The following is a 57,671-nucleotide window of genomic DNA, read 5'->3' on the forward strand; positions in this document are numbered from 1 at the left end:
AACGGAACCTACGAAGTAAGGCATGCAGCTGCATGAACTTAAGTAAGGTACCGGGAAATCCAGAAACTGGTGTTCTCACCCGGCCTTGGGTTAACCACCCATCCTCCTATGAGCAGCTTACTCTCTGCTCCTTCGTCATCCTTTATCTCTTCAGCAAAGGTACCCTGGAACCTTGGTCAGTACTGATCCCTGCTCACCAAAAGTTGTATCCAGCGTCCCGTCAGGGTTAATCCGGCTCAGAGTAAGCGCACTCGTATCACCGAAGGTTGTCCCGATGCCAATAGACAGCCCCGATTCCAGCGGTATGACGTAGCTACCGATATTACCCTCTCCCAATGGGATACTTAACGGCTCACCGCCGTTGAAACTCTGATCCGGCTTACCATCCAGACTTAGCTTTGTATACACTGCGGTTTGCTTTCCGATTACCCCTAAAGCGCCCACCACAAATATTCCATCGCCTCGAATCGCAAGGTTTGCCACAAACCCACCGGCGCTGCCATCGCCATACGTAAACTTGCCCCCTTCTGCAAAACTTTTATCGACACTGCCGTTATCGAAAAACCGGGAAATCGCCATCTTGTCCCCAAGGTTGCCAGTAACGTAGATCCGTTGTTGGCTGTCGAGCCTAATCCTTGAATAACTTTCTTGTACCTTAGCGGTTGAATATACGAATCCGCCGTCACCAAACGACAGGTCGGTAACACCATCTTTGTCGATTCGCATCACTGCGCTGTCAAAATCGCCGTATGTTTTAATCGTTTCAGCAGTGATTAGAATCTTGCCATTTTCTTGAAGGGCCATACCCCCCGCGATGCTATTCGGATAGGTAAGCGCCGGACGATGAATACCGTTAATACCGAAGCTGGTATCCATTTCTCCGTTATCTCCTACCTTAATGACAATAAGAGAATCGGACTCGCCCCCGGCGAGGTCGTACAGGCCCAATGTAAGTAAAACACCTTCATTGGGTACCACCAACGAGCCAGTCACGCGTACGCGATGCTCGAAGAGTTCCAGAAACGCATACCCACCGGTGCCATAGGACTCAACCAATTTGCCATTCGCATCGAGCCTTACCGTAACCACGCCGACTTTCTCGCCAGCGCGATAATTCAAACCCTTGGGAGTTGCATGAGTAATGACGCTAGTGGCGGGCTGTGCAAGCGAACGGGCTGTCGCTCCAGCAACATAGGTACCAATGATCAGATATCCGTCGCTTAAACGCTTGATATGACCGCCGGTGCTTTGATTAAGACCCACTGAAATAACGCCGTTCTCTCCAAAATCCGGATCTTGATCCCCTGGCTTCCGTTCGTTGCTCATCACTCATCCCTCAATGACTATCGAATACCGAGAGATAACAATAAGACTTCGGGGCACACGGCATAACTGTCAGTAATGACAGTGCTCAGTTCCTTTCGCGATAAACCGTGCCCTACGGAGACATAATGGAATGAGCCAGCGATTAGGCAATTCACACCGACGCCCGCTATAAAGGGCGGTCAATTCGACCTCGCGGAGGTCGAATTGCCGGGAACAAGCTTAGGTCTGCTACGAATAAGCAACCTCAGCCGGCCGCTTATCCATCGCATCCTGCAGCATCGAGTTCAGATTGCCGGAGATGTTTTCGCACAGCGCTTTCATCTGGATCTCGTGCTCGGAGACTTTGAAGGGGCTTTGCAGGTCTGTGCCGATTTTCTCGATTGCCAGCAGCATGAAGCCGACCACGGTGGACGCCAGCGGCGTGAACCATCCCAGCGTGTCAACAAGACCGATCGGCACGATGATGCAGAACAGCGTGATGAACAGGCGCGGGAACGTGACGTATGGATAGGGCAACGGCGTGTTGGCGATGCGCTCCATTCCGCCCTGGTTGTTAGAGATTTCCACGAGTGTCGCTTCGAGCCGTTCAAGGCGAATGCTGTCCAGACGGCCGGCTTTGTATTCCTGAGTGATGATCGCGGCAGACTCATTGAGAATCGCATTGGGGAAGTTATTGGTGCGCGTGCGGCGCTCATACTCTTCCCGGGAAATCATCGCGGTGACCTGCTCGCCGCAATCGCTGCCCTTCAAATGAGCCGACAGGCATTCGACATAGGCCACATGCCGGCGCAACAGCGTGGCCTTGACCGGGTTCAGGCCGTCTTCGTCATCGATGAACGTCAGCACCTGCCGGGCGAAGCTGCGAGAGTTATTGACCAGTGCGCCCCATAAGGTACGCGCTTCCCACCAGCGGTTGTAGGCGCTGGTGTTGCGGAAACTGGTCAGTACCACCAGCGCAGAGCCCAACAGGGTCAGGGGCATCGATGGCAGGGTGATCTTGCGATCGAGGAACAGCATGAAGTCGACGGTGACGACAACGTCCCATATCAGCAGCCAGAACAAGGACCAGCCGATGTAGGTAAACATCCGGATCGAGGTCCGATACTTCTTGACGATAAATTCCTGCAAAAGCCACCTCCGGCGCAATACGTTGAATCAGTCGGCAAAGGCTCGACCCAAGGCTTCGAATACGTCTGAGAAAGTTCGTTCGTTACGTCCACAGGCTATATGTAACCAAATACCCAAGGAAAGCTGAATCGCTTCTCCCCCGAGCCGGCTGACCGATTGTTCATGGAACGATCAGCGCCTTCCGGGGCTCAACACCTATCTGGATGTTTCAGCTACCCGTCACGAGGAGAACGTTAATGAGCTCGTCTGCCAATACTCCCTCCACCGAACGCTCCGGCGCCGCGCGCGCTTTTACGCCGCACACCGACCGCGACCAACTGACCATCAATACCATCCGCACCCTGGCCATGGATGCCGTGCAGAAAGCCAATTCCGGCCACCCCGGCACGCCGATGGCGCTGGCACCTGTCGGCTATACGCTGTGGAAAGATTTCCTGCGCTATCACCCGCAACACCCTGACTGGCCAAACCGCGACCGCTTCGTGCTATCGGTCGGTCACGCTTCGATGCTGCTTTACTCACTGCTGCACCTGGCGGGTGTGGTCGAGATCGACGAGCATGGCAAACCATCGGGCAAACCCGCGGTGAGCCTTGAGGACATCAAGCAATTTCGCCAGATGGACTCCAAAACCCCGGGCCACCCTGAATACCGCATGACCACCGGCGTGGAGACCACCACCGGTCCGCTGGGTCAAGGCTGCGCCAACAGCGTCGGCATGGCGATGGGCGAGCGCTGGCTGGGCGAGCACTTCAACAAGCCCGGCGCTACGCTGTTCGATTACAGCGTTTACGTGCTGTGTGGCGATGGCGACATGATGGAAGGCGTGACCGCCGAGGCGGCGTCGATCGCCGGGCACCTCAAGCTGTCGAACCTGTGCTGGATCTACGACAACAACACCATCAGCATCGAAGGTCATACCGAGCTGGCTTACAGCGACGATGTGCAGAAGCGTTTCGAGGGCTACGGCTGGAAAACCCTGCACGTCAAAGACGCCAATGACGCCAACGCGCTGGCTAAGGCGCTCCAGACCTTTCAGCACACCAGCGATGCACCGACCCTGATCGTGGTCGACAGCATCATTGGCTTCGGTTCGCCCAACAAACACAACACCTCTGCCGCCCACGGCGAACCGCTGGGCGATGACGAAATCAAGCTGACTAAAAAGGCCTACGGCTGGGATGAGAACAGCAGCTTCCTGGTGCCGGAAGATGCCCGCAATTACCTGCGTGATGCACTTCTGGAGCGTAGCGGCAGCGATTACGACGCTTGGCTTGCGACCTTTAACCAGTTTGAAAAGGACCAGCCGGAACTCGCCGATCAGCTCAAGCGCATGCGTGCCGGTGAAATGCCCGACGGCTGGCAAGACAAGCAGATAAATTTTGAGGCGGACGCCAAAGGCATTGCCTCGCGCGCTTCTGGTGGCAAGGTGCTGAACGCCTTCGCCGAGCAGATCCCGTGGCTCATTGGCGGCTCGGCCGACCTTTCGCCGTCGACCAAAACCAACCTCACATTTGAGGGTGCGGGCAGCTTCGAATCGGGCAATTACGGCGGTCGAAACCTACACTTCGGCGTGCGCGAACACGCCATGGGCTCGATTGCGAACGGCCTGGCACTGTCCTACATCCGTCCATACACCTCGACGTTTCTGGTGTTCAGCGATTACATGAAGCCGCCGATTCGTCTGGCGTCAATCATGGAGTTGCCGGTAGTGTTCGTGTTCACTCACGACTCGATCGGCGTCGGCGAAGACGGCCCGACGCACCAACCCATCGAGCAATTAACTCAGCTGCGGGCGACCCCGGGCGTGCTGACGATTCGGCCGGGCGATGCCAACGAAACGGCCCAAGCCTGGAAAATCGCGCTGGCGCAAACCAGCCGGCCGTCGTGCCTGGTGCTGTCGCGTCAGCCGCTGCCGACCCTTGATCGCTCGAAATACGCCAGCGCCGAGGGCCTGACCAAAGGCGCCTATGTGCTGGCGGATGCGGTGGAAGGCAAAGTGGACGTCATCCTGATCGCCACCGGCAGCGAGGTCGGCATGACCGTCGAGGCGTTCGAGACGCTCAAAGCCCAAGGCATTGCGGCGCGAGTGGTGTCGATGCCGAGCTGGGAATTGTTCGAGGACCAGGACAAGGCCTATCGCGACGGCGTGTTGCCGCCGGACGTTAAAGCACGGGTGGTGGTGGAGCAGGCGGGGCCGGTAGGCTGGGATCGGTATGTCGGTCAGACCGGCGCGAAGATCGTGATGAATACCTTCGGCGCGTCGGCCCCCATCGACAAGCTGCAAGCCAAGTACGGATTTACGGCGGAAAACATCGCCAAGCTGGCGAAAGAGCAGATCGCCGGTTAAACCCTGCGTAAGAGCGCTTGCCCGGAAATCGCGGGCAAGCGCCCTCCTTCCTTTAGATCACTCGATCAGCATCCGGTCAACACAGCGGGCCGACGCTCACCCTCAAAGAATAACGGCCGAATGCGCACGCCCACGGCGTTGCCCGCAAAGGCAGCCACCAGCCAAAGCCAGCCGTGCAAGCTGCCTGAGGCGATGCCGCTGAAGTACGCGCCGATGTTGCAGCCGTACGCCAGGCGCGAACCATAACCCAGCAACAGCCCACCGATCACTGCAGCGATTAGCGAGCGTGTCGGAATTTTCAGGCTCGGGGCGAACCGTCCTGCAAGGCCCGCCGCCACTGCCGCACCCAACATAATGCCGATGTCCATGACGGTGGTGATGTCTTCCCACACCGGCGCGGCCAGAGCCTTGGCGTTCGCCGGCATCTGCCAGAACGGCCAGCTGCCCACATCCACACCCAGACCACCGGCGACTTTCGCACCCCACAGTGCGAAGGCCGATGTGATGCCCCAAGGGCGACCCGCCAATGCCAAGGTGGCGTAGTTAAGCAATGCCAACCCTACGGCACCCCACACCAGCGGCCAGGGACCGCGGAGGAAACGGCGCAGGCCAACGTGTTCGCTGGTGACGGCCGCTTCCAGATCCCCGTGTCGGCGCTTTTCCAGCTTCACGGTGACAAGGGCAATGACTGCGAACAGGGCCAGGCTCATCAGCAGCGCCGGAATCACACCGAAGGTTTTAACGATGGAAGTGGCGGGAAACGACGGCAGCGAGAACCACCAATCGACGTGATGGGTGGCGATCAGCGAGCCAATGATGAAGAACAGTAAAGTGACGAGCATCCGCGCGTTGCCGCCGCCAACGGTGAACAGCGTGCCGGACGCACAGCCGCCACCCATTTGCATGCCGATGCCGAAGATGAAGGCGCCGAAGACTACGGACACACCGGCCGGGGCCACGAGGCCGGTGACCGGCGTGCCGAACAGGGTACCGGCACCCAGCGCGGGGAAGAACAGCACCACCGCGACGGCCAGCATCACCATCTGCGCGCGCAAACCGGCACCGCGTCGCTCGTTGATGAATACCCGCCAGGCCGAGGTGAAACCGAAAGCGGCGTGATACAGCGTGAGGCCCAGCGCAGCGCCCACGATCAGCAACAGCACTTGCCGGCCGCCTACGGCCGATTGGAGAAACAGAGCGCCGACCACCAACAAGAGGAAGGCGATCAGCGGCGCGCCGAGCTTGCGCTGCGGCGCCACAGAGAGAGGAAGACTCATGGGCGTATCTCGGAGAAGGATTGCGATGGGCGCGAGTATACGCCGGTGCCTGCTGGATGACGCGCCAACGCCCCCATCGGTTTGATCACAATCAAACCCGCCATGCACCTCGCAAGCGCGTCAGCGCAGAGGCGATATCGGCCTCGGGAACCGCTGCAAACCCCAGTACCAGGCCCGCCCGATCATCCACCGGCGTCTCTGACTCCGGCAGCCAGTACTCACTCAACGGCGCGACCTCGACGCCGACACTTTCCGCTTTGGTCACCAGTTCCGTTTCACGCGCTAACGTGTCCACCGCGACGGCGACATGCAGCCCTGCAAGCGGCTTGATCATCGGACTGCAACCCTCAAGCGCCTCGGGCCAGCCAGCCAGCAATGCATCGCGTCGACTCAAGGCAGCCCGGCGCATGCGGCGAATGTGCCGTTGAAAGTGGCCCGCTGCGATGAACTCGGCCATGACCATTTGTGTACCCACCTCGGAATGACGCATGTCCACGGCCCGGCGCCGGCTGAATGGTTCTACCAGGTTGCGCGGCAACACCAGATAACCCAGACGCAGCGCCGGAAATGCCACCTTGCCGAATGTCCCGACGTACAGCACGCGACCGCTCCGATCCAGCGCTGCCAACGGCGCCAGCGGTGCGCCGCTGTATCGGTATTCGCCGTCGTAGTCGTCTTCGACGATCCAGCCATGATTGCGCTCGGCCCATGCGAGCAGTTCCAGCCGCCGCGCCAGGCTCATCGTCACGCCCAGCGGGTATTGATGGGAGGGCGTCACGTAGGCCAACTTGCAGCCTGAGTCATCGCGCGCCGGACTGCGCATGCCCTCCGCGTCAACCGCCATCCCCTGCAACCTGGCGCCAGCCACCCCGAAGGCATGACCGGCGGCGCGATACCCCGGATTTTCGATCGCCACCACATCGCCCCGCTCAAGCAGCAGCTGTGCACAAAGGGTGATTGCCTGCTGCGCGCCATTGGTGATCACAATTTGCTCAGGCGTACAGCGCAGATCGCGGGACGTCCTCAAATAAGCTGCGATCAGCTCTCGCAGTCGCCGTTCGCCGGCCGGGTCGCCGTAGCCCAGATGTTGCAGGCCCGGTTTACGCCAGAAAGCCGCGTGCAGCTTGCCCCACGTGTCGAAAGGGAACAGATCGAATGCCGGAACACCTGTTCGAAACGCCTTCGGCAAGCCGCTTTTAGTCGGCCACAGATGATGCTGCTCCAGTGTCTGAATCGCACTGCTGTGGATAACATTGTTCGACAGTTCTACCGCAACTTTCGGAGGTTTTGTGGATAAACCTGTTGATAAGCCTGGTGATAACCCTGTGGACAGGTGTGTGGATAGTTTTTTTGCCGCCCGTGGTTTCTCCTTCAACAGTGCGACATAAGTGCCGTCGCCTACACGGCTTTCAGTGAAGCCTTCGGCGTAGAGCTGGTCATAGGCGCGCACTACACTGTTGCGGGAGATGCCGAGGGACGACGCCAGATCCCGGCTTGCCGGCAAGCGCGTGCCTCCAGACACGCGGCCGTCGAGGATGCGCTCGCGCAGCGTCTGATAGAGCTGGCGGCTAAGACCATGGCGGCGGTTCAGCTCGATGCCGGCGAAATCGAAGGTCAGTGCTGGCATGGGTACGCGCATCGGATTGGCCCTATGAGATTGATCATTAATGGCTCTTACAACGGACCATTAGGCTGCCTAGGATTGGCTCAGCCGCCAAGGAAAATCTCATGTACACGCCCAGCTATTTCAAAGACGAAGACCTCGCCAGCCTGCACGGGCAGATAGAAGCCACCCGCCTGGCGACCCTGGTCACTTTTGACGAGAGCGGTTTGCAAGCGAGTCATATCCCCTTGCTGCTCGAACCCACTCAAGGTCCGCAAGGGACGCTGTATGGGCATCTGGCCAAAGCCAATCCGCAGTGGAAAGCCCTCAAGACGGGCGCCGAAGCACTGCTGATTTTCCAGGGTGCGGACGCCTACATCAGCCCGTCTTTTTATGCCGCCAAGGCTGAGCACGGCAAAGTGGTGCCCACGTGGAATTATCTGGCGGTGCACGTGTATGGCCGTGCTGATGTGTTCACTGACCCCGAGCGGCTGCTGCAGGTTGTCACCGGCCTGACCAACAAGCACGAAGCCAGCCGCGCCGAGCCTTGGGCTGTCAGCGACGCGCCCGCTGATTACATCGAAAAAATGCTCAACGGCATCGTCGGTTTTGCGATTCCCATCGAGCGGCTTGAAGGCAAGCGCAAGCTCAACCAGAACCGCAGCGCCGAAGACATTGCCGGCGTCAGCCAGGGCCTGGCACTCAGCCAAGACCCATCCGATCGGAAAATCGCTCAATTGATGAGCCAGGGAGCACCGCGTGTCTGACCTCCACATCCGCCCCGTCACTGCTGAAGATCACGATGCCTGGCTGCCGTTGTGGCACGCCTATCTGACCTTCTACAAAACCACGCTCGCCGATGCGGTCACACAGAGCACCTGGCAGCGGTTTCTGGACACCAACGAGTCCACCAACGCCGCCCTCGCCTGGCAGGACGGCAGAGCAGTGGGCATGGTGCATTTCATTTATCACCGCTCCAACTGGAGCATCAGCAACGCCTGCTACCTGCAGGACTTGCTGGTGGTGCCGGAACAGCGCGGCACGGGCGTTGGCCGCCAGCTGATCGAATACGTCTACGCGACCGCCAAGCAGGACGGCGCCGACAAAGTCCATTGGCTCACCCACGAGACCAACGCCACGGCCATTCAGCTGTACGAGCGCATCGCTGAGCGCCCGGGCTTTATTCAATTCCGCAAACCGCTGTAAGACCAGGAACTCTCGATATGTCGGACCTCACCCACTGGCAACCGGCCAGGCTGCCGGACACGCGCACGCTGCAAGGACGCTTCATTCGTCTGGAAAAACTCGACGCCGCACGCCATGGAGATGGGTTGTGGGAGGCGCTGGAAGGTCCTGCCGCTGACCCCAAATTGTGGGATTATCTGTTCGTGGGTCCCTTCCCCGAGCGCGGCGCATTCGATGACTATCTCGCAGGGCTGGAAGGCTCGACCGACCCGTGGTTCTACACCGTCATCGACCAACAGACCGGCGCCATCGACGGCTTTCTGGGCTTGATGTCCATTTTCCCGAGCGCGGGCCGCATCGAGATTGGTCATGTCACCTTCGGCGCCTCGATGCAACGCACCCCCAAAGCGACCGAGGCGGTTTACCTGCTGGCCAAGGAATCCTTTGCGCTGGGCAATCGCCGTCTGGAATGGAAATGCAACGCCAACAACGCCCGCTCCAAGCGTGCGGCCGAACGCTTCGGGTTCAACTTCGAAGGCATATTTCGCCAGCATTCGGTGTGCAAGGGGCAGAACCGCGACACCGCCTGGTACTCGATCATCGACAGCGAATGGCCGGCTGTACAGCAAGCGTTCGAAGCCTGGCTGGCTGTGGATAACTTCGAGGACGGTCAGCAAATCAGAACGCTGGAGGAGATACGCAACTAATCGCACGGTTGAGTAGGAATTATCTGAAAAAGCCGCGAGATCATCACGGCTGGAAAATCCCGGGCTAGCCTGAAGGACGTCCACAGGAAGTGGACGCCCTATCTCATTCAAGGAATGACTCACATGCAAAATCTGACTCCAGCAAAAGCAGCCCCCGAAAACCCGTGGCGGGTGCCCGCTCCCATTCTACACAACGGCAAATATGGCAGCGTGATCATTGATCGTGGTTCGCTAAAAAAGGCAGTGGCCGGATCCAACAATCATTATCTGTTCAGCGAAACAGGCGTCGGCGTGCAGTCTCTGGTGATCGTCGGCACAGCGGTCCAGGTCACCGAGTTCTTGCTTGACCATCAACTGCGCGGCATTGAATCGCAGATCAAAAGCCTTCCGCATCTCTACATGGGCATCACCACTTACAAACCGAACGAGCGATTCGCAGGGGTATTTCCTGCCAATGAGTTGCTGAGCAGTGTCGCTGGTTTCCTGGGTGGGCTGATTCCAGCACCCGACTGGTCGGGAATTCTTGCGGCTCCCGATCAGTTGGCCAGCCTCAAAAAAGCCATCAACGGCGTGGATGCTGCGCAGAAGGCCAAAGGCAATGTGCTTTACGTGAAATTCAGCTATTTGCAGGAAGATAAAATGGTGCTTGTCGGCACGGGTAAAGCGTCGTTCAAAGACGTCCTGCATGTCTTCCAGAAGCACTACAAGAATCGCTGAGCGCCCATTCACCCAACCTGGGTTCAGGACAAAAAAAAGAGGAGCCACGAGAGCTCCCCCAGAGGTAACCGTCAAGCCTGCCGCGTCTGTGCGCGGCAGGCCGTTAACTGTGCCGCAGCTGTGTCAGCCCTCGATTTCGACCAATATCTCGCCCGGGTTTACGCGATCGCCTTTCGCGACATGGATGGCCACAACCTTGCCAGCGATTGCAGCCTGGACTTCAGTCTCCATCTTCATCGCTTCGGTGATCAGCACTGCCTGACCGGCGCGGACGGCATCGCTCTCCTTCACCAGCACGTCGACGATATTGCCCGGCATCGAAGTGCTGACATGGCCCGGCTTGCTGGCCTGCGCACGCTTGCCGATGCCGCTGCCGACGAACTCGTTAAGCGGCTCGAACACCACTTCTTCCGGCATGCCGTCGATGGACAGATAGAAGTGGCGCTTGCCCTCGGCCTTGACGCCTACGCCGGTGATATCGACGCGGTAGCTTTCGCCGTGAACATCGATCACGAATTCGGTCGGGACGCCTTCGCCGCCTGCTTTCGCCACTGCGCCCGGCTCTGGAATCGGCAGCAGAGGCTCTGGCGCCAGAGTGCCCGCCGCACGCTCTTCGAGAAACTTGCGGCCGATGTCCGGGAACATCGCGTACGTGAGCACGTCCTCTTCGGTGGTGGCCAACGCGCCGATTTCGCCGCGCAGCTTGGTCATTTCAGGCTTCAGCAGGTCGGCCGGACGCACATCGATCAGCTCTTCATTGCCGATGGCCTGACGGCGCAGTGTCTCGTCCACCTGCCCCGGCGCTTTGCCGTAACCGCCAGCCAGGTAGAGCTTCACTTCGTTGGTGATGGTTTTGTAACGCTCGCCGGCCAGCACGTTGAAAAATGCCTGGGTGCCGACGATCTGGGAAGTCGGGGTCACCAACGGCGGATAGCCCAAGTCTTTGCGCACCCGCGGAATCTCGGCCAGCACTTCGCCCATGCGGTTCAACGCGCCCTGCTCTTTGAGCTGGTTGGCGAGGTTGGAGATCATGCCGCCCGGCACTTGGTTAACCTGCACGCGGGTATCGACCGCCGTGAATTCGCTTTCGAACTGGTGATACTTCTTACGCACGGCGTAGAAATACAGGCCGATTTCCTGCAGCAGTTCCAGGTCCAGGCCGGTGTCGAATTCACTGCCTTTAAGTGCCGCAACCATCGACTCGGTACCCGGGTGGCTGGTGCCCCAGGCAAAGCTGGAGATCGCGGTATCGATATGGTCGGCACCATTTTCGATAGCCTTCAGCTGGCACATCGCAGCCAGGCCCGCAGTGTCGTGGGAGTGAATGAACACCGGCAGCGATTGCTCGGCTTTCAGCGCCTTGACCAGCTCGCCCGTGGCATAAGGGGTCAGCAGGCCGGCCATGTCCTTGATCGCAACAGAATCGCAGCCCATCGCTTCCATCTCTTTGGCCTGCGCGACAAACGCGCCAATGGTGTGCGCCGGGCTGGTGGTATACGCAATCGTGCCTTGGGCATGTTTACCGGAAGCCTTTACCGCTTCGACCGCTACGCGCAGGTTGCGCACGTCGTTCATGGCATCGAAGATGCGGAACACGTCGATACCGTTATCCGCCGCCTTGGCGACGAAGGCTTTGACCACGTCATCGCTGTAGTGGCGATACCCCAGCAGGTTCTGACCGCGAAGCAGCATTTGCAGACGCGTGTTGGGCAGCGCCGCGCGCAATTGGCGCAGGCGCTCCCACGGATCTTCCTTCAGGAAGCGCACGCAGGCGTCGAAGGTCGCACCGCCCCACACTTCCAGCGACCAATAGCCGACTTTGTCGAGCCTGTCGCAGATCGGCAGCATGTCCTCGGTGCGCATGCGGGTCGCCAGCAGAGACTGGTGGGCGTCGCGCAAAATGGTGTCGGTGACATGGATCTTCTTGGTCATTTTTATCTCCTCAGAGCTGCAAGCGCCAAGCTGCAAGCCTCAAGCAAAGGCCGATCGCGCTCTTGCTTACAGCTTGCCGCTTGTGGCTTGCAGCTAACGTGTTCATAGGCCAGCGTGTGCGGCGATGGCGGCGGCGATGGCCAGGGCCAGCTCTTCGGGTTTGCGCTTGATCGAGTAATTGGTCAGCTCGGGATGGCTCTCAACGAAGCTGGTATTGAACTGACCGCTGCGGAATTCCGGGTTGCGCAGGATCTCCTGGTAATACGCGGCCGTGGTCTTTACCCCCTGCAGACGCATGTCATCCAGCGCACGCAGACCGCGGTCCATTGCCTCTTCCCAGGTCAGCGCCCAGACGATCAGCTTCAGGCACATGGAGTCGTAATACGGCGGAATGGTGTAGCCGGTGTAGATCGCCGTATCGGTGCGCACGCCGGGACCGCCGGGCGCGTAATAACGGGTGATTTTGCCGAAGCTCGGCAGGAAGTTGTTTTTCGGGTCTTCCGCGTTGATGCGGAACTGCAACGCGAAACCGCGATGGATGATGTCTTCCTGCTTGACCGACAGTGGCAGCCCCGACGCAATGCGGATCTGTTCGCGAACGATGTCGATCCCGGTGATTTCCTCGGTGATCGTGTGCTCGACCTGTACGCGGGTGTTCATCTCCATGAAATACACCTCGCCCTCGGCCAGCAAGAACTCCACGGTGCCGGCGTTCTCGTAGCCCACGGCCTTGGCAGCACGCACGGACAGGTCGCCGATGTAGGCGCGCTGCTCCGGGGTCAGTTGCGGACTCGGGGCGATTTCGATGAGCTTCTGGTTGCGGCGCTGGATCGAGCAATCGCGCTCAAACAAGTGCACGACATTGCCAAAGCTGTCGCCGAGGATCTGCGCTTCGATGTGCTTGGGATTGACGATGCACTTTTCGAGAAAGACTTCGGCCTTGCCGAATGCCTTGGTCGCCTCGGAAATGACCCGAGGAAAGGCCTGCTCCAGCTCTTCCCGGCTGTTGCAGCGACGAATGCCGCGACCGCCGCCGCCAGAAGTGGCCTTGAGCATGACGGGGTAACCGATGCGATCGCCTTCAACCAGTGCTTCGGCAATGTCGGCCACGTTGCCTTCCGTCCCGGGCGTCACCGGCACGCCGGCCTTGATCATGCTGCGGCGAGCTTCGGTCTTGTCGCCCATGCGGCGGATCACTTCAGCGGACGGACCGATGAACTTGATACCTCGTTCTGCGCAGATATCAGCCAACTCTGCGTTTTCCGACAAAAACCCATAGCCGGGGTGCAACGCGTCGCAGCCGGTTTCAACGGCAAGATTCACCAGCTTGCGCGGGTTCAAATAGCCTTCGAGGGGCTCCGAGCCAATACCGTAGGCCTCGTCGGCACGCTTCACGTGGAGCGCGTGACGGTCCGCGTCGGAATAGATCGCCACCGAGCGGATGCCCATTTCTGCGCATGCGCGCACGATTCGGACAGCGATTTCCCCACGGTTGGCGATCAGGATTTTTTTTATCACTGGTATTTCCTCGACCGATTAGCAGACGGACCAGATAGCTGGCCAATACCGCGCGACATTCCGTAACTGCATGTTGCTCGCAGGTGAGGGCACCCTATGACGAATCAGCAATTAACAAAAATGAGTAAATATTGGGTGAACCATAAGCAAAACCTTATAGTTGCCAGTATCAGCTAGACGACCAGGGGTATAAGAATGCGTAAGTCATTGATGCGAATGACATTGCGTCAATTGCGGATCTTCAATGAGGTCTGTGACTTGCGCTCTTACAGTCGGGCGGCTGAAGAAATGTCGCTGACGCAGCCTGCCGTCAGCCTGCAGATTCGTCAGCTGGAAGAGCTGGTCGGGCAGCCTTTATTCGAATACGTGGGCAAGAAGCTTTATCTCACGGAAGCCGCCGAGGCGCTGCAGCTCGCCAGTCGCGACATCTTCGGTCGGCTGGAGAACCTCGACATGCAGCTGTCCGACATGCAGGGCTCGCTGCAGGGGCAGCTCAAACTGGCGATCGAATCCAGTGCCAAGTATTTCGTCCCCCACCTGTTCGCGGCCTTCAAGCGTAAATATCCGGAAGTCATGCTCAACCTGACGGTCGTCAACCGGGCGCAGGTGATTCGGCGACTCTCGGATAACCGCGATGACCTGGTGGTGATGTCGATGGTCCCGCAGGACATGGGCCTGGAGTTCTTGCCCTTTCTAAATAACCCGATCGTCGCCGTCGCGCAGCCGGATCATCCGTTGACGCTGCTGCCCAATCCGACGTTGAAGGATCTGGAGTCGGCAACACTGGTGGTCCGCGAACAGGGCTCGGGGACGCGCAAAGCGTGTGAGGAGTATTTCAAGGAGAAGCGCGTTCACTTCGAGCACACGCTGGAGGTGTCCTCGGCTGAAGCGCAGCGTGAATGCGTGGTGGCGGGGCTCGGCGTCGCACTGCTGACGCGTCATGCGCTGAGCCTGGAACTTGCCACTGGCACGCTGATTGAGCTGCCAGTGGCCGAATTGCCGCTGTACCGAAGCTGGTGCGTCGTACAGGCACGGGACAAACGTCTGTCGCCGGTGGCTCACGCGTTCCTGTCATTCATCCGGACGGAGCGTACACAGATCAGCGTGCTGGTCGCGCGCTTTGATGGCCACCTTCCGAAGCGCTAGCGCTCTGCCAGAAGTGCGCGGTGGCGCCATCCAGGTAGTTCGAGAGTTCCTGGTTCAGGCGGCGCTCTTCTGAATGGCTTTCGATTGCACGCCGGAACGCCATGCGGCGCTGGTCTTCCTGCTGACGGCGGGTTTTGGTGCTGGAGGTGCTGTGCTGCTGCGAGTCATCGTAGTGCCGAGGCATATCCTGTCTCCCATTCGTGTGCGGGAGTACAGAGTGGCGGGGCGCGGTGACGATCAGACGTCGGAAGCGTTACAGGTTGGTGAAGGTTTCAGCACTGCGCAGGTTCAGCTCAATCTTCGGACGATTTGATCGACTTCGGCGACAACCGCAAGCTGCGCAAGCTGCGCTTCACGCTCTTCAGGTGATTGACCAGGCTCGGGCCGCGCGCCATCGCGACGCCCATCGCCAGGACATCAATGACCACCAGGTGCGCGATGCGTGAGGTCAACGGCGTGTAGATCTCGGTGTCCTCGTGCACGTCGATGGCGAGGTTGACCGTGGACAACTCGGCCAATGGCGTCTGGCTCGGGCACAGCGTAATCAGGTTGGCGCCGCTCTCGCGCACCAGATTTGCGGTGATCAGCAGGTCCTTTGAGCGACCTGACTGCGAGATACACACCGCGACGTCGGTGGGCTTGAGCGTTACAGCCGACATCGCCTGCATGTGCGGATCAGAGTAAGACGCCGCCGTCAGCAGCAGTCGGAAGAACTTGTGCTGGGCGTCAGCCGCGACTGCACCGGAGGCGCCGAAACCGTAGAACTCAACCCGATGCGCGGCCGCCATGACCGTCACCGCCGCCTGCAAAGCATGGGGGTCCAGCTTTTCGCGCACTTCTATCAGCGTGTGCAGCGTGGTGTCGAAAATCTTCAGGCTGTAATCGGCGACGGAATCGTCTTCGTGGATGGCAAACTGCCCGAAGCTCGCGCCGGCGGCGAGGCTTTGCGCCAATTTGAGTTTCAGATCCTGAAAACCGGTGCAGCCAATGGCGCGGCAGAAACGCACGATGGTCGGCTCACTGATACCGACCGCATGCGCCAGATCGGCCATGGAGCTGTGCATCACGGCCGCCGGATCGAGCAGCACGTGATCGGCTACTTTCAGCTCCGACTTGCGCAAGAGATGGCGTGACTGGGCGATGTGCTGCAACAGATTCAAAGGACAGGACTCAAGTGAAGGAAGGGCCGGGCTGTAGCTTTCTTGTAGTTATACTACATGACCTGCAAACCGCACAGTTAAACGATCTTCCCGCGGTCAACCGATCGGTGTTGAGGCTCAGGTCGCTTTGTAGTGTAGGGCTTTTCGCACAGGGCTCCAGGCTTCGGCCAGACAACTGCGCAGGATGCCGCCCATGACGCTGGCCTCTACCGGCCGACTGATCAAGTAGCCTTGCACCTCGTCGCAACCATGAGCCCTGAGAAACTCCAGTTGCTCGCAATCTTCCACGCCCTCGGCCACTACCCTGAGCTCAAGACTGTGGGCCATCGCGATGATCGCTCGGGTAATCGCCGCGTCCTCTGCCCCTTCGTTCAAACCACGAATAAAGGCTTGGTCGATCTTCACGCAGTGCACCGGAAAACGTTTCAGGTAGCTCAACGATGAATAGCCCGTACCGAAGTCGTCGATGGCTAATTTCACCCCAAGTGCGCGCAGTTGCTGGAACGTGGTGATGATGTGCTCGACGCTCTCCAGCAGCTGGCTCTCAGTGAGCTCAAGCTCCAGGTATTCCGGATCTAGCCCGGTCTCTTCGAGCACTTGCCGCACAAGGCTGACCAGCTTGCCTTGACGCATTTGATGCACCGAAAGATTGACTGAAACCCTGATCGGAGCGAGGCCCTCCCGCTGCCATTCGCAGGCCTGGTGGCAGGCTTTGCGCAGCACAAACTCCCCTATGTTGGCGATCAGGCCGGTCTCCTCCGCCAACCCGATGAACTCGCCGGGCGAAATCAGACCGCGCTCGGGATGACGCCAGCGCACCAGTGCCTCCGCGGAATTGAGACGCCCGCTTTTAAGCTCCAGCTTAGGCTGATAAAAAACCTCCAGTTGCCCTTCTGCAATCGCGCGACGTAGCTGGATTTCCAGCTGCAAACGACCTGGCGTACCCGCCTCAAGGCTTTCGGTGTAGAACTGAAAATTGTCGCCACCCAGGTGTTTGGCGTGTTGCATGGCCATATTCGCCTGGCTGACCAGCGCGGCAATGTCCCGGGCAGAACCGGGCAGCAACGCGATGCCGATCGAAGCGCTGATCACCAGCTCATGGCCGGAAACTGATATCGGCGAACGCAGCTTCGCCAGCAGGCGCGTCGTGATTCGCGCCATCGTGGTCAGGTTGCCGTGGCTGTCAAACAGCACGGCAAACTCGTCCGCCGACAAACGCGCGACGGTATCGGCGTCTGCCACGTGGGCATTCAGCCGGCGCGCGACAAGGCGCAGCAATTGGTCAGCGATGTCGTGACCCAGGCTGTCGTTGAGCAATTTGAAGCGATCGAGATTGATATGCAGCATGGCCAGCGTGCGCCCACCGTGACGCGCACGCTGATTGGCCTCGCGCAGCCGCTCGTTGAACAACGCCCGATTGGCAAGGCCGGTCAGCTCATCGTAATGGGTCAGATAACGCGTACGCTCTTCGTACTGGCGCGTCAGCTCGCGGTTAAGCTCGTCACTTTCGGCCTGGGCCTGTTGAAGGTGCTCGATGAGCGCCACGTTCTGAAATCGCCGGATCAGGCCCCTCTCGATCAAACGGTTGACCTGCGCGGCCACCACGATCAGCGCCAGCAGCAGAATCAGTCCGAGCCAGCCCCAGCCATGGCATTGTGGATCGCCAGTCCAGAACAGATAGAGGATGGGCGGTAGCAGGCACGGCAGCGTGAAGGTGAGGAACGCCGGAATGCTCACGGCATAGGCCACACTGGCAGACAGCGTCGCAGCGCCGATCAGGCCGAACGCCCAGGCCTGCTGAGCGAGGCTTTGCGCCGGCATCAGCACCAGCGCGGCGCTGGACAGGGTGAACCCGCTGACGCAGGCGCCGGCCAGAAACATGCGATTCCAGATCGGCTGTGAACGACGATCGAGTGATGCCGACCTGAACGCGGCGACTTGCAGCACACGCAGACAAACCAGCGCTGACAGCCAACCCAGCCAGACGCCAACCAGCACGTAACGCTCGGGGCTCCAGAGCAGCCACGCGCAGAGCAAACCATTGATGAACATGAACAGGGTCGGCAGTAGCGATCCCTGATAAAGAAGGCGGGTACGCTCGGCGGCAAGCTGGGTCGCGAACTGCTTGCAGATGACACGGCGTGTCGCCACGGAGTCTGCCGGGGCTTCGGAGCTGAAGGTCATGGCATTTCTTATAATTGGTGGCCTTGAACGTTCGCGGAGGATACACAAGGGACCGTCGAGACCAAACAGTCATAAATTAAAATCTACAGACGGCAAAATAGGACCGACAACATCACGACCGGCCAGCGTTAGGGTTTGCCCATGCCCTCACGGCACCCTAGAATGCCCCGATGCGCGATGACCTCTCCCTTCTGCTTAACTCCCTCAACGATGCCCAACGCCAGGCCGTAGCTGCCTCCGTGGGTCGTCAGTTGGTCCTGGCCGGCGCTGGTTCCGGCAAAACCCGTGTGCTGGTACACCGTATCGCCTGGTTGATCCAGGTCGAGAACGCCTCGCCGCACTCGATCCTGTCGGTGACGTTCACCAACAAGGCCGCTGCCGAGATGCGCCATCGCATCGAGCAGTTGATGGGCATCAACCCGGCCGGCATGTGGGTGGGTACCTTCCACGGTCTGGCGCACCGCCTGTTGCGGGCGCACTGGCAGGAAGCGGGTCTGAACCAGAGCTTCCAGATCCTGGACAGCGATGACCAGCAGCGACTGGTCAAGCGCGTCATGCGCGAGCTGAATCTGGATGAGCAGCGCTGGCCGGCACGGCAGGCGCAGTGGTTCATAAACGGGCAGAAGGACGAAGGGCTGCGTCCTAAACACATTCAGGCCTCGGGCGATCTCTTTCTGACGACCATGAAGTCGGTCTATGAAGCCTATGAGGCGGCCTGTCAGCGCGCCGGCGTTATCGATTTCTCCGAGCTGCTGCTTCGCGCGCTGGACCTGTGGCGCGATAACCCGAGCCTGCTTGCTCACTATCAGCGCCGTTTCCGTCACGTGCTGGTAGACGAATTCCAGGACACCAACGCCGTTCAGTACGCCTGGTTGCGCCTGCTTGCCCAGGGTGGCGACAGCCTGATGGTGGTCGGCGACGACGATCAGTCCATCTATGGCTGGCGCGGCGCGAAGATCGAGAATATTCATCAGTATTCCGAAGACTTCCCCGATACCGAGACCATTCGCCTGGAGCAGAACTATCGCTCCACCGCGAGCATCCTCAAGGCCGCCAACGGCTTGATCGTCAACAACACAGGGCGGCTGGGTAAAGAGCTGTGGACTGACGTCGGCGACGGCGAGCTGATCAATCTGTATGCCGCGTTCAACGAACACGACGAAGCGCGCTACGTGGTCGAGACCATAGAAAGCGCGATCAAGACCGGCCTTGCGCGAAGCGACATCGCCATTCTCTACCGCTCCAACGCCCAGTCGCGGGTCCTTGAAGAAGCCTTGCTCCGCGAGCGCATCCCGTACCGCATCTACGGTGGCCAGCGATTCTTCGAGCGCGCCGAAATCAAGAACGCCATGGCGTATATGCGCTTGCTGGACGGGCGCGGTAATGATTCGGCGCTGGAGCGGGTCATCAACGTCCCCCCGCGCGGCATTGGCGAGAAAACCGTCGAAGCGATTCGCGAGCATGCGCGCCACGCCGACGTTTCGATGTGGGAAGCCATGCGCCTGCTGGTCGCCAACAAAGGCCTGGCCGGTCGTGCTGCGGGCGCGCTGGGCGCATTCATCGAACTGATCGAAAACCTCGCCGCCAAGGCCGCGGACATGCCGCTGCATCTGATGACCCAAACGGTTATCGAGCAGTCCGGCCTGATCACGTACCACAAGGAAGAGAAAGGCGAGAAAGGCCAGGCCCGGGTGGAAAACCTTGAGGAACTGGTCAGCGCCGCGCGCGCCTTCGAGAACAGCGACGAAGAGGAAGACCTGACACCGCTGGCGGCCTTCCTCGGCCATGCCTCCCTGGAGGCAGGCGATACCCAGGCGGACGAGCACGAGGACAGCATTCAATTGATGACGCTGCACAGCGCCAAAGGTCTGGAGTTCCCGTACGTGTTCCTGGTGGGCATGGAAGAAGGCCTGTTCCCGCACAAGATGAGCCTGGAAGAGCCGGGGCGCCTGGAAGAAGAGCGTCGTCTGGCTTATGTGGGCATCACCCGTGCCATGCAGCATCTGGTGATGACCTACGCAGAAACCCGACGCCTGTACGGAAGCGAAACCTACAACAAGGTCTCGCGCTTCGTACGGGAGGTGCCGGCCAATCTGATTCAGGAAGTGCGGTTGTCCAACAGCGTGACGAGGCCGTTCGGCGGTTCCAAAACCATGGCCCCGAGTCGCCTGTTCGATGGCGAAGCCATTCCGCAGAGCCAGTTCTCCCTGGGGCAGCACGTGCAGCACGCAGTGTTTGGTGAAGGCGTGATCCTCAACTTCGAGGGTTCAGGCGCTCAGGCGCGGGTCCAGGTGAATTTCTCGGAAGGCAGCAAGTGGCTGATGCTGGGGTACGCGAAGCTCGAGCCGGTTTGATCGGTAACTGACGATGCGTTGATGCACCCCTTGTATTCCCACATCCACCCCCCATCTTTCCTACAGAACTTTCTTCACCTGCTTACAACCCAGGTAGAGCAGGCAGGTGAAGATTCACGCAAAAGCCGGAAACATATGGCCGCTGGTCATCCCCATTTGTCCTGTGCAACATGGCGCGCGTGCAATCCACAAACGGGAATTCCCTTATGCAACGTTTTCTTAGCATCGCTCTGGCAATGATTATCGGGCTCACCATGAGCCTCGATGTCAACGCTGCGCGTTTCGGTGGTGGCAAGAGCATGGGCTCGGCGCCAAGTCACCAGGCGCGTCAAACAGCTCCTTCCACTCCTGCCGCAGCACCTAACGCCGCCGGCCGTCCTGCGCCTGCTGCGGGCGGTGCTTCCAAATGGCTGGGCCCATTGGCCGGTCTCGCCGCCGGTGGCCTTCTGGCCTCCATGTTCATGGGCGGTGGCTTCGAAGGCATGCAGTTCTTCGACATCCTGATCATGGCGATCATCGCCTTCGTGATCTTTCGCTTCATCGCGGCGCGTCGACGCAAACAGCAGCCACAGATGGCCCCCGCTGGTGCTCCTTATCAGCGTGAAACCTTCGAACAGCCGCAACCGGCACAGAATTCGATCTTCGGCGGTTCCGCTCCTGCAGCGGCTGCCCGTCCGGTAATCAACGCGCCGGCCTGGTTCAACGAAGAACGTTTTATTGAAGCTGCCCGCAGTCACTTCCAGTCGCTGCAACAGCACTGGGACGCGAACGAGATGGACAAGATCTCCGAGTTCGTGACCCCGCAAATGCTGCAGTTCCTGAAGAAAGAACGCGCCGATCTGGGCGACGGCTTCCAGTCCACCTTCATCGACAACCTCAACGTGCAACTTGATGGTCTGGATGATCGCGCCGACAAGACCATCGCTACGCTGACGTTCAACGGTGTGTCGAAGACGTCGCGCTTCGATCAGGGCGAAGTGTTCAGTGAAAGCTGGAACATGGAACGCGCCCAGGGTGACAACCAGCCTTGGCTGGTGGCAGGTATCCGCCAGAACGGCTAATACCGCTGAGCTGCTGCAAATGAACCCCGGACTTGTTCCGGGGTTCTGTTTTTAGAGAAGCCAAGTTAATTTGGCGATGCCTTTGAGCTACTGTATAACCCGCGCAAATCGTTAGAGGATCCACGTCGTGGAAGAAGTCATCGAACAACTCCGTGAAGCCAATGAACCGGTCCCTGTCCCGCTTGAGCTGCCTGATGAAGATCAGTTGGTCGAAGTTGAGGAGCAGCTGTTCATCAATATCCCGTTCGTCTTCAAGGAGTTCTTGCTCACCGTAAGCGACGTGGTTTACGGCAGCCTTGAGCCAGTCACCGTCACCGATCCGGGCTCGCACACGTATCTGCCGGAAGTGGCGGCGACCGCCTGGGACATCGGCGTGCCGCGCGAGCTTATCCCGATCTGTCAGGACGGCGAGGATTACTACTGCGTCGAGGAAGACGGCACGGTGGTGCTGTGGTCTGGCGAAGAAGAACTCGTCACCGAAGAAAACTGGGAATCCGTCTGGCACTGGGCGCGGGACGTCTGGCTGGAAAGCTGAGAATCACAACTCCTCTCCTGAATCAGCCTTGAGCACGCGTCTTAAGGCCGACTCAGGGCTCAGGGCTCAGCGTGATTGCCGAGGGTCTCGAGCAGCGCAATCTGCATGCGCGTGTGCACCCGGATGAACCACCGCCACAACACGGCTGCTACCACGGCCGCCACCACGACGATCAGCACCAGCCATTCGCGCGTCGGCAGCATGCTGGATGACAGCAATGCGATGAGCAGAAAAATCACCACCAATGACAGCAGCGGTATCACTTCAGCGATCACCCGACGGACGCGCGCTGTGTGCCTTCCCGCCATCTCCGGCTTCACGCTCATCTCCGCCAGCAACATCGACAGCGCCTTGAGCTTGCGATAAGCAGCGATCAGGAACGGCAGAGACAGTAGCAATGAAGCGCCCCAGATCCAGGCCTTCTGCTGTCCAACATCGCTGACCCAGTCGCTGAAATACACGCCAATCCGCTCCGCGAAGAATGCCCCGGTGAAGAAGATAGCGATGACCAGCGCCAGGTTGATGCCGACCTGCAGCAGGATCTTGCGGATCATCGCCGCCAGCACTGCGCCTTCGCCTTGCGGCTGAATGCTGCGCAGCCACTCTCCGTACAGGCCAAACACCCGCGCCATACGTGCCGGAACAATGGCGCCCAAAGTGTGCGACAGCGGATCTGCTGCGCGGATGAGGTAAGGCGTCAACAGCGTAGTAATGGCGGAGACCGCCACCGCGACCGGGTAGAGAAAATCGCTGGTGACCTGCAGCGTCATCCCCAGCGCTGCGATGATGAAGGAAAATTCGCCAATCTGTGACAGCCCCATCCCCACACGCAGCGAGGTCTTGCCGTCGTTGCCGGCGATAAAAGCGCCCAACCCGCAGGAAATCATCTTGCCCAGTACCACGGCGACGGTGATCACCGCGATGGGCCAGGCGTAATCGAGCAGAATGTTCGGATCGATCATCAAGCCGATCGCGACGAAAAAGATCGCGCTGAACATGTCCCGGATGGGCTCGACCAAGTGTTCGATCTTCGCCAGTTGCCGGGATTCGGCCATGATCGCACCAATGAGAAACGCCCCCAGCACCATGCTGTATTCAAGTTTGACCACCAGCAGGCAAAAGCCGAAACACAGGCCCAGCACGGTGATCAGCAGCATTTCATTGCTTTCGAACTTCGCCACATAAGCCAGCAACCGCGGCACGACCAGAATGCCGATGACCAGCGCGACGATCATGAACAGCGACAGCTTGCCGACCGTGGAAAACACCTCGCCGGAACTGACCGTGCCGCTCACGGCGATGCCCGATAGCAGCGCGATGATGCCAATGCCGAGGATGTCTTCAACGATAAGCACGCCAAAGATCAGCTGGGCAAAGCGCTGGTTTTTCATTTTCAGGTCGTTGAGCGCTTTGACGATAATGGTAGTAGACGAGATCGCCAGAATGGCACCCAGGAACAGCGAGTCCATGGTGTTCCAGGCGAAGAACTGGCCGATTTCGTAACCGATCCAGATCATCAGCATGATTTCGAGAAACGCGGCAATGAACGCGGTCGCGCCTACCTTGAACAGTTTGCGCAGGCTGAATTCCAGGCCGAGGCAGAACATCAGGAAGATCACGCCGAGTTCGGCGAGGGTCTTGATGGTGTCTTCGTCGTGGATGAGGCCAAAAGGCGGGGTGTGCGGGCCGATGATAAAGCCGGCAACGATATAGCCCAGCACCACGGGTTGCTTGAGCCTGTGGAACACCACCGTTACGACGCCAGCGACGAGCATGATCACAGCCAGGTCTTGAATGAAACTGATGGCATGCATGGGCGCTGCTCCTGCTGGCAATCGGTGAAATGCGCGTATCCGCCTGAATGAGAGACGACTGCTGTACGAAAACTCGCCAACGAAGCCTGAATATTCTGACCGAGACGCAGGATTTACCCCATCCAAGGGCTTCCGCAGGTTAACACCGCACAAAAGCGCGAAAAGCCAGTGCAATATATGGAAACAGATGGATGCAGGGCGTGACGGCGGAGCGGCCGTTGGCGTCCCGGTATCGATGGTTTTGTAGCCAATCTGCATTCGAGCACCTGAGCAAGGTGCCTTCTGACCCTTTTAGACCGTGAGCACGCTATGGAACCCGGAAACGCCCAGCTGTCGATGACTGTATTGATGACCCCGGACATGGCCAATTTCTCCGGCAACGTCCACGGCGGGACGCTGCTGAAGTACCTCGACGAAGTCGCCTACGCATGCGCGAGCCGTTACGCAGGACGCTATGTCGTGACGCTGTCGGTGGATCAGGTGATTTTCCGTGAGCCGATTCACGTCGGCGAGCTGGTCACGTTCCTGGCATCGGTCAACTACACCGGCAATACGTCCATGGAAGTGGGCATCAAGGTAGTGACTGAGAACATCCGCGAACGCTCGGTTCGTCACACCAACAGCTGCTTCTTCACCATGGTGGCGGTGGACGACCAACGCAAACCTGCCGGCGTGCCGCCGCTCACACCAGCCAACAGCGAAGACAAGCGCCGTTACGTGCAGGCACAACAACGCCGCCAGATCCGTCAGGAACTGGAGAAGCGTTATCGTGAAATCAAGGATGAGCCGGTTTAAGCCAGCGCCGGGATTCGCCCTACAAGCGGACGGCTTCGAACCTGACGCGCGGATGGGCGATTCGGTCCTGCGCGCGCACCAGTTCCAGCTCATAGCTGCCGCAAGCCTGAGTCTCCAGCAGCACTTCATGCACCGCTGACGCCGCGAATTCGAACGCGCGGCGCAGGTCGTCACCCAGCAAAATCCGCGACAGGAAAAGCCCGGACGTCAGGTCGCCGACACCAACGGGCTGTCGAGGGAATGCCAGGAGCGGTCGGCGCAGGTGCCAGGTTTCGTGTTCGGTCACCAGCAGCATTTCAAAGCTGTCCGCAGGTTTTCCCGGATAGGCCAGGTGCTTGACGACCACCGCCTTGGGGCCTCGGGCCAGCAATGTGCGCGCCATGGCCACGCAGTCAGGCAGCGATTCGGGTTTGCGGCCGGAGAAGCTGTCCAGCTCCAGCTGATTGGGGCAAAGAAAGTCGGCCACCGCAGCGGCTTCGTCCAGCAGAAAATCGCTGACCTCCTGCGGCACGATGCAGCCCTTCTCCGGGTGCCCCATCACCGGATCACACAAATACAGCGCGCGTGGATTGGCGCGTTTGATCTGCGCAACCGCGCTCAGAATCGCCCGCCCCTGCGCTGCGCTCCCCAGATAACCGGACAGAACCGCATCGCAATTGCCCAGCTCGCCTATCGCGGCAATCCCCTCGACCAACGCTGGAATCTGCTGCGGCGCCAGGACTTCCCCCGCCCAGTGTCCATACTGAGTGTGGTTGGAGAACTGAACGGTATTCAACGGCCAGACATTGATGCCGATACGCTGCATAGGGAACACAGCTGCGCTGTTGCCGGCGTGACCAAACACGACATGGGACTGGATGGCGAGTAGATGGGGCGTACGTTTCATGACAGGTTCCTGAGACCGGGAAGGCACAGTAGTGGCGATGCCGGACGAAGTGAAGCGAAATTAAGCTTTCGGGCTATGGCTGTCTGTCACCCGACGCAGTTAAGCTGCAAGCCTTCTGTTGGAGTGCCTTTTCCATGCTGACCCTGGGCAACATTTTCGTCCTCATGCTGCTGGCGACTGCCGGCGCCTGGCTGTGGCACGCCCATGGCTTGCGTGAACGGGCGCTCGAACGCGTCAAACAGCACTGCGCCAAACTCGATCTGGAGCTGCTCGACGGCAACGTTGCGCTGAAGCGACTCGCCTTCAAACGCGACAATGAAGGCCGCAAGCGCCTGGCGCGTGTGTATAACTTCGAATTCACAGTCACCGGTGAGCACCGGCATCCCGGCACGATCACCATGTTCGGTGCCCATGCGGCGCAGATCGAACTGGCGCCCTACCCGTTCGAGATCAAAGACCCGAAGCCCACCGCCGAGATCATTCAGCTGAGTCAGTGGCGTCAGGAACACAACAAGTGGAAGCAGTGACCCTCTGTGGATAACTGACTCTAGAGCAGACAGGCCGCCAACTCTGCCTGCAAAGCGGCCTCGTCTTGAGGCCCGTCGAAGATCAGCTCAAGGCGCGAGTCCCTGCGCCATTCACTCGACGCCCATTCCAGCGAGCTGCCATTCAGCGCGTTGCCTGAAACCCACCCCTTTTCGCTGTGGATAACCAGCTTGGCGCGCCGCCAGTCAAAGGCCTGCAGCCAGGCTTGCACCTTTGTCGCATCGAAAACCCGCTCTGGGTGCCAGCGCCAGCCGATGCTCCAGCCTTCTGCCTGTTGCTGGCTCACGCAGAACGGCGCCATCGGGTCTGCCCACGCTGCAGGGAGTTGCGCCAATGACCGGGGGATGGCTGGGTTGTCGGAGCCAGCGTGAGCGCTGACGTCGATGCCGGGTAACGCATCCAGAGACAATACGCCGTGGTCAGTCCAGCGCAGCAGACGATCAGGCAGCGCAGCGGCAATCGCCTTCCGCGTCGAAGCGTCCAGCCCTTCAGACTTGTTCAGTACCAGCAGGCCCGTCTGCGCAAGGGCGTCCCGCTGGGTGTCAGGCAGCGCTTTGCCCTGAGCGAGCGCCTGGGCGTCGAGCACCATGACACTGGGCTGAATCGACAGCACGCCGAACCAGGGTGCCTCGTGTAATTGCTGGATCAACTGAACCGGATGCCCCAGCCCGGAGGGCTCGATGAGCAAGCGGTCCGGTCTGGCCTTGCGCAACAACCGGCCGAGGCCAATCTGAAAAGGCGCGCCATTGACGCAGCACAGGCAACCTCCAGCCACTTCGCCAAGTGCGATACCATCGTCGCCGGTCGTCAGCAGCGCAGCGTCCAGGCCGATCTGGCCGAACTCATTGATCAGCACAGCCCAGCGCTCGTGCGCAGGTTTCTGCTTCATTAGATGCCTGATCAGGCTCGTCTTGCCGGCACCTAATGGGCCTGCAATGACATGAGTGGGGATGTTCTGCAGCATGTCGGCCATTCTTGAGATCGCTCCTGAAATGAGCGCTGACGGAGGTAATTGATGCGAGCAAGGTGGCTGCCCATGGGGCTGGCGTGGGCGCTGTTGGCGATGACGTCGGCGCAGGTCTGGGCCGAGACGTGCGTCGTGCACAGCCAGGGCGAGCGAGTGGACGTCAAAGTCTGTCAGGAGAATCTGAACATCCCGCCAGACCTGTTCCACGACGGTTTTTGCAAACCCCAGCTCAAGGACCAGAAAACCGACGTCACGTACGCGGAACAGTGCCCTGCCGGGTCATTTGGCCAGTGCAGCAACGCGCAGGTGGCCAATATGCCTTATCGGCAGAACATTCACTATTACGGCGTGGCCAGCGACGCTGCGTTCCTCAAACCGTTCTGCGAGCAGCAGAGCAAAGGCATCTGGAAAACCCAGTAAGTCGGACGGGTTTTAGGCCGCATCGCCGTACCAGTCGCCAAACGGATCAGGCATCGAACGCCAGTCTGCAACGCCGGCCGCCATCTCGGCGTCAGTCAGCAGACATTCATCCAACTCGGCAGCCAGCCGCCCGAAGTCGATGTTCTGACCAATGAACACCAGTTCCTGACGGCAATCGCCGGTCTCCGCTTCCCAACTGCGCATGATCACCTGCGTGCTTTCGTCGTCCTGCGGCCACTGCGCCTTAGGCACGAAGCGCCACCAACGACCGGCGAAACCATGACGCATCAAGCCGCCGGCCTGGGACCAACTGCCGGCGTCCTCATGCTTGCTGGCGAGCCAGAAAAAGCCCTTCGAGCGCAGCAGTCGTCCGTTTTCCCAAGGCGCATTCAGGAAGTCGAAAAAGCGTTGGGGATGAAAAGGCCGACGCGCCCGATAAGCCGTGGACGCGATGCCATATTCTTCGGTCTCCGGCGCGTGCTCGCCACGCAACTCCTTGAGCCAGCCCGGTGCCTGCGCCGCTCGTTCGAAGTCGAAACGGTTCGTGTCGAGAATCTTGTTGAGGGGCACGGCGCCCATGACCATGGGCAGAATTTCCGCCTGACTGTTGAGGCGCCGCAAAATTGCCATCAGCTCCCGGCGATCGGCTGAACTGATGAGGTCGATCTTGCTGATCAGTATCACGTCGGCGAACTCAACCTGTTCAATCAGCAGATCAGTGATCGCGCGCTCGTCATCCTCGCCCAAGGTCTCTCCGCGTGAGGCCAGGCTCTCCGCAGCGTTGAAATCCTGCAGAAAGTTCAGGCCATCGACTACCGTCACCATCGTGTCGAGACGGGCGACATCGGCCAGACTCCGGCCCTGTTCATCGCGAAAGGTAAATGTCTCAGCCACGGGAAGCGGCTCGGAAATACCCGTGGACTCAATCAGCAGGTAGTCGAAACGGCCTTCATGGGCCAGCCGACTGACCTCTTCCAGCAAGTCTTCGCGCAGGGTGCAGCAGATGCAGCCGTTGCTCATCTCCACCAGTTTTTCTTCCGCGCGATTGAGGCTGACGTCCCGCTGTACTTCACTGCCGTCGATGTTGATCTCGCTCATGTCGTTGACGATCACGGCGACGCGCAGATTGTCGCGATTGCGCAGGATGTGGTTCAACAGCGTGCTTTTTCCTGCGCCAAGGAAGCCGGAAAGAACGGTAACGGGAAGACGGTTCATGAAGGTTTCACCAGAGTGCGGATGCGATCGCTTTTTACGTTATAGTATAACGATACACGAGCGCTAATCTTTTTTAAGGCGACTTCATGACGCGGTTGTTTTGGTTGTTGGCAGGCTGTTCGCTGTTGCTGAGCACACAGGCGTTTGCCCTGCCGCCCTCGCCCAGGCTGGACAAGGCGTTGTGCACGCGCACTGCAACGCTGTTGGCCTGCATTGATGCCGACGACAACACATACAGCGTGGCGGTAGCAGGGAAAACGATGTTCGTGCGCGGCTTTGAAAGCGCGGGCAAGCGACGCTGGGCGCAGACCAATAGCCGTTACGGCTCACTGACCTTCTTCACCGGGCTGGCATCGGATGGCGAAACCTGGGTGGGGTATACCCGGAAAGTGGGCTGGACGACGATCAGTCGGGTGTCAAGTTCGAGCGGGAGCCGGACCAAAATCACCTGTGATCGAGTGATGGGTTGTCGGTGAGCGGCAAAGCTGGCCCGTTTCCGGAGAGAGCCAGTCTGCTCTCTCCGCCGTTCGGCACCTCAATCCTCAGGCCAGCGCCTCATTCGCCTTTTGCTCCTGGCGCCAGGCCACGTACGAGCCGGCCGGCGGATTGCGCTCGAAGTAGCGCTTCATGCCATCAAACAAACCATCGGCCACGGCCTGCTGATGGCGCGCGGTGACGAGACGCTGACTGTCGCGGCTGTTGGAGATGAAGCCGGTCTCGACCAGAATCGACGGTACGTCCGGTGACTTCAGCACCGCGAAACCGGCCTGTTCCACGCGTTTCTGATGCAGGGTCGTGATCCCTTCCAGGCTGCCAAGTACGGTGTGACCCAGATCCAGACTCGCGGCGATCGTGGCGTTCATCGACATATCGAGAATCACGCCGGCCAGCATTGGGTCCTTATCTTTCAGGTTCAACAGACTGTTCGCGCCGATCAGGTCGGCGCCGTTTTCGCGCTGGGCCATGAAGCGCGCCGTCGCAGATGTCGCGCCGTTCTCCGACAGCGCGAACACCGACGCGCCGGAAGCCGTCAACCGAGGCGCTGCGTCGGCGTGGACCGAGATGAACATGTCAGCGTTGTATTTGCGCGCGAAGTCCACGCGCTTGCGCAGCGGCACGAAGAAGTCGTCGTTGCGAACCAGGCGCACATCAAAGCCCTTTTCGCGCTTCAAACGCTTGGCGAGCAACTGCGCAATGGACAGCACGACGTCTTTCTCGCGCTCACCCTTCGAGCCAACGGCGCCAGGGTCTTTACCACCATGGCCTGCGTCGACGACCACCATGATGTCGCGCTTGGAACGGTCTCTTCCCGTGGACTGCGCGGCTGGCTCTTTCGCCAGCGGTGCGGCTGCGGCCAACTGCACCGGCGGACGGGAAAGCACGTCATGCCCCAGATCGAGAACCAGCCGGTTGCCCTGAGCGCCCTCGGGACCCAGCAGGAAACTGTTGATCTGCACGGGGGATGTCAGATCGAGGACGATGCGCGTATCGCTCTGACCGAAGTGGCCGGAGCGAATCGACTTGATCGGCGTGTTTTCCAGCGCCAGCTGACTGAAGTTGCCCTCAAGCCGGGCGCCGCTGACGTCGATGATGATCCGCTCGGGCGCGCTAAGCGTGAAAGTCTTGTACTGCACCGGGCCACTCAGGTCGAACACGAGACGTAGCTTGCTATCGGAACGCCACAAGCGAGCACTCCGGATCTGCGTCGCATGGACTGAAAATGGAAGCGCAAAGGCGGCGCTGGCCAAAAGCATGTTGAGCAGCATTTGACGTCGGTGCATGGCACGGTCCGATGGCGAAGAGCATCCCGGCTCAGAGATAGAGGGTCATAGTTACAATATAACAGTCGGGATATCTGGCGAAGATGAAGCTTTTTATAAGAATGGCCATGGTTTTAATCAGTCTGTTCAACGCCTAAGGTTGAAAAGCTCATGTGAAACAAGAACATGTTCCACGTGGAACACGATGTAATGTTCGCACAAATGAAAACGCCCTGATTACTCAGGGCGCTTGATAAGCAGGAAGAATCAGGTTCTCGGTTTTACGGTGCCACACTGCTGACCCAGCCAAACAGCGCGCGTGTCCATGCTGCCGTTCTGCTGCTGGCCTGTCGCGTTGAACGAGCCAATGACGTGGGTGTTGAACTCACGGTCACTCAGGAACTGTGCAGTGCCAGTACCTTGAGCGCGAGGGCAACTGAACTTGAATTTCCAGGTGGCGCCGGTACGTTCGGTGATCTGTTGGGTACAGCCCGACTTCGGATCGGTCAGCGGGATCTGCTCATTCTTGACCTGCTCTTGGGTCAGGCAAATACGTACGCCCTTCCCGCCAAGAGTAACGCCTTGTTTTTCAAGCATTTGCTCCATGGCTGCGCGCTGCTGCGGCGCCATCATTTGCAGTTGGGACAGCATCACCTGCAGGTCCGGCATCTGCTGGCCGTCCACCTGCATGTTGCTTGAACTCAGCTCCCACAGTCCCGGCTGCAACACCTGTGCCTGGGCGAAGGGCGCAGCCAGACAAACCATCAATGCCAGTACGCGCTTTTTCATGAATCGGTTTTCCTTTTTTACTCTTGGGCATCTGGATGCGGCCTGCTTGCAAGCCACTGAACGATGAGGGTTAGACGGCAGATCGGGTGGCCAGTTGCACCCGCAATAAAATAGCGACAATCCCGGTGCGGTGTGGTCTGTTAGACACCAATAAGCTTCTAGCACAAGGTTGCGCATGGATTACCACAGCCCGTATTTCTTTGGCTATTTGCTCGGTTTCACTCACCTGCTGGGCATTGTCGCAGCAATCCACGCCTTACTCACTGTGCGTACTGCTCAGGGCTCGATTGCCTGGGCGATGCCCCTCATCTTCATCCCCTATATCGCACTCCTCCCGTATCTGGTCTTCGGTAGAAGTACGTTCGACGCCTACATCAAAGCGCGGCGTCAGGCGAACACCGAGATGCGCACGGCGATCGCCGACTTCAACTGGAAGCCATGGATTGAAGAGGCGGTGGCAGCGCGTCGCTCGGACGCTTATCGATCCCTGCGCGCAATGCCAAAGCTAGGACGCATGCCGTGCCTGGCGAACAACGAAGTAAAGCTGCTGATCAACGGCGATGAAACGTTTGGCGCGATATTCGAAGCCATCAAAAGCGCCCGGGAAGTGGTGTTCGTGCAGTTTTTCATCATCCATGACGATGATCTCGGTCGCCGACTGCAAGGGCTGTTGCTGGAAAAAGCCGCCGAAGGCGTAGCGATTCATGTGCTCTACGACCGCATCGGCAGCCATGCCTTACCGGCGCGCTACATCGACAAACTGCGTGCCGGTGGTGTTCAGATCAAGGCCTTTGCCACACGGGGCGGTTGGCTGACACGCTTCCAGATCAACTTCCGTAACCACCGCAAGATCGTCGTGGTGGATGGCATCAAAGGCTTCGTTGGCGGCCACAACGTGGGCGATGAGTATCTGGGCCTCAAGCCGCCGCTGGCGCCGTGGCGCGATACCCACGTTAGCGTTGTCGGACCTGTCGTGGCCTGTCTGCAGGAATCGTTCGCCGAAGACTGGTTCTGGGCGACTCGTGAAATCCCGCCGTTGATCCTGCCCGATAGCTACCCGGAGGACGGCGTACTGTGCCAGTTACTCGCCAGCGGCCCGGCTGATGCCCAGGAAACCTGCTCACTGTTCTTCGTCGAAGCCATTCATGCGGCGACCGAACGGGTGTGGATCACCACACCCTATTTCATTCCCGATGAAGCCGTGTCGGCGGCGCTGAGATTGGCGGTCCTGCGCGGCGTGGATGTGCGCCTGCTGCTGCCCTCGCGTCCTGATCACTACACGGTCTATGCCGCATCCAGCTTGTTTGCGTTTGAAGCCGTCCGCGCAGGCGTTCGCATCTTTCGCTACAAGCCCGGCTTCCTGCACCAGAAGGTGGTGCTGGTGGACAACGCGATCTCGGCGATTGGCAGCGCCAACCTGGACAACCGTTCGTTCCGGCTCAACTTCGAACTCATGCTCTTGACCGTTGATGAGGATTTCGCACGCGAGGTCGAAACCATGTTGATCGACGACTTCGCCCTCTCCCACGAAATCTCCAGTGAAGAGAGCAAAGAAACCCATCACCTGCAGCAATTGGGAATGCGGGTCGCAAGATTGATTTCGCCGATTCTGTAGATGTGATTGAGCAGTACGCCAAGTGTGGGAGTGAGCTTGCTCACGAAGACGGTAGTTCAAACGCCGATGATTCGGGGGATGTACCGACATCTTCGCGAGCAAGCTCGCTCCCGCCAGTTGAAGCAATTACGCGTAGATATCGTCTCTGGTCAACGGCAGATTATGACTACCGTCCGGATAAGACTTTACCGCGAGGATCTGGTGGAGGTTGATCCAGCCCCTGGAAAACGCATACGCGCAGCCAGCCAGATACAACCGAAAGATCCTCAGCGCCTGCTCCGGCACCATGGCCGCGGCGAGATCGAGCTTCTCTTCCAGCCGGGAACTCCAGTGTTCGAGTGTCCTGGCGTAGTGCAGGCGCAGGCTTTCCACGTCGACCACTTCCAGACCCGCCTCGCTGATGAACCCGGTGATCATCGACAGGTGCGGCAGTTCACCGTTGGGAAACACGTAGCGATCGATAAATTCCCCTGCACCGCGTCCCACAGGACGTCCGTCGGTGTGCCTGGACGTGATGCCGTGGTTCATCACCAGACCGCCCTCCTTCACCGCGTCGAACAAACACTTTGCGTACAGCTCAAGGTTGGCGTGGCCGACATGCTCGAACATGCCGACGCTGACGACCTTGTCGAACCGACCGTCCCTGGGCAGATCCCGGTAGTCGAGCAGCTGCAGCTCGACACGTTCCTGCAGACCGTCCGCGCGTACCCGCTCCCGGGCCAGCGCCAGTTGCTCACGACTTAACGTGATGCCGAAGACCTTGACGCCGTATTCACTCGCGGCAAAACGGGAAAGCCCTCCCCAGCCACAGCCGACGTCGAGCAGGTATTCCCCCGGCTTGAGGCGCAGCTTGCGGCACAGGTGGTGAAACTTGTCTTGTTGCGCCTGGTCGAGGGTTTCGTTGCCGGTCTTGAAGTACGCGCAGGAGTAGACCATCTCCCGGTCCAGCCACAAGCGGTAGAAGTCGTTGGATAGGTCGTAGTGGTAGGAGATCGACGCGGCGTCGGTGGCCTTGTCGTGCTCGGTGCGCACAGGGAGATTGTCGTCGTCCTCGTCCACCAGCGCTTTGGTCAGCTCGTCGCACACCCGGATCACTTCACTGATCGATCCTTCCAGTTCGAGCCGGCCCTCAACAAAGGCGCGGCCCAGAAGGTCCAGACTCGGGTGCGTGAAATCGGAAACAAGCGACGGGTCATTCACCACGATCGTGACGCGGGGATCACTCCCCAGGTCGAGCTCGTTGCCGTCCCAGAGCTTGAGACGCAGTGGCAGATGAAGGTTCTGCAACGCCGGTGGAAGTTGCGCGAGCATATGAAATCCCCCTGATCCAGCTACACGGAAAGGGTAGTCCATAACCGACTCCCGGATCAGGAGCCGTCAGGCGATCGGCTTTTATGAACGACGACGAATCTACAACGGGTAGGACTTTTTGCCCCAGAATTCGAGCCAATGTGACGCCTGCAGATGGAGCACCCCGAAAAGACTCAAGTTAATTTGTAACAGAGTTCTTCAAAGCTCAAGCGGATTTTAATGCTTAGTGGATCCCCGTAACCCGGCGCTTTCGGTGAAGGCGCCGGGGAATGTGGCTTAGGAGGGATTGTGAAACTTCGGGATGGGCTCGTGGAAACGTAGCAGTCGACCGGCGTTGCCAAGCACCAGCAGCGTGCTGAGGTTATGCAGGATCGCCGCGATCATCGCGCCTGCCGCGCCCAGCACGCCGAACGCCGCCATGGCGACAATGGCCAGCGTCCAGCCAAGTCCGATGATCACGTTCACTTGCAAGGTATGGCGGCACTGACGGCTCAGCCTCACGCAGGTGCCCAGCCGGCGCAGGTCACTGCCGATCAACACGATGTCGGCGGAGGCCAACGCGATGTCCGCCCCGCCCGCCCCCATCGCAACGCCGACAACGCCGGCCTTCAGCGCCAGGGAGTCGTTGATGCCATCGCCGACGACCATCGGACGAAAGCCTTTTTTGATTTCGCTCATGACCCGATTGAGCTTGTCCTCGGGCAGCGCCTGGGCGTGGATATCGCTGATGCCGACCTCGTGACCCAAGCTGTCGGCGACACTCTGGCGATCCCCGGTCAGCAGTAACTGCCGACCCAGGCCCAGCTCGCGCAGCTCACTCAGCGCCTGACGGGCCTCGGGCTTGAGGCTGTCGGCCAGCAGCAGCCAGGCCAGAAAATGGCCATCCACCGCGAGCCCGGCAATCGGGCCATCGTGGTCAGGAACCGGCGAGGTAACGATGCCCATCTGCGCGAACAGCTCAGGCCGCCCCAACGCGGCTTCACCCCGTGCGGTCTGCGCGACGACGCCCAGCCCCTGGCGCTCACGAATGTCGCCAAGAGGGAGCAGATGATCCTTGTCGACCAAACTGGCCAGCGCGCGACTGACCGGGTGGCTACTCGCAGAACCCAGGCTTGCTGCCAGCTCGATGATGTTGTCGCCAGCGCCCTCCTCGGCCTGCACCGATTGCAGACGCAGACTGCCGTAGGTCAGCGTGCCGGTCTTGTCGACGACCAAGGAAGTCAGATCGGCCAGTTCTTCAAGAAAAGCCGAACTGCGGATCAGAATGCCGTGGCGCGCGGCGACCGCAATACCGGCAATGGCTGTCGCGGGCGCTGACAGCACCAACGCGCAAGGGCAGGCAGCGACCAACACCGCCAACATGGCCTGCGCGTTATTGGTGATGAACCAGGTCACGGCCGCGATCAGCAGCACGAGAACCATGTAGCTGCCGGCGTACTTTTCCAACAGGCGAGTGATGGGCGGTTTGGAGCGTTCGGCGCTTTGCATGAGCGCGATGACCTTGCCCAGGGTCGACTCGTTGCCGATGCGCGTCACTTCGATACGCAGCAGGCCATCGAGGTTGATCGCGCCGCCGAAGACTTCCATCCCTGCACGCGCTTCAAGCGGGACGGACTCGCCGGTAATGGGTGCGGTATCGAGGCTGGCCTGGCCTGAAATCACCAAACCGTCAGCCGGTACGCGGTCACCGGCGCGCACTTCGACGCGATCACCGGCCACCAGCGTGCCGTTGTCGACTTCGCGGATCGCGCCATCCTTATCGATCAGCCGGGCATGGCTGCGGGTCAGACGGCCCAGTGCCTGAATGGCTTCCTGGGAGCCAATCACGCTGCGCTCCTCCAGCACATGGCCGAAGATCATGATGATGGGCAGCAACGCGGCGGTCATCAGATCGCCCGTCGCCCACGCGCCCAGCATGGCCAGTGCGATCAGTTGATCGGTAATGCCGTGCAGGCTGGGATAACGCAGGCTGTGCCAGCCGGCGCTGACCACCGGGATGGCCACCAACAGCGAGGCGGCGCCCAACAGCAGCTGGCTGACGCCGACTTGCTCGGGCGAGAAGAATCGCCAGACCAGCCCCAGAGCAAGCAGGCCCAGGGCAAGCATCGCCAGCGTCAACTGGCGGGCCGCGCTGCGCTGCTCGCGGCTGGTGAGCATACTGCCGGGCGCAGCGGGCTCGGCATGCTTGTGAGAAGGGTCGTGGGAATGGTTATGTACGGCTTCGCCACTCATTTGTCAGCTCCCTGAATGATCAGGCGGGAATCGTCGCGGGGGTCGACCGTGGTCACTGAGCCCGCCTGTTTCAGGATGGCAGGCACCCGCTCGCGGTAGATCCGCAATAGCAATCCGGGATCGCTCTTGTTCTGCATCGACATCGCCAGGCCGGTCACTGCGGCGGTGTCGGTCTGCGCCTTGGCCAGTCGTTCGGACGCCTGGGCATGGGCGACCTGCAGCGTGCGGTCGGCCTGCTGATTAGCGGTCTGGTTGAGTTTCTCTGCGTCAGTGCGCGCGTTCGCCACCGCCTGATCGGCTTGCTGACTGGCAGTCAGCACCGCGTTGAACGCATTCACTGCCGCGGCCGGCAGACTGGACTGCACGTCGACACGCACGACTTCGACGCCCAGACCGACGCCAGTGGCCGTCAGCTCGCCAAGCTGCGTGTTGATACCCTGCACCAGATCGCCGCGCAGACGTTCGCGACGCTCGGCAGACTGGCTGTCGGAACCCACCAGCTCGGGACGCGCCACCAGAATAGTGTCCAGATCCCGCGCCGCTGTGAGGCTGACGGCGCTGCGATTGACCAGACGATCCAGCGCCGGCAGCACGTGCTCGCCTTGCAGCACGAACGCTCGCGGCTCCGTCACTTTGTAGTACGCCGTCACATCGAGTTGTACGACACCGGCGTCCCCCGTCAGCAAATAGCCCGAGCCTGCCAGTGCGTCGCTCATCGGCGTCGCAAAACTGGTGATCTTGTCGGCTGCCAACGCAGTGGGGGAACGCAACAGCGTTTCGACATGCCGCTCGATCACGCGGTCAGCGGACGGCAAAAGCACCACTTGCTCGAACGGTTGCGGCCAGGCCAGCAACAAGCCTGCGTTCTGTACGCGGTCCAGCTCGCCGAAGCGAAACACCACGGCGCGGTTCTGTGGGTCGATTTCCCGCACATTGGAGACAGCCCAACCGAGCGCAGCCAGCAGGGTCACGACATACAGCCCCAGAAACGCCAGCCGGCTGGCCTGCAGCCAGGGACTGTTCACCACCGGCCGCTCGATGTGCGCCGCGTCTTGCTCAGTCATGGCTGCGTTCCAGCCTTGCCATCCAGGGTCGGCGGGCCGTCTACAAGCACTCGGAACGGCGCGGCATCGGTACGCAGAATCAGTTTGGTGCTCGGCCCCACCACGGTGCCGAGGGTGTCCAGCGAGCGCAGCAAGTTGTACAGCTGCGGCGAACCGGCGTAGGCGCGGCCGTAAATCTGCGCCGCTTCAACGCGGGATTGCGCCTCGATGTCGGCAGCTTTCACGGTAGCGTCGGCCTCGACAATCCGCGCGTCGCGTTCGGCGGCAGAACGGATCTGCGCCGCCTCACGTTTGCCAATGGCGGTGCGCTCTGTAGCGATGGTTTCGCGCTCGGCGCGCATGCGGTCGACTGTCGCGTTGAGAGTTACCGACGGCAACGTAAGACGTTCGACACCTACTTGCAGAACGCGTACGCCATAGGTGGTCAGCAGTTGCTTATCGATCTGCTGACGCAGCTGGTTTTCGAAATCGGCAATGCGCACCTGCTTGGCCTCGGTGTTGATCAGGCTCGACAGATCGAAGCTCGCTGCAGTGGTTTCCAGTGCAGAGCCGACGAAGGTGCGGATCTGTCTGGCCGCTTCGTCCGGCTGGTTTTGCACGGCGCGCATGAAGCGCTGCACGTTGTCCGGATCGCCCTGCACCTGCCAGGCCACGTACGCCTGAACGATGATGCGCAGGCCGTCACGGGTACCGACGTCCTGCAAACCGCTTGAGGTGGTGCGCAAACGCAGGTCCACGGGGATCGCTGCTTCGAACGGCGCCGGCCAGCGCCAGCTCAGGCCCGGATCGAGCAGTACGCGGGCGGGGTTTCCGAAGCGCGTGATGACCGTCGCCTCGCCGGAGCGCACCTGGACCAGGCTCGCCGCCGCGATCGCGAAAGCAATCAGCACCGCAGCCAACGCCGCACGGCGCCACGGAAACACGGCCGGGCCGGAGGCTTCGCCATGGTGATGGCCGTGATGGTGGCCGCCATGACCGTGACCGCTGTGGTCGTGACCGGAATGGTCGTGATGATCGTGGGAATGAAACAGACTCAAAGGAAGACTCCTTATTCAGCCGAGGGCTGGTCAGCTGATTGAGTCGACGCTGCAGGGTCGACCGGGAGGGTAAAAGAACGCAGATCGATGGTCGGCGCGCTGGTGCCGCCGAGCCGATGATCCAGCACCAGCAACTTGGCGTGGGTCAGCCCCTGAGTCAGCTGACTGAAATACTGCTCCAGCAGAAACGCCCGGCCCGCTTTGGCGTAGCCCTGTTGCTCGGCGCTGAAACGCAAATCCGCGCCTTGCGCCGTGGCCATGACTTCCCGCGAGGTGGCCGCCGCCTGATCGTGGGCCATGCTGGCGTGCAGTTGAGCCACGTTGGCCTGATCTGCCGCCGCGCCACGCTCCCGGGCGATCAGTGCCTGGGCGCTGATCTGCGCGGCCTGGACCGCGTGGTAGGCGTTGGCCGCGCCTGCCGGTGGATGAATCGACTCAACCACGGTCGCAAGAATTTCCACACCGCTGTCGAGTTTTTTCAGGTCGCGCTGTACGGCGTCGCCGATGTCAGCCGCCAGATCATTGCGCTGCTCACCGAGCAATTCGTCGAGGGTATGCGAGGCGAAATCGTGCACCAGCACGCGGCTGGCGGTGCTGCGAATCAGACTGGGGATGTCGGCGCTGTTATAGGTCGCGGCGAGTGCGGCCTCGTCAGTCAGACCGATGCGATACACAAAGCGCACGTCCATGTTGACGATCTGGAAGCTCTGCTTGGCACCGGAGCCGCTGGCGATCACTTGCGACTTGTCATTGATGTGCGTGGCGTCCCATAACCGGTTGGCAATGGCAGGCGGCGGCCCTTCGGCAGGGTCAAGGGTCTGCTCGGCGCCCGCCCCCTCCGCGACGCTGGTCGCCAGCTCGTGGACCACACCATTTTCCAACGCCAGCACCGTTCCGAAAGGCCAGGGCAAACCGGCATGCAGACCCGGCTCCAGGACTTCAACCGGCTTGCCGAAGCGCTCGTAAATGCCACGGCCCTGCATGGGGATTTCGTGAACACCACTCAGCAACCAGCCGAGGCCGACGATGACTGCCAGCACCGGCAGAAAGGCACGGCGCATGTAGGTAAACGCCCAGATCTGGCGCAGGTCGATGCCGAAGCGGTTGTGCAGCTCGTTTTGCAGCGCCAGCAGCGGACGCGGCGGCCAGCGCAACAGGCCGGCAACGAAGCTGTTGGCAATCAGTCGCGGTTCGAGGCGTTCGTTACGGGGGCTGAAGACCGACAGGAGCGCGCGGACGAGTAGCTCGACGGCGACCAGCCCAGGCAACAGGCCAATCAATACCGCGAGGCGGGCGGGCCATACGCGATCAACTGAGGAGAAAAACAGGCAGAACGCCGTGACCAGTAGCGTAGCGATGGCGACCTTGGTGATCTGCGCCAACTGCTCGGCTTCAGGCCAACTGGCCTCGGACTCATTGCCGAATTGCCGCTCCAACACCAGCAGCGCAAACCCGATCAACAGCAGCAGGCCGCCGACCATGTTGCCGACAAGGCCGACATTGCTGCCTGCCAAAGCAAGGTTCCAGATCAGGCCAATGCTGACCAGCGACAGCAACGTCCAGCCTGCCAGCCAGAACACTGGCAATCCGACCTGCCCCACCATTGAGGTGCCAGCGCCGCTGATGCGGCCAAGGACGCGGTCGTACCAGCCCTGTTCCTCGACGTGAAGCAGCGCTTCATCATCAGAGGCAGCTTCAGCGGAAGCGGGTGCGATGATGCCCGCCCGCCACTGGCTGACCACGTGAGCCGACTGCAATGCCGCCGCCAGCAAGAGCAGGCTCGCGGCGCTGTTGGTCAGCACCGCCGTCCACAGCGAGTTGGGAGAAAAGAGGTCAACGAAAAGTGACACCACCAGGCCGATGACGCCCATCGCTCCTGTCAAATACGTCAGCCGTGAAAGACGCCGCGATTGAACAACCGCCCGCTGAAATCGTGGCAGGCTCGCCGGTACAGCGCCCTCATCATCCAGATCAACCCGCATTGCAACTCCAAAGCCCGTTTAACGCTGTAATCATCACCCTTCCCGCTTGCCAACTGGCGTCGCGTCACACTGCTTCCAACCACGCTGAAACAGGGCGTTACGATATAACAGAAATCGTGAAATTTTCGTCTGATTATTCGTTTGCGCAGCCCTCAATGCGGGTGCGGACAGGCAGCAGACAGCTACAGGCTCACTTGGACAAACAACACGTGGACGCCAGATCAAACGTGCCTTGAAACGTTTTTTTCCCCTTTGTGCGAACAAGATGCCGAGATTGTTATCTGTTTGTTGGTAATTTGCGTTCGGCAAGGATTGGGAAAGCGCACTATTTTGTGCAGGAAGGCACAGCATCTTCAGAGGCTTCACCATATGAATCGCAGAAATCTCTTGAAAGCGTCCATGGCGCTGGCAGCCTATAGCGCGCTGCCCGCGTCAGGTCTTTATGCGGCACGCGCGCTGGCTGCGGCGGCCGATGGCGACATCGAACACTTTGACTTCAAGACCTTGCAGGACAGCGCCAAACAGATGGCCGGCAAGCCTTACGTCAGCACCAAGCAGAACCTGCCGCCAACCTTGGCGAACATGACGCCTCAGCAGTTCAACGCGATCAAGTATGACGCCGGTCACTCCCTGTGGAACGACGTTAAAGGCCAACTGGACGTGCATTTCTTCCACGTCGGCGCAGGGTTCAAGACGCCGGTTCGCATGTACAGCGTCGACCCGGCGACCCAGCAGGCGCGTGAGGTACATTTCCGCCCTGAGCTGTTCAACTACGAAGCCAGCCGCATCGACAAGAGCCAGCTCAAAGGCGACCTGGGCTTCGCCGGGTTCAAGCTGTTCAAGGCTCCCGAGATCGCCATCAACGACGTGCTGTCTTTTCTGGGCGCCAGCTACTTCCGCGCCATCGACAGCAACAAGCAATACGGTCTTTCCGCCCGGGGTCTGGCGATCGACACCTACGCCCATAGCCCTGAGGAATTCCCCGACTTCACGCAGTTCTGGTTCGAGAAGCCGACCAAAGACGCCACACGCTTTGTGGTCTACGCGCTGCTGGACTCCCCCAGTGCGACGGGCGCGTATCGCTTCGACATCGATTGCCAGGCTGACCGCGTGGTAATGGACATCGACGCGCACATCAACGCGCGGGCCGACATCGAGCAGTTGGGCATTGCCACCATGACCAGCATGTTCAGCTGCGGCACCCATGAACGCCGCATGTGCGACACCCTTCACCCGGAAATCCACGACTCTGACCGGTTGGCCATGTGGCGTGGCAATGGCGAATGGATCTGCCGCCCGCTCAACAACCCGGCCAAGATCCAGTTCAACGCGTTTGCCGACAAAGACCCGAAAGGCTTCGGTCTCGTGCAGACCGACCACGACTTCAAGACCTACCAGGACACCGTGGACTGGTACCACCGCAGGCCGAGCCTGTGGGTCGAGCCGACGACGGCATGGGGCGAGGGCTCAATCGATTTGCTGGAGCTGCCGACCACGGGAGAAACCCTGGATAACATCGTCGCTTTCTGGAACCCGAAAGTGCCGGTCAAGGCCGGCATGTCGATGAATTATGGCTACAAGCTCTACTGGAGCCCGCTGCCTCCGGTCAGCACGCCACTGGCTCAAGTGCACGCGACGCGTTCAGGCATGGGCGGTTTCATCGAGGGCTGGGCTCCGGGCGAGCACTACCCGGAAGTCTGGGCGCGGCGTTTTGCCGTGGACTTCAACGGCGGCGGGCTGGACCGATTGCCGGAAGGTTCGGGCATCGAGCCGATGGTCACCGTGTCCCACGGCAAAATCCAGGACTTCAATGTGCTGGTGCTGCCGGACATCAAAGGGTTCCGCGTGACGTTCGATTGGTACCCGACCAGCGACTCCGTGGAGCCGGTGGAAATGCGCATGTTCATCAAAACCGGTGACCGCACGCTGAGTGAGACTTGGCTGTATCAGTACTTCCCGCCCGCACCGGACAAGCGTCGCTACACCTGAGTCTGATCAGCTGACCGTATCGCGGGATTCAAGCTTGCTCGTGAAATGGCGTATCAGCCGCTGAATATTCAACGGTTGTGCTGCCATCTTCGCGAGCAAGCCAATGCTCACAATGAGTCCTGTCGCCACTCGATTACACACATCTCAAGACAGCGGCCAGCACTCGGAACCTGTAACGGAAATGAGTCATAGAAAGCCACCGACAGGGGTGGATTTCCCCTCCTTTTTATAGCGTCAATTTTCTATCCGTCATTAGAATCAATGAGTTACGTTTTACGATATTTGGCCATGACTAAATATGTCCGTAAATTTGACTATTTGATTGACAGCCCCCCGATCTGCGGCTGATATATCCCTGCCGCGCCGCTCGCGAGGGGACCGAAACGCCCTTCTCCTCCCCCGCTGCGACCAATCAAATCATCGCGATTGCACGCCATCGACCGCCATTGGCGCTCGGCGGCTGCTCGCACGCTGACGTTTATCACACGTACAAATGCTCCCGAGGGGCTGCACATGATGTCGACTTCCCCCGTTTACGTAGAAAAACCTTCTTTGCTTTCATTCGAGAAATCCATGGCGATCGTGCTGGTTGCGATCAGCCTGATGGTCGTCGAGACCTTCAACGGGGCTCTGCGTTTCTATCTGGATCAGGCTGGGATTTCCGTATTGCTCTACGCCCCGAAGGTCGCTTGCCTGCTGTTCTTCGCACTTGAGCTGCGCAGCTTCAAAGCCGGGCCGGGTGTCTGGTTGAGCCTGCTGGTGCTGTTCCTGTCGGCGGGATGGGGAGCACTGAACGGCGCCCAGGCCGGGAATTTTGCATTCGCGCTGTACGGGATCAGCCCGCTGCTCTTCGGGATCGCCTGCGGTGACCAGATCATTCGCCACAAGCGCCTGTTCATGTGGGTGATTGCCTTCTGCCTGCTGGCTTCGCTGGTCGGCATTGCCCTGGACCGGTCTGTCAGTCTGCCGTGGAAGGGCTACAGCTACACCGTCGGCGGCACCGAGTTGAGCGCCAACACCGCGTGGACCTCCGAAGACATAGACCGCCCGGCAGGATTCGCGCGGATGTCCAGCGCAGTGGCCAGCATCATCTCGATTTTCAGCCTGTACCTGATGGCGACCCTGCGCTCGAAGTTGCTGGGATTGGTGGTCTGCGTGATCGGTCTCGCCGGCGTGATATTGACCACCAGCAAGGCGCCAGCATTGGCGTTCATCGGCGGTGCCGGTCTGCTGGTGATGATGCGGTTTCGCTGGACGGTACGGGCGACCATCGTTGTCGCGGTCGTCCTCGGTATGTCGCTGCCCTTCGTGGCGATGATGACCGACTTCGATGCCAACAAAATCTCGTCCACCAGCTCGCTCGCATCCATCTATGACCGGCTGATCAACACCTGGCCCAACGTCATTCGGACGCTGATGGACGAGGATCGAACGCTCACCGGTGTGGGCTTCGGGCTGGTTGGCAGTGCCGTGGCCGCCTTCCCGGTTCCCGGGGCCAGCATCTTCATGGTTTCCGATAGCACCGTGGTTTACCTGTGGGCGACGTTTGGCTTGGCCGGGCTATTTCTCTACGCGCTGCACATCCCGTTGTTTTTCATCCTGGCGGACAGCGTCACCCGTTACGGCAAGGCGTTGCTGGTGACGAGCTTTTGCATCTGCATCGTCAGCTGGACGACCGATACGCTGGAGGTCACCCTCGCCAACATGTTCCTGGGCATGGCCATCGGGCACGCGCTGGCCATGAAAGCGCGGGGCAGACAGCGGGCCCCAAAGCCCCATGAGTTGCCCACGTGGAACGGCCTGCCGGGCCTGAGTTGACCGAGGCAATCCTATGAGCGTTCGAAGCATTGGCCTGAGCGGCCTGGCACTGATGGCCGCCCTGTGCGCTGCGAATGTCGCCGGGGCCGAGCCTTTTATCGTCGGTGTTGCCACCCACTCGATGAACAACACCGGGCAACCGCTGCGCAGCCTTCAGATGGCGCGCGAGGCTGGCGTCACGTCCATTCGCGATGACGCCTTCTGGTCTACGGCCGAACCTGTGCGAGGCCAGATGCAGATCATTGCGCCGTGGCGCGCCTGGCTGAGCACTGCCAAGGGACTGAACCTCGCCCCGATGGTCATTCTCGGCTACGGCAGCTCATATCAGGGCGGCGCGAAGCCGCGCAAGCCTGAGGTAAAGATTCCGTACCTGAAATACGTCGACTACCTCACTCGCCAGTTGGGTAATCCGGTCAGGTTTTATGAAGTCTGGAACGAGTGGGATCTGGACGGCGCGGCCGATCCGCGTCTGAGTAACGACTACGTCACGCTGGTCCGTGACGCGGCACCGATCATTCGCAAGAACAATCCCCAGGCACTCGTGCTCGCCGGCGCCGTGACGACCCTGGGGATCAAGAGTGGATTCGTCGACCGCATCCTGGCTGCAGGGGTGATGAAGTACGCCGATGGCCTCTCGCTGCACCCCTATGTGCACTGCGAAGGCAGCTACCGCAATACGCCGGAAAGCTGGATCGGCTGGATGCGTGATCTGGACCGTCGAATCAGCGCCAAGGTTGGGAGGCCAGTGCCTCTGTATCTGACCGAGATGAGCTGGCCAAGCCACAATGGCAATTGCGGTGTTAGCGCCGAGCGCCAGTCTGCATACCTGGCGCGCGCGTACTTCCTTATCCGCACGCTGCCGAACGTCAAAGGCATGTGGTGGTATGACCTGATCAACGATGGCACCAACCACACCGACCAGGAGCACAACTTCGGCCTGCTTGATGACGATCTGCGCGCGAAACCGGCTTATTCGGTGCTCAAGGCCATCAGCCCTTACCTGCCTGACTTCACCTACGAGCCGGCCAACAGCCTCCAGTCCGACGGAGTCTTCCAACTGGCCCTGAGCAATGGCCGCGAGCGGATTCTGGTGGCGTGGGTAAGCGGTCGCGAGCACGAAGTCAGCATTAGCGCTACGGCCATGAAAAACAGACCGGTGCGCATACTCGATACGCAGACGCCGGACAAAGGCATGACCGACTCTGCACAGCAGTGGGTGTGCGATGCCCAGCGCTGCTCCGCCCGGCTGACACTCACGGAGTTTCCAAAAATCATTCGCTTGAGTCCCGACGCCTGACGACCGTACGTCCGTACGTATGAAACCGGCCTGCCCCTGTCAGCGCGGGTTTTTTATGCGCTGCAGATGCAAATAGTGGCAATACGACATTTACTGGACATGTCTTGCTGTTACCTTACGGCCTGGGGCAGACACACTGCCGGGGGAACGTATGGGGCTTCGAGGAAGATTCATCGTTGGCTGTTTGCTCGGGCTGCTCGTGGTGCCAGCAGTGGCTGAGCCTTACATCGCGGGCGGAGCCCAGTGGAAGCCCTATGCCTACGAAGACAAAGACGGTCATATGGAGGGGATCTCCATCGACATCGCACGACGTGTGATGAAGCTGGCCAACTTGGACGTTACTTTCGTCACCTACCCGGTCAACCGCCTGCAGTCGATGCTGCGCAAGGGCGAGATCGATATCAACTACGCTGACGCGCTGATCTGGAACAGCCCTGAGGAGCAACGTCGATACGTGTTCTCCAAGCCCTATTCCACGGTCAAAGAGCACCTGTACTTTCTGGCGGACCACCCTGCGCGGGGCCAGACCATCGCGCAACTGGCGCACCTAACGATTGGCATGGTCCGGGGCTACAACTACTGGGCCCTGGACCCGGCGATCGAGAAGCACCGCCTGACCCGGCTGGAAACCTCCAGGGACGAAGCGCTGATCAAGCTGCTCCAGAGCAAACGCGTCGACGCCATCGCCATGGTCGACGACAACTTTGATGAGCTGGTCTCAAGCAATGCGCTTGATCCCGGCCAGTTCGTCCAGGGCGCACGACTCAGCGAAGCGCCGCTGGTGTTCAAGCTCCAGCCGCAATACGCCTCGTGGTTGCCGCGTATCAACAGCGCGATCGACAGCCTGAACAAGACGGGCGAGCTGGAGTGCATTCGACGCCAGTATTTGCCGGGGGCGCAGGTGGCGAAGTGATCTCCCCGCCGAAGCGAGTCCTACTGGCACAACGCTTAAACTGTTGTCCTGACTTCCACATTCAACCCCAACATCTCGCGGGCGATTCGGTCGGCATCGACGAAGGCGCGGGAATAGCTGCCCGAAGACGGGACGTAGTGGTTGTAATAAGTGGAGCCTTCGACGAGAGGGCCGGTTATCCACAAGTTGGGTTGTGCTCTACCTTCGCTGTCTACGAACACGCCCTCTCCGTCTTCAGTCAGGCTGTTGATAACTCCGATATCCTTTAATAAGCGGATAACTTTTGGCAGCGACGAACTGTCACGGGCGCCGCTGACATGTGCGCTGATGACACGTTGTAAGGGGATGATCAGATTCTCTGCGAGAACCACGCTGGTGAGGTGTCGATCCGCACTGTGGATAACTTGGGAAACGTGCACCCATTTGACAATTCCCGCATCGGCCAAGGCCAGCAGTTCCTGATGACGCTCCTTCTGCGGCCCGGCGACCATTCGATTGACGTGGGGCGCGTATTCTCCGAAGAAGACTAGACGTGAATCAGTTGTGAGTCCTCGGTTATCCACAACCCGACGGAGCTGCTCACGGCAACTTCTCCACACTTCGATCGCAGCCTTGATCGGACTCGAATCCAGGCCCAGTGAACTCTCCGCAGTGTCGCGCTCGATGAATGCGCGCATGGATTGGGGATAATCCGTCGAATCCATAAATGACCCGCGCGGGTTATACACAGCCTCATCCAGCGGCAGCGCCTGGAAGCGCGCGGCCATTTCCGCCGATACGGTGTCAAGCCGGTCCAGGTAATACGCGCGCACAACCTCCGCTTTGATCTTTAACGCCGACTCGCCTTTTTGGTGCGCAATCATCCCGAAGTATTCTGCGAGCATTTCAGCTTTGATCAACGGCAGTACCTGCAGCTCGAAATCCAGGCCGTCGGGGTTTTCCGCTCGAAGACTCGCCACCGCTGACAAGGTGAAAATCAACGCAGCATTTGAGGTCCGATGAGGCACTATGTCCGGCCGGGTGCGGTACGGCAGACCGCTACGGGAGAATAGATAGATAGACGGCTCCCCGCCGCCAGGCTCATAGCGCAAGCCATCCGGCAGATTGCGAAATTGGCCTCCGCGCCCGACCGTTAGACCCGCGACAACATCCATCGCAGTAAGCCCCAGCCCTTCAATACCGACCGCTTCTGTGGATAACACTGAGTCGAGCGATCCGAGGGGTGTATAAGCTGCGGACGATCCGGGCCGCTCCTCTTTCGAACCCTTCATCCATTGCGCGTGACCAACAGTGATCGCCAGCCAATCCACTGCACAACTCAATTCATCTGTGGACAGAACAAACTGGCCCATATCTGTGTGCTCAATGTTATCCACAGCATGAGGTTGATGAATGACACGCACGTTTGCGGGCAGACCAGAAATCACCTGTTGGTAAGTCCACGCCAGATACTCTCCTAGCCAGCTGCGCGGCAGGAACTCATTGGGTTGTACGCTGCGTTCTGCAGATTTATGGCACAGGCACCATTCGTAGAAGTTTGGTCCTTGCCGTCCCGTGTGTCCGTCGAGGGCCGCCGCGTCCGGAAACATCGAAATCTGCGAAGCGACGGTGTTGAGCATAAGGTATTCAGGCTGGTCGACGGCATGCAAGCCTGGCCCCGGGGGCTGGGGGTCAAATACGTTCACTTCGATGTGCCGGGCCGTGTTGACCGCCAGCGCACAGATACGCTCCAGCACCGTTAACCCGCGTGAGCCACACCCGACAATACCGATGCTGATAGCGTCTTTTTCCAAGCCTGGGGATAACTTTTCGCCCGCCAGCGCTGCGCTCAGTTCCATCTCAAGGTCTCTCCGAAGAACGATTCGATACCGACGCCACGGGATTCTGCCAGCGCGGTGTCGACGATGAATTTACTCAGCGCCAGGTCCAGTACGCCCAAGCCGAACGGCGAGAAAATCGAGGGCTTTGCGGGGTCAAGCCCGACCTCGCCACGGATAAGGCCGGCCAGCGTCCCGTTCATGAAAGCTCGGCTGCCGGTCAATTGCTCGGTCAGGTGTGGCGATGTATTGGCCTTCATGCAGTGCTCAATGTCGTCACAAAGGTTGTTGGCTTCCAACAGCAGCTGCGGGGCGATGTCCCGCAACGAGATGTTCAGCACGACTTGGCCGGCGCGAAACCCCATTGGCGGTTTGACGTACGGCTCGCCGGCCGTGGTGGCGAAGATCACCAGATCTGCCGATAGCGTTTGCTCCAGACTTCCAGTCTGGGCTGTGCATAAGTCGGCATTTTCGATAAAGCCTGTCAGAGCGTCCGCAGACGCCGCGTCGAAATCGTGCACAACCGCGTGACTGATATCCCATCCTTCAACGCTGAGCATCCGCGCGATGTTGCGGGCAATCACCCCTGCGCCGATAAATCCTACTGACGCAACCTTCCGTGACTGACCGTTGAGCCAGTAAGCGCCTGACACCGCCGATGCGGCTGTTCGCACCGCGCTGATCTGCGCGCCTTCAAGGCAGGCGTAGGGATAGCCAGTCTCTCGGTCATTGAGGATAACGACGGCTGACGCCCTCGGCTTATGCTGAGCGACGTTGCCGGGGAAGCTCGAAATCCACTTGATTCCCGCCACGGCGTCTTCTCCCTCCAGCGCCGCCGGCAGCGCGATGATCCGGTTGGCGGGTTGTTGAGGGAAACGAAGAAAGTAGCTGTCCGGGTTGAGCGTCTGGCCGTCATGGTGCTGCAGATACACCTGCTCGATGCGCCGCACCATGTCGTGGGCGTGGCTGTCGAGAATGTCTTTGATCACAGCGCCGGGGATCACATGGAAGTCAGACATTCAGCGCCTCTCCCTCGAAGGTGTGGACGTACTGCTTCACATACCGGGCGATCGGCTGTGAGCTGAGCGCCGTCAGCTCGGCGCGTCCGAACTTCTGCATCACCCACTCATCGTTGTAGATCGTCTCAAGGTAACGCTCGCCGGCGTCCGGCGAGATCGCCACGACTACGGCGTCTTTGGGAATCCCCAGCGAGGGCGCTGCCAACCCGGCCACCACGGTCCCGGTGGAGCCGCCCGCCAGCACGCCATTGGATTTCGCCAGCCAGCGACACATGGCCACGGTGGCGCGCTCATCCACCACCTGCTGCTTATGCAAGTGATGGGCGCGGAAGATCGGCGGCATCTGGCTGGAGCCGAGTCCCGGAATGAAGCGCGGTCCGGGCGGCTGACCGAAAGTCACCGAACCGGCGCTGTCCACCGCGATAATCTTGGTGCGCGGCGAATGTTTGCGGAAATACTGCACGCAGCCCATTAAAGTGCCGGTCGTGCCGGCGCCGACCACCAGATAGTCCAGCGCCGGGAAGGCGATATGAATCGAGCGCGCTGTGGTGTGCTCATGGGTCTTGGCGTTGGCCGGATTGCTGTACTGGTTAAGCCACAGGTGACGGGGATCGCGGGCGACGGCATCGCGAATGTAACGAATGCGGGTGCCCAGATAGCCGTCATTGTCGTCGCGCTCGGTGACGATGATGATCTGCGCGCCGAAGGCTTCCATCATCTTGATGTTGTGCAGGTTGGTGTTGGGATCAACCACACAGCAGAACTTATAGCCACGCTCGGCACAAATCATCGCCAACGCCACCCCAAGATTGCCGGACGACGACTCGATAAGCACGGTGTCCTTGTGGATAAGTCGGCGCTCTGCATAGGAGTCGATCAGGCCGATGGCCGTCTTCATCTTGATCGAGCCTGCGGGGTTGCATGACTCAAGCTTCAGATGCAGGTTTTCAAAACCCAGGCCTTTTACCCTGACGAAGTTCGAATCGCCGACGATGTGGGAAATGAAATTCATGGCCGTGCCTCAACGCGTGTGCGCCGGGAATGGCTCAGCATGGTCGCCACCGACGCACGCTCCCGGGGCTGGGTCGCCAGCAGCGCATCGGTCAGGTGCTGCGCCCGTACGGCAACCATTGAAAACGACTGAGCGTCGCTGATGCCGTGGGTCTTTTCCGACGTTCCGTTCGCCAGGATCTGCACGCCTTCACTGTGCTGCAGGGCGACCCGGTAATGCCGGTCAACCGCAAGCGTGCCGTCCTCGTCGCGGACCAGCCAGGGTTGCAGCAGGGTCAGCAGTGGTGGCACTGCAAGCTGCTCGTAGCCGGTGCCCAAAACAATCCCGTCGACGTACAGCACGGTTTCAACGCCGGTATTGCTATCACGCAGCACCACCGAATAGGCATCGCCCACCTTTTCCACTGAAGCCACTTCGGACCAGGCATGCATGTTCAGACGCCGGTGCCCGGTAACCTCGCCTTCGTACAGGAAGGAGTAAAGCGCCTGACTCTCGTCGACGTCGATGCCTGCGTAATTGGTCGCGCGGATCTCCTCGAATACCCGGCTGCGTCTGCCGGGCTCAAGGTCGTGGAAATAATCGATGTGCTCTGGCAGGAAGGCCATGTTGGGAAATTGCCCCAGCTGCCCCACCTTGAAACCCACGCCGCGGTGCACTGAATGGACTTGCGTGGTGGGGGCGGCGCCGAGCAGGTGCGTCACCGCCTCCCCCGCGCTTTGACCCGAGCCCAGCACCAGCCAGCGCTGCGCGATCGGACCGCCGCCCAGGTGGATGTTTTTCAGGTACCGGGAGGTGTGGAAGACCCGGCCGCCGAGGTGCGGGCTGAACGCGTCCGGTATACGGGGCAGGCTGCCGTGGGAAAGCACCAGACGCTTGGTGCGATAAGTTCCGTTGACCGTGACGACATCGACGCCCTTCAAGATGCCTTTTTCCGCTACCGGCAATACGTCGAGGACGCCTTCGTCGTAGGCGACATAATCCTTGAGTTGCGCAGCAACCCAGGCGATGTAGTCGGACCATTCCACCCGGCTGGCCGGACGGCCCAACAGGCCAAACGTGTGCAGACGACCCTTTTCTTTCAGGTACATGGCGAAGGAGAAGCGGCTGCGTGGATTGCGCGGCGTCACCAGGTCTCGAAAGACATGGTGGTTGATGTCGGTGCCCGCCAGTAGAAACGCGCCATGCCACGTCGAGTCACGCCCTTTTTCGAAGAAGCGCACGCGCTGGAAAGGCTTTCGACCGTTGCCTTCCGCCTCGTCTTCCATCGCACAGGCCAGTGCGATACCCGCCGGGCCGAAGCCTACCGAGATGACGTCCAGGGTTTCACGCACACCTTCGATTTCATACTGAGTCATGGTCATTCTTCCTGAAAGTTGTAAAAGAGGTGGCGCGCTGTTGGGCAGGCCGCTTCAACACAGCAGACGTCGTTCGTGGACGTGCTGGTCGGTGTAGACCCACAGCGAAACCCGGGCGTGACCGTTCTCCCCGTTGCTGAAGCTGACAGGGCCGGCGGGGGTGGCAAATTGATCAAAGCGCAGCGCGTCCAGCAGTCCGCGCTGCCCGGCGGCTGCTCGGTCAACCAGAGCAAATGCCGCAAGGGTCTCGACGGCGTAAACCGGTGCCTGTTCGGCGTAGATCTGCTGATAAACCGCATCGAATGACTGCGCCTCAACCAGATCTCCCGCGATGGGGAAGCTAATGACGTACACCGTCCCGGTTTGCGCAATGCCTTCCACCAGCGCAGGAGACGCGGCGTCGTCGGTGAAGAAGATCGGCAATTCACAGCCCGCAGCGCGGTTATCCACAAGGAACTGGCGGCTGGCTTTCAAACGCCCGCAAAAAACAACGGCGTCGGCATTATTCACATCGGCTACCAACTCGACTGTGGATAACTGCATGGCCTCTTGCAGTTCATGCCCCTGCTGGCGGCCATGCAGGCTCGGGTCGGTGAACAAAGCGAGCCGTCGCAGGCCTTCAGATTCGGCAAACTCAATCAGGCGCGTGGCCAGAAGTCGGTCAGAGGCGCAAATCCGGAATGTGGTATTCCCGGAGCGGGTCAAGGCTGCGCAAGTGGATGCGGGCAGGATCAGCGGAATTCCAGCCTGTGCATAACTTTCCACCGCTGCGGCGGCAGAGTCGGAAGCGAAGTGACCGATCACTGCATCCACCTTTGCATCAATGAAGTGCCTCGCCGCCGCAACGCCTCCCGCCGCGCTCGCGCCGTCATCAAAGTAAAAATGGCGCGCGCGGCGCACGTGGGGATACAGATGGCTGGACAGGTACACGCTGCGCAAAAAACCGCGCGCATGCAGTGTCGTGCCGACGTCGAGCGCCGCGCAAATACCCAGACGCATCATGACAAAGCCACCTCGGCGAACCGCGAAGGGCGGAACGCTTCCATGACCGATCGGTAAGCCTCGTCCATCGACACGCCGGACATCAAGCCGCTCAGCTCGAACGCCAGCAGCTCGGCAACATTCGGTGCCATTTTGAAACCGATGCCGCAAAACCCGGTAGCCAGGAGCAGGTGGCTCTTGGCGCTGGAACGGCCGATCAGCGGGCGGCCGTCTTCGGAGTACGCGTCCCAGCCAACCCGTGTGACCACCGGCAAAGTGTGGTGCCGGTCGTAGCCGAGACGAGAGATGCGGTCCATGACGTCTTGCTCGTTATCCAGCGGGGCTAGGTTCAGCTGATCCGCATGTTCCGCGCGCTGACGTCGCTGGCCGCCCACTTGCACGAGATTGCGGCCCAGCGGGAGCAGGTAGGTATTCAAGTGGTGAGCAATGATCGGCATGCTCGGGGCCTGGTCGCAGCCGAAGCGCGTGAACGGAATCGTCCGCGCGTGCACGGCGTTGTGCGGCCGGGGCATTGGGCCACTGGCGCCACAGGCATCGACGACCCATGTCGCCTCCAGACACAGTTTCCCGGCATGAACCTGAACATGGCCATCCAGTTCGACGCAGTGGTCTACGGCCAAGTGATCGAGGTACGTCGCTTTCTCACTGACGTAGCGACATAGATTCGACACCGCAACGCGAGCATCGACCGTGCCACCGCTGCGTTCGATGAGCAGGCATTCGCCGACACAAAACGGCGAGAACCGCCCGTTATCCAGCGCGTCGACAGAAGCGTGCAGCTCGATGCCCTCGGCGCCTTCGCTGTCCACTGCTTCCAGATATTGCCCGCACACTTCGGCGCTGGCGATGTAGGCGACACCACTATGGTTGAGTGCACTCTCGTAAAGAGCATGGACAATCCCGGGATTGCCATAAAGGGAGCCGCGGCGAGTCAAGGGACGCAACGTGGCGTCCAGCTCCAGACCGCGGACAATGCCGCCCGTGTCCCGAGTTGCACCCTGAGCGCCAGCGATACCTTTCTCCATCAGCGCCACATCGAGGCCGCTTTCAACCAGCGCCGCGGCGATCGAAGCGCCCATGATGCCGGCTCCGATCACGATCACATCAAATGAAGTTTTCATCGTCGTTGTGCGCCTCTCGGTCAGATTTCGTACTCGACCGCACTGACATACACCAGCTGCTGCAGGACTTCGTTTTCAGTAAAACGGCAATAGCGCAGGATCTGTTTCGCCAGATCCGGGAACACTGGCGCGCCGATGGCACCGACCAGCGCCATGTACGGCAGAATCCGCTTGCCGAGCGTCTGACGATCACGGGCGGCGTTGATGATGTCCGACAGCAGCACCGCGAGGCCCTTCATGCTGAAGTGGTCCACCGACGTCGCTTCGAACCAGCGCGCGACCAAAGTCTTGAGGGCCGCCGCGTCCGCCGCACTGACTTTCAGGCTGTCGCCGTCCACCCGTTCGCGCTCGGCCTGGGCGGCCAGCTTGACCAGCACCTCGTTGAAGGTTTGCTCACGCCAGGCGGAGAACTTCTCGACATCGAAATCATCGGTGTACTGCTCCGGCGCGATCAGCGCCAGATAGAAGCGCGCGCTGTCGGTGCAGGCCTCTGCCACCAGGTCCCGCGCCCAGATCGCATAGTTGCGGCTGGTGGAAAGGTTCTTGCCGTTCAAAGTCAGGAACTGGTTGGTGTAGAAGGTCTGGCGCATGCGATAGCTGTGCATGGTCTGCAGCAGCGAGGGGTAAACCAACATGTGGCTGAAGGCGCAGTCGTATCCCAGAAAATGCACCAGCCGGCCTTTGCCCGAGCGGCAGTATTCGTCGTACTCCCATGGCGCAAGCTTGTGTTCGTTGAGGTATTCGCGGAAGGCCGCCAGGTAACCGGACAGCCCCATAACCCAGGTGTGTAGGCGACGGCTGCCATCGGGATTGAGATCCAGGCCGCCGTCGTGGGGCCGGGTGATGCCCCAGTCCATCGGACCGATATCGAATTCCTCCTCCAGAAAACGGCGAATGAAAGGCCGCAGCGGCGCATGTTCAAACGTACTTTTCAGGTGGTTACGGAAGTTCGACAACGCGAGAAATTCGCGCTCTATCGGTCGCCAGATCATCGGCGCTGCACATAGCTTGCAGCGGAAGTCGCTCATCTTCGAGGCATTGGGTGTATGGGCGCATTCTTCGCACTGGCTGGCATCCGAGTCCGAGCCACAGTGATCGCAATTACCCCGGCCGAAGGCTTCGTAGCCCCACTTATCACAGTGTTCGCAATACGGTTCCTGGCTGACCTTTTTGTAAATGGTCCCCGCCTTCACCGCGTACTCGTACATCTCCTCCACGGCGTTCTTGAAGTAGCTGTTCCCGTACGGGCGCATCCAGAAGTCGACCTGGATGCCCATCTTCTCAAGCGTGTCGTTGATCTTATCGGTGTTCTCCAGCGCCAGTGCTTGGGGGGTACGGTCCAGCTCAATACCTCGAAGCAGCATGTAGGACTGATAGTCGTCGGAGTAGGAGACGAGGGTGCAATCGTGGCCGCGTTGACGCTGAGCGCGGGTGTAGATATCCGCTGCCAGAAAAGGCCCCGCCATATGACCAATGTGCAAATCACCGTTAGGCGTCGGCGGCGTGATCGTCACGAGTAGCTTGCCCATCACGACGCCCTCTGATCGGACACGTCATGAACCGTTGCCCTCTGCAGGGCGAACTCATTGGCGGCGACTGACTGCCGGGCGTCTTCATCGAGAAAGCGGTTGGCGGAATCGCGATCCCACCACACGACGTAGAAGTGGAAGTCTTCGTCAGTGTCGTTGAACACATAGTGATCGGTGTGTTTGGGAATGGCGGCGATGTCACCCATGGTGAACGGGTATGTCTGATCGCCGACGATCAACTGTGCGGTGCCTTTGATGCCGATAAAGAATTCCTGGTCTATCTGGGTATGGGACAACGATTTAGTGTGAGGCCGCACGACGCACCAGCCGCCGCCGATGGGCGTCGGATAGCCATTCCATGGCAGTAACCTTGCGCCATCCAAGTCATATTCATGAACCAGCTTGTCCCACGCCATGGGGCGAAAAATATCGAAATCAGTCATGAGGTTTTCCTTCAGCCGGAGCATCCTGCTCGCTGTTTTATCGGCGCCAGACTGGGCTGACGGGCGCATGCCAGTTAAGGGATAAACTGAAGAAAAGTGAGCGACGGGGCAAACTAGAAATCCGCAATCAGCGGTTAAGTTTGACTTAACGGGTCTTGGCTTATTTATTTGAATAATCAACAAGTTGATCAGTTTCACCGGTATAGGTGTATCACCTACGGACACTGAAGCAGGACTTAACTGCCTGACAACTAACCAACACTTTATGACACCGCAGAAATTGAGGGTGTACGCACTGGCCTCTTCCCGGCTAAAGCCAGTCCTACTGACACACCGCGTACACACTGTGGGACCGGCTTTAGCCGGGAAAACCTCGGTGGCCACAACGCAGACTCGGCGGTGTGCAAACGCGAACTATCGTGTGGTGAATTCACGCTGACTGGCGATGGCCTGAGACACCAGCCAGTCACGAAACTGTTTGCTGGACTTGGGGAGAATGGCCGTTTCGTCATAAACCAGGTAATAGGCGATCGGCGTGTCGATGGCCGCGCGAAATGGCACGACCAGACGGCCGGACGCCAGCTCTTCTCGAATCAGCGAACGGCGCACCAGCGCAATGCCCATTCCCGCCAGCGCAGCCTCGATGACCCCGTTGGAATCGACAAAAACCGAGCCCTTGTGAACGGCGGCCTCGCCGTCTTCGATACCCACTGCACGGAGCCACAACGCCCAGTCCTCGCGGTGTTCGTCGTGCAAGAGGTTGTAGCTCTTCAGGTCGATGGGCGACGACAGATACCGGGAATCCGGCAGCAATGAAGGGCTGCAGACCGGCTGCAGCCGGTCGTTGATCAGCATCTCCACTTCCAGACCGGGATAGCGCCCAAGGCCGTGGCGCACGGCGAAGTCGACACCGTCGCCGAGCAAATCAACCAGCCGATTGGTGGTGCTGATCAGCACCTCAATGCCTGGGCAGATGGCTTGGAAATCAGGAAGGCGTGGCAGTAGCCATTGCATGGCAAAGCCGCTGGTGCAGCTGACAGTGATTGTATTGGGACCGTTATCGCTCATCAGTCGCTGAGTAGCGTCGGAGATCTGTCCGAGCGCGGGACGAATGGCTCGCAGGTAAATCTTGCCCTCGGCGGTCAGTTCCAGGCGCTTGGTATTACGGATGAACAGCGTGACGCCAACGGCTTTTTCGAGCTTGGCGATCTGTTGGCTAATGGCCGCAGGGGTCACGAACAGCTCGCCGGCCGCGCCTTTCATGCTGGCGTGGCGCCCCGTCGCTTCAAAACACAACAGCGCGTGGAGGGGCGGAAATTTCATGCCTGACCTCGGTTAAGAAAATCTAATGTGCTTAAGAAAAGCTCGCTTGAGCACCGCCCCAGACACTGCTCAAATCATCACACCCCGACTCGACGAGCGTCAATCAACAACTTTTCGGTCAGCGGATCGGCGATACGGATCAAGAAAGGAAGCGCAATGAAAGTGTCCGACTATGTTCGATTAATTGTTCTGGCCGCCATCTGGGGAGCCAGCTTTCTGTTCATGCGCGTTGCTGCCCCGGTATTGGGCGCATTACCAACTGCCTTCTTTCGCGTGTTGCTCGGCGCCATTGGCTTAATGGTTATTCTGGCCATGTTAAGAACCCGGCATGAGTTCAACGGCAAGTTCAAATCCACTTTGGTCCTCGGCGTCATCAATTCCGGCATTCCCTTTTTGATGTACAGCATGGCGGCCCTGTT

The 57,671-nt window shown here is 59.9% G+C and carries 48 protein-coding genes (1 of these 48 only partly in view); 19 read left to right on the top strand and 29 right to left on the bottom strand.

What is annotated here, in order from left to right:
- Nucleotides 1-150: 150 nt before the first annotated feature.
- Both BMY98_RS05705 and BMY98_RS05710 read right to left on the bottom strand, forming a co-directional pair.
- Nucleotides 151-1,326 (bottom strand): delta-60 repeat domain-containing protein, encoded by a 1,176-nt coding sequence (locus BMY98_RS05705; protein ID WP_074885946.1) that lies wholly within the window; start codon nucleotides 1,324-1,326, stop codon nucleotides 151-153.
- 228 nt (nucleotides 1,327-1,554) lie between these two features.
- Nucleotides 1,555-2,412: a bestrophin family protein gene (locus BMY98_RS05710; RefSeq protein WP_139214445.1), complete on the bottom strand. Its 858-nt coding sequence runs from the start codon at nucleotides 2,410-2,412 to the stop codon at nucleotides 1,555-1,557.
- 278 nt (nucleotides 2,413-2,690) lie between these two features.
- Between BMY98_RS05710 and tkt the strand changes: the two genes are divergently transcribed.
- Complete coding sequence (tkt, locus tag BMY98_RS05715; RefSeq protein WP_074885952.1) at nucleotides 2,691-4,802, top strand: transketolase; 2,112 nt, start codon at nucleotides 2,691-2,693, stop codon at nucleotides 4,800-4,802.
- Between the two features lie 65 nt (nucleotides 4,803-4,867).
- Here the strand turns inward: tkt and BMY98_RS05720 are convergent, their stop codons facing one another.
- Nucleotides 4,868-6,079, bottom strand: coding sequence for a YeeE/YedE family protein (locus BMY98_RS05720; protein ID WP_074885955.1), 1,212 nt, complete (start codon nucleotides 6,077-6,079; stop codon nucleotides 4,868-4,870).
- Nucleotides 6,080-6,170: 91 nt separating this feature from the next.
- Nucleotides 6,171-7,718 carry a MocR-like pyridoxine biosynthesis transcription factor PdxR gene (gene pdxR, locus BMY98_RS05725; RefSeq protein ID WP_074885958.1) on the bottom strand — a complete coding sequence of 516 codons (1,548 nt, stop codon included), beginning with the start codon at nucleotides 7,716-7,718 and terminating at the stop codon, nucleotides 6,171-6,173.
- 89 nt (nucleotides 7,719-7,807) lie between these two features.
- Between pdxR and BMY98_RS05730 the strand changes: the two genes are divergently transcribed.
- From BMY98_RS05730 to BMY98_RS05745, 4 genes are all read left to right on the top strand, one after another.
- Nucleotides 7,808-8,449, top strand: a complete 642-nt coding sequence (locus tag BMY98_RS05730) for an FMN-binding negative transcriptional regulator (RefSeq protein ID WP_074885961.1) — start codon at nucleotides 7,808-7,810, stop codon at nucleotides 8,447-8,449.
- Nucleotides 8,442-8,888: a GNAT family N-acetyltransferase gene (locus BMY98_RS05735; RefSeq protein ID WP_074885964.1), complete on the top strand. Its 447-nt coding sequence runs from the start codon at nucleotides 8,442-8,444 to the stop codon at nucleotides 8,886-8,888. The genes BMY98_RS05730 and BMY98_RS05735 overlap by 8 nt, the downstream gene beginning before the upstream one ends.
- Nucleotides 8,889-8,905: 17 nt before the next feature.
- Nucleotides 8,906-9,574, top strand: coding sequence for a GNAT family N-acetyltransferase (locus BMY98_RS05740; RefSeq protein WP_074885966.1), 669 nt, complete (start codon nucleotides 8,906-8,908; stop codon nucleotides 9,572-9,574).
- A gap of 123 nt (nucleotides 9,575-9,697) precedes the next feature.
- Entirely contained in the window at nucleotides 9,698-10,291 is a 594-nt protein-coding gene (locus BMY98_RS05745; protein WP_083398727.1) for a hypothetical protein, read from the top strand.
- Nucleotides 10,292-10,414: 123 nt separating this feature from the next.
- On the opposite strand, the gene oadA is transcribed toward BMY98_RS05745, so the two are convergent.
- A complete protein-coding gene (gene oadA, locus BMY98_RS05750; RefSeq protein ID WP_074885972.1) occupies nucleotides 10,415-12,223 on the bottom strand; it encodes a sodium-extruding oxaloacetate decarboxylase subunit alpha in 1,809 nt (602 codons plus the stop codon).
- A gap of 102 nt (nucleotides 12,224-12,325) precedes the next feature.
- The gene (locus BMY98_RS05755) at nucleotides 12,326-13,741 is read right to left on the bottom strand and encodes an acetyl-CoA carboxylase biotin carboxylase subunit (RefSeq protein WP_074885974.1); all 1,416 of its coding nucleotides are present in this window, start codon (nucleotides 13,739-13,741) and stop codon (nucleotides 12,326-12,328) included.
- Between the two features lie 195 nt (nucleotides 13,742-13,936).
- Between BMY98_RS05755 and BMY98_RS05760 the strand changes: the two genes are divergently transcribed.
- Entirely contained in the window at nucleotides 13,937-14,887 is a 951-nt protein-coding gene (locus tag BMY98_RS05760) for a LysR family transcriptional regulator (RefSeq protein WP_074885977.1), read from the top strand.
- Here BMY98_RS05760 and BMY98_RS05765 read toward each other — a convergent pair.
- The 3 genes from BMY98_RS05765 to BMY98_RS05775 all read right to left on the bottom strand — a co-directional run bounded on the left by BMY98_RS05765 (nucleotide 14,841) and on the right by BMY98_RS05775 (nucleotide 18,231).
- Nucleotides 14,841-15,071, bottom strand: coding sequence for a PA3496 family putative envelope integrity protein (locus BMY98_RS05765; protein ID WP_074885980.1), 231 nt, complete (start codon nucleotides 15,069-15,071; stop codon nucleotides 14,841-14,843). The two genes, BMY98_RS05760 and BMY98_RS05765, sit on opposite strands and share 47 nt — an antisense overlap.
- A 109-nt stretch (nucleotides 15,072-15,180) precedes the next feature.
- Nucleotides 15,181-16,047, bottom strand: a complete 867-nt coding sequence (gene hexR / locus BMY98_RS05770) for a transcriptional regulator HexR (protein ID WP_065988147.1) — start codon at nucleotides 16,045-16,047, stop codon at nucleotides 15,181-15,183.
- A gap of 117 nt (nucleotides 16,048-16,164) precedes the next feature.
- A complete protein-coding gene (locus BMY98_RS05775; RefSeq protein ID WP_074885983.1) occupies nucleotides 16,165-18,231 on the bottom strand; it encodes a putative bifunctional diguanylate cyclase/phosphodiesterase in 2,067 nt (688 codons plus the stop codon).
- Nucleotides 18,232-18,401: 170 nt separating this feature from the next.
- Between BMY98_RS05775 and uvrD the strand changes: the two genes are divergently transcribed.
- From uvrD to BMY98_RS05790, 3 genes are all read left to right on the top strand, one after another.
- Entirely contained in the window at nucleotides 18,402-20,585 is a 2,184-nt protein-coding gene (uvrD, locus tag BMY98_RS05780) for a DNA helicase II (RefSeq protein ID WP_074885986.1), read from the top strand.
- 206 nt (nucleotides 20,586-20,791) lie between these two features.
- On the top strand, nucleotides 20,792-21,646 hold the full coding sequence (locus BMY98_RS05785) for a Tim44 domain-containing protein (protein ID WP_074885989.1): 855 nt from the start codon (nucleotides 20,792-20,794) through the stop codon (nucleotides 21,644-21,646).
- Between the two features lie 127 nt (nucleotides 21,647-21,773).
- Nucleotides 21,774-22,181, top strand: a complete 408-nt coding sequence (locus BMY98_RS05790) for an SMI1/KNR4 family protein (RefSeq protein ID WP_074885991.1) — start codon at nucleotides 21,774-21,776, stop codon at nucleotides 22,179-22,181.
- Nucleotides 22,182-22,240: 59 nt separating this feature from the next.
- Here BMY98_RS05790 and BMY98_RS05795 read toward each other — a convergent pair whose 3' ends face one another.
- The gene (locus BMY98_RS05795) at nucleotides 22,241-23,995 is read right to left on the bottom strand and encodes a cation:proton antiporter (RefSeq protein ID WP_074885994.1); all 1,755 of its coding nucleotides are present in this window, start codon (nucleotides 23,993-23,995) and stop codon (nucleotides 22,241-22,243) included.
- Between the two features lie 309 nt (nucleotides 23,996-24,304).
- Here BMY98_RS05795 and BMY98_RS05800 point away from each other — a divergent pair, with 309 nt between their 5' ends.
- Entirely contained in the window at nucleotides 24,305-24,790 is a 486-nt protein-coding gene (locus BMY98_RS05800; RefSeq protein ID WP_074885997.1) for an acyl-CoA thioesterase, read from the top strand.
- Between the two features lie 19 nt (nucleotides 24,791-24,809).
- Here BMY98_RS05800 and pdxY read toward each other — a convergent pair whose 3' ends face one another.
- Nucleotides 24,810-25,676: a pyridoxal kinase PdxY gene (gene pdxY / locus BMY98_RS05805; protein ID WP_074886000.1), complete on the bottom strand. Its 867-nt coding sequence runs from the start codon at nucleotides 25,674-25,676 to the stop codon at nucleotides 24,810-24,812.
- 134 nt (nucleotides 25,677-25,810) lie between these two features.
- Between pdxY and BMY98_RS05810 the strand changes: the two genes are divergently transcribed.
- Entirely contained in the window at nucleotides 25,811-26,203 is a 393-nt protein-coding gene (locus BMY98_RS05810; RefSeq protein WP_074886003.1) for a DUF3301 domain-containing protein, read from the top strand.
- Between the two features lie 20 nt (nucleotides 26,204-26,223).
- Here the strand turns inward: BMY98_RS05810 and BMY98_RS05815 are convergent, their stop codons facing one another.
- On the bottom strand, nucleotides 26,224-27,186 hold the full coding sequence (locus BMY98_RS05815) for a CobW family GTP-binding protein (RefSeq protein ID WP_074886263.1): 963 nt from the start codon (nucleotides 27,184-27,186) through the stop codon (nucleotides 26,224-26,226).
- 51 nt (nucleotides 27,187-27,237) lie between these two features.
- Here BMY98_RS05815 and BMY98_RS05820 point away from each other — a divergent pair, with 51 nt between their 5' ends.
- Nucleotides 27,238-27,609, top strand: a complete 372-nt coding sequence (locus BMY98_RS05820) for an NADH:ubiquinone oxidoreductase (RefSeq protein ID WP_074886005.1) — start codon at nucleotides 27,238-27,240, stop codon at nucleotides 27,607-27,609.
- Between the two features lie 12 nt (nucleotides 27,610-27,621).
- Here the strand turns inward: BMY98_RS05820 and zigA are convergent, their stop codons facing one another.
- Nucleotides 27,622-28,824 (bottom strand): zinc metallochaperone GTPase ZigA, encoded by a 1,203-nt coding sequence (gene zigA, locus BMY98_RS05825; RefSeq protein WP_074886008.1) that lies wholly within the window; start codon nucleotides 28,822-28,824, stop codon nucleotides 27,622-27,624.
- An 86-nt stretch (nucleotides 28,825-28,910) separates the two neighbouring features.
- Between zigA and BMY98_RS05830 the strand changes: the two genes are divergently transcribed.
- A complete protein-coding gene (locus BMY98_RS05830) occupies nucleotides 28,911-29,300 on the top strand; it encodes a glutamine synthetase (RefSeq protein WP_074886011.1) in 390 nt (129 codons plus the stop codon).
- Between the two features lie 66 nt (nucleotides 29,301-29,366).
- Here the strand turns inward: BMY98_RS05830 and BMY98_RS05835 are convergent, their stop codons facing one another.
- Together BMY98_RS05835 and BMY98_RS05840 are read right to left on the bottom strand one after the other, a co-directional pair.
- On the bottom strand, nucleotides 29,367-30,605 hold the full coding sequence (locus BMY98_RS05835; protein WP_074886014.1) for an N-acetylmuramoyl-L-alanine amidase: 1,239 nt from the start codon (nucleotides 30,603-30,605) through the stop codon (nucleotides 29,367-29,369).
- A 246-nt stretch (nucleotides 30,606-30,851) separates the two neighbouring features.
- Complete coding sequence (locus tag BMY98_RS05840; RefSeq protein ID WP_074886019.1) at nucleotides 30,852-31,373, bottom strand: DUF3617 domain-containing protein; 522 nt, start codon at nucleotides 31,371-31,373, stop codon at nucleotides 30,852-30,854.
- A gap of 175 nt (nucleotides 31,374-31,548) precedes the next feature.
- Here BMY98_RS05840 and cls point away from each other — a divergent pair, with 175 nt between their 5' ends.
- A complete protein-coding gene (gene cls, locus BMY98_RS05845; protein ID WP_074886022.1) occupies nucleotides 31,549-32,988 on the top strand; it encodes a cardiolipin synthase in 1,440 nt (479 codons plus the stop codon).
- A gap of 126 nt (nucleotides 32,989-33,114) precedes the next feature.
- Here cls and cfaB read toward each other — a convergent pair whose 3' ends face one another.
- The 5 genes from cfaB to hflK form a co-directional block, all read right to left on the bottom strand.
- Complete coding sequence (gene cfaB, locus BMY98_RS05850) at nucleotides 33,115-34,299, bottom strand: C17 cyclopropane fatty acid synthase CfaB (RefSeq protein WP_074886024.1); 1,185 nt, start codon at nucleotides 34,297-34,299, stop codon at nucleotides 33,115-33,117.
- A gap of 276 nt (nucleotides 34,300-34,575) precedes the next feature.
- Nucleotides 34,576-36,456, bottom strand: a complete 1,881-nt coding sequence (locus tag BMY98_RS05855; protein WP_245760026.1) for a heavy metal translocating P-type ATPase — start codon at nucleotides 36,454-36,456, stop codon at nucleotides 34,576-34,578.
- A 71-nt stretch (nucleotides 36,457-36,527) separates the two neighbouring features.
- Entirely contained in the window at nucleotides 36,528-37,595 is a 1,068-nt protein-coding gene (locus BMY98_RS05860) for an SPFH domain-containing protein (protein ID WP_074886031.1), read from the bottom strand.
- Nucleotides 37,592-38,632 (bottom strand): protease modulator HflC, encoded by a 1,041-nt coding sequence (hflC, locus tag BMY98_RS05865; RefSeq protein ID WP_074886034.1) that lies wholly within the window; start codon nucleotides 38,630-38,632, stop codon nucleotides 37,592-37,594. The genes BMY98_RS05860 and hflC overlap by 4 nt, the downstream gene beginning before the upstream one ends.
- Nucleotides 38,633-38,643: 11 nt before the next feature.
- The gene (hflK, locus tag BMY98_RS05870; protein ID WP_074886037.1) at nucleotides 38,644-40,614 is read right to left on the bottom strand and encodes a protease modulator HflK; all 1,971 of its coding nucleotides are present in this window, start codon (nucleotides 40,612-40,614) and stop codon (nucleotides 38,644-38,646) included.
- Nucleotides 40,615-40,983: 369 nt separating this feature from the next.
- On the opposite strand from hflK, the gene BMY98_RS05875 reads away from it, so the two are divergent.
- From BMY98_RS05875 to BMY98_RS05890, 4 genes are all read left to right on the top strand, one after another.
- Entirely contained in the window at nucleotides 40,984-42,603 is a 1,620-nt protein-coding gene (locus BMY98_RS05875; protein ID WP_074886040.1) for a glucan biosynthesis protein D, read from the top strand.
- A 513-nt stretch (nucleotides 42,604-43,116) separates the two neighbouring features.
- Nucleotides 43,117-44,421 (top strand): O-antigen ligase family protein, encoded by a 1,305-nt coding sequence (locus BMY98_RS05880; protein WP_074886043.1) that lies wholly within the window; start codon nucleotides 43,117-43,119, stop codon nucleotides 44,419-44,421.
- Between the two features lie 13 nt (nucleotides 44,422-44,434).
- A complete protein-coding gene (locus BMY98_RS05885) occupies nucleotides 44,435-45,718 on the top strand; it encodes a hypothetical protein (RefSeq protein WP_074886046.1) in 1,284 nt (427 codons plus the stop codon).
- A 211-nt stretch (nucleotides 45,719-45,929) separates the two neighbouring features.
- Complete coding sequence (locus BMY98_RS05890) at nucleotides 45,930-46,631, top strand: substrate-binding periplasmic protein (protein ID WP_175514145.1); 702 nt, start codon at nucleotides 45,930-45,932, stop codon at nucleotides 46,629-46,631.
- Between the two features lie 35 nt (nucleotides 46,632-46,666).
- Here BMY98_RS05890 and BMY98_RS05895 read toward each other — a convergent pair whose 3' ends face one another.
- The 9 genes from BMY98_RS05895 to gcvA form a co-directional block, all read right to left on the bottom strand.
- Complete coding sequence (locus BMY98_RS05895) at nucleotides 46,667-48,469, bottom strand: FAD/NAD(P)-binding protein (RefSeq protein ID WP_074886051.1); 1,803 nt, start codon at nucleotides 48,467-48,469, stop codon at nucleotides 46,667-46,669.
- The gene (gene sbnB, locus BMY98_RS27890; RefSeq protein ID WP_074886054.1) at nucleotides 48,460-49,467 is read right to left on the bottom strand and encodes a 2,3-diaminopropionate biosynthesis protein SbnB; all 1,008 of its coding nucleotides are present in this window, start codon (nucleotides 49,465-49,467) and stop codon (nucleotides 48,460-48,462) included. Before sbnB ends, BMY98_RS05895 begins: the two co-directional genes overlap by 10 nt.
- The gene (gene sbnA / locus BMY98_RS27895; protein ID WP_074886056.1) at nucleotides 49,460-50,479 is read right to left on the bottom strand and encodes a 2,3-diaminopropionate biosynthesis protein SbnA; all 1,020 of its coding nucleotides are present in this window, start codon (nucleotides 50,477-50,479) and stop codon (nucleotides 49,460-49,462) included. Before sbnA ends, sbnB begins: the two co-directional genes overlap by 8 nt.
- A complete protein-coding gene (locus tag BMY98_RS05910) occupies nucleotides 50,476-51,834 on the bottom strand; it encodes a SidA/IucD/PvdA family monooxygenase (RefSeq protein WP_074886059.1) in 1,359 nt (452 codons plus the stop codon). The genes sbnA and BMY98_RS05910 overlap by 4 nt, the downstream gene beginning before the upstream one ends.
- Nucleotides 51,835-51,888: 54 nt before the next feature.
- Complete coding sequence (locus tag BMY98_RS05915; RefSeq protein ID WP_074886062.1) at nucleotides 51,889-52,836, bottom strand: ABC transporter substrate-binding protein; 948 nt, start codon at nucleotides 52,834-52,836, stop codon at nucleotides 51,889-51,891.
- Nucleotides 52,833-53,957 (bottom strand): NAD(P)/FAD-dependent oxidoreductase, encoded by a 1,125-nt coding sequence (locus BMY98_RS05920; protein WP_074886065.1) that lies wholly within the window; start codon nucleotides 53,955-53,957, stop codon nucleotides 52,833-52,835. The genes BMY98_RS05915 and BMY98_RS05920 overlap by 4 nt, the downstream gene beginning before the upstream one ends.
- 20 nt (nucleotides 53,958-53,977) lie before the next feature.
- Nucleotides 53,978-55,486: a methionine--tRNA ligase gene (locus tag BMY98_RS05925; RefSeq protein ID WP_074886068.1), complete on the bottom strand. Its 1,509-nt coding sequence runs from the start codon at nucleotides 55,484-55,486 to the stop codon at nucleotides 53,978-53,980.
- Nucleotides 55,486-55,929: a cupin domain-containing protein gene (locus BMY98_RS05930; RefSeq protein ID WP_074886072.1), complete on the bottom strand. Its 444-nt coding sequence runs from the start codon at nucleotides 55,927-55,929 to the stop codon at nucleotides 55,486-55,488. The genes BMY98_RS05925 and BMY98_RS05930 overlap by 1 nt, the downstream gene beginning before the upstream one ends.
- A gap of 414 nt (nucleotides 55,930-56,343) precedes the next feature.
- Nucleotides 56,344-57,252 carry a transcriptional regulator GcvA gene (gene gcvA, locus BMY98_RS05935; protein WP_074886075.1) on the bottom strand — a complete coding sequence of 303 codons (909 nt, stop codon included), beginning with the start codon at nucleotides 57,250-57,252 and terminating at the stop codon, nucleotides 56,344-56,346.
- Between the two features lie 156 nt (nucleotides 57,253-57,408).
- On the opposite strand from gcvA, the gene BMY98_RS05940 reads away from it, so the two are divergent.
- Nucleotides 57,409-57,671: the 5' portion of a DMT family transporter gene (locus tag BMY98_RS05940; protein ID WP_074886078.1), read on the top strand. Its footprint extends 664 nt past the window's final position; 263 of the gene's 927 nt are visible here — the first part of the coding sequence; the start codon lies at nucleotides 57,409-57,411; its stop codon lies beyond the right edge, outside the window.

The organism is Pseudomonas graminis (assembly GCF_900111735.1).
GTDB classification, from domain to species: domain Bacteria; phylum Pseudomonadota; class Gammaproteobacteria; order Pseudomonadales; family Pseudomonadaceae; genus Aquipseudomonas; species Aquipseudomonas graminis.

Excerpts from the sequence above, each read along its gene's own strand:
- BMY98_RS05705 (WP_074885946.1), bottom strand. The coding sequence starts at position 1,326 with ATGAGCAACGAACGGAAGCCAGGGGATCAAGATCCGGATTTTGGAGAG.
- BMY98_RS05710 (WP_139214445.1), bottom strand. The coding sequence starts at position 2,412 with ATGTTTACCTACATCGGCTGGTCCTTGTTCTGGCTGCTGATATGGGAC.
- tkt (WP_074885952.1), top strand. The coding sequence starts at position 2,691 with ATGAGCTCGTCTGCCAATACTCCCTCCACCGAACGCTCCGGCGCCGCG.
- BMY98_RS05720 (WP_074885955.1), bottom strand. The coding sequence starts at position 6,079 with ATGAGTCTTCCTCTCTCTGTGGCGCCGCAGCGCAAGCTCGGCGCGCCG.
- pdxR (WP_074885958.1), bottom strand. The coding sequence starts at position 7,718 with ATGCGCGTACCCATGCCAGCACTGACCTTCGATTTCGCCGGCATCGAG.
- BMY98_RS05730 (WP_074885961.1), top strand. The coding sequence starts at position 7,808 with ATGTACACGCCCAGCTATTTCAAAGACGAAGACCTCGCCAGCCTGCAC.
- BMY98_RS05740 (WP_074885966.1), top strand. The coding sequence starts at position 8,906 with ATGTCGGACCTCACCCACTGGCAACCGGCCAGGCTGCCGGACACGCGC.
- BMY98_RS05745 (WP_083398727.1), top strand. The coding sequence starts at position 9,698 with ATGCAAAATCTGACTCCAGCAAAAGCAGCCCCCGAAAACCCGTGGCGG.
- oadA (WP_074885972.1), bottom strand. The coding sequence starts at position 12,223 with ATGACCAAGAAGATCCATGTCACCGACACCATTTTGCGCGACGCCCAC.
- BMY98_RS05760 (WP_074885977.1), top strand. The coding sequence starts at position 13,937 with ATGCGTAAGTCATTGATGCGAATGACATTGCGTCAATTGCGGATCTTC.
- BMY98_RS05765 (WP_074885980.1), bottom strand. The coding sequence starts at position 15,071 with ATGCCTCGGCACTACGATGACTCGCAGCAGCACAGCACCTCCAGCACC.
- BMY98_RS05775 (WP_074885983.1), bottom strand. The coding sequence starts at position 18,231 with ATGACCTTCAGCTCCGAAGCCCCGGCAGACTCCGTGGCGACACGCCGT.
- uvrD (WP_074885986.1), top strand. The coding sequence starts at position 18,402 with ATGCGCGATGACCTCTCCCTTCTGCTTAACTCCCTCAACGATGCCCAA.
- BMY98_RS05785 (WP_074885989.1), top strand. The coding sequence starts at position 20,792 with ATGCAACGTTTTCTTAGCATCGCTCTGGCAATGATTATCGGGCTCACC.
- BMY98_RS05795 (WP_074885994.1), bottom strand. The coding sequence starts at position 23,995 with ATGCATGCCATCAGTTTCATTCAAGACCTGGCTGTGATCATGCTCGTC.
- BMY98_RS05800 (WP_074885997.1), top strand. The coding sequence starts at position 24,305 with ATGGAACCCGGAAACGCCCAGCTGTCGATGACTGTATTGATGACCCCG.
- pdxY (WP_074886000.1), bottom strand. The coding sequence starts at position 25,676 with ATGAAACGTACGCCCCATCTACTCGCCATCCAGTCCCATGTCGTGTTT.
- BMY98_RS05810 (WP_074886003.1), top strand. The coding sequence starts at position 25,811 with ATGCTGACCCTGGGCAACATTTTCGTCCTCATGCTGCTGGCGACTGCC.
- BMY98_RS05815 (WP_074886263.1), bottom strand. The coding sequence starts at position 27,186 with ATGCTGCAGAACATCCCCACTCATGTCATTGCAGGCCCATTAGGTGCC.
- BMY98_RS05820 (WP_074886005.1), top strand. The coding sequence starts at position 27,238 with ATGCGAGCAAGGTGGCTGCCCATGGGGCTGGCGTGGGCGCTGTTGGCG.
- zigA (WP_074886008.1), bottom strand. The coding sequence starts at position 28,824 with ATGAACCGTCTTCCCGTTACCGTTCTTTCCGGCTTCCTTGGCGCAGGA.
- BMY98_RS05830 (WP_074886011.1), top strand. The coding sequence starts at position 28,911 with ATGACGCGGTTGTTTTGGTTGTTGGCAGGCTGTTCGCTGTTGCTGAGC.
- BMY98_RS05835 (WP_074886014.1), bottom strand. The coding sequence starts at position 30,605 with ATGCACCGACGTCAAATGCTGCTCAACATGCTTTTGGCCAGCGCCGCC.
- BMY98_RS05840 (WP_074886019.1), bottom strand. The coding sequence starts at position 31,373 with ATGAAAAAGCGCGTACTGGCATTGATGGTTTGTCTGGCTGCGCCCTTC.
- cls (WP_074886022.1), top strand. The coding sequence starts at position 31,549 with ATGGATTACCACAGCCCGTATTTCTTTGGCTATTTGCTCGGTTTCACT.
- cfaB (WP_074886024.1), bottom strand. The coding sequence starts at position 34,299 with ATGCTCGCGCAACTTCCACCGGCGTTGCAGAACCTTCATCTGCCACTG.
- BMY98_RS05855 (WP_245760026.1), bottom strand. The coding sequence starts at position 36,456 with ATGCTCACCAGCCGCGAGCAGCGCAGCGCGGCCCGCCAGTTGACGCTG.
- BMY98_RS05860 (WP_074886031.1), bottom strand. The coding sequence starts at position 37,595 with ATGACTGAGCAAGACGCGGCGCACATCGAGCGGCCGGTGGTGAACAGT.
- hflK (WP_074886037.1), bottom strand. The coding sequence starts at position 40,614 with ATGCGGGTTGATCTGGATGATGAGGGCGCTGTACCGGCGAGCCTGCCA.
- BMY98_RS05875 (WP_074886040.1), top strand. The coding sequence starts at position 40,984 with ATGAATCGCAGAAATCTCTTGAAAGCGTCCATGGCGCTGGCAGCCTAT.
- BMY98_RS05880 (WP_074886043.1), top strand. The coding sequence starts at position 43,117 with ATGATGTCGACTTCCCCCGTTTACGTAGAAAAACCTTCTTTGCTTTCA.
- BMY98_RS05885 (WP_074886046.1), top strand. The coding sequence starts at position 44,435 with ATGAGCGTTCGAAGCATTGGCCTGAGCGGCCTGGCACTGATGGCCGCC.
- BMY98_RS05895 (WP_074886051.1), bottom strand. The coding sequence starts at position 48,469 with ATGGAACTGAGCGCAGCGCTGGCGGGCGAAAAGTTATCCCCAGGCTTG.
- sbnB (WP_074886054.1), bottom strand. The coding sequence starts at position 49,467 with ATGTCTGACTTCCATGTGATCCCCGGCGCTGTGATCAAAGACATTCTC.
- sbnA (WP_074886056.1), bottom strand. The coding sequence starts at position 50,479 with ATGAATTTCATTTCCCACATCGTCGGCGATTCGAACTTCGTCAGGGTA.
- BMY98_RS05910 (WP_074886059.1), bottom strand. The coding sequence starts at position 51,834 with ATGACTCAGTATGAAATCGAAGGTGTGCGTGAAACCCTGGACGTCATC.
- BMY98_RS05915 (WP_074886062.1), bottom strand. The coding sequence starts at position 52,836 with ATGATGCGTCTGGGTATTTGCGCGGCGCTCGACGTCGGCACGACACTG.
- BMY98_RS05920 (WP_074886065.1), bottom strand. The coding sequence starts at position 53,957 with ATGAAAACTTCATTTGATGTGATCGTGATCGGAGCCGGCATCATGGGC.
- BMY98_RS05925 (WP_074886068.1), bottom strand. The coding sequence starts at position 55,486 with ATGGGCAAGCTACTCGTGACGATCACGCCGCCGACGCCTAACGGTGAT.
- BMY98_RS05930 (WP_074886072.1), bottom strand. The coding sequence starts at position 55,929 with ATGACTGATTTCGATATTTTTCGCCCCATGGCGTGGGACAAGCTGGTT.
- gcvA (WP_074886075.1), bottom strand. The coding sequence starts at position 57,252 with ATGAAATTTCCGCCCCTCCACGCGCTGTTGTGTTTTGAAGCGACGGGG.